At 62.7% G+C, this 57,083-nt stretch carries 49 protein-coding genes and 4 pseudogenes (1 of these 53 running past the window's edge); 34 read left to right on the top strand and 19 right to left on the bottom strand.

Annotated elements, in window-relative coordinates; translation table 11 throughout:
• Together QN224_RS08390 and ggt are read left to right on the top strand one after the other, a co-directional pair.
• Positions 1 to 579: the 3' portion of a sulfite oxidase-like oxidoreductase gene (locus QN224_RS08390; RefSeq protein WP_269286565.1), read on the top strand. 84 nt of this gene lie to the left of the window's left edge; only the last 579 of its 663 coding nucleotides appear in the window; its start codon lies beyond the left edge, outside the window; its stop codon occupies positions 577 to 579.
• A gap of 203 nt (positions 580 to 782) precedes the next feature.
• On the top strand, positions 783 to 2,528 hold the full coding sequence (gene ggt / locus QN224_RS08385) for a gamma-glutamyltransferase (protein ID WP_283976270.1): 1,746 nt from the start codon (positions 783 to 785) through the stop codon (positions 2,526 to 2,528).
• A gap of 112 nt (positions 2,529 to 2,640) precedes the next feature.
• On the opposite strand, the gene QN224_RS08380 is transcribed toward ggt, so the two are convergent.
• Entirely contained in the window at positions 2,641 to 3,171 is a 531-nt protein-coding gene (locus QN224_RS08380) for a GNAT family protein (RefSeq protein WP_283976269.1), read from the bottom strand.
• Between the two features lie 85 nt (positions 3,172 to 3,256).
• Entirely contained in the window at positions 3,257 to 4,183 is a 927-nt protein-coding gene (pcaQ, locus tag QN224_RS08375) for a pca operon transcription factor PcaQ (RefSeq protein ID WP_283976904.1), read from the bottom strand.
• 363 nt (positions 4,184 to 4,546) lie between these two features.
• Between pcaQ and lhgO the strand changes: the two genes are divergently transcribed.
• Entirely contained in the window at positions 4,547 to 5,782 is a 1,236-nt protein-coding gene (gene lhgO, locus QN224_RS08370; protein ID WP_283976268.1) for an L-2-hydroxyglutarate oxidase, read from the top strand.
• The gene (locus tag QN224_RS08365; RefSeq protein WP_283976267.1) at positions 5,766 to 7,202 is read left to right on the top strand and encodes an aldehyde dehydrogenase family protein; all 1,437 of its coding nucleotides are present in this window, start codon (positions 5,766 to 5,768) and stop codon (positions 7,200 to 7,202) included. Before lhgO ends, QN224_RS08365 begins: the two co-directional genes overlap by 17 nt.
• Positions 7,203 to 7,266: 64 nt before the next feature.
• Here the strand turns inward: QN224_RS08365 and QN224_RS08360 are convergent, their stop codons facing one another.
• Positions 7,267 to 7,923: a GntR family transcriptional regulator gene (locus QN224_RS08360; RefSeq protein ID WP_283976266.1), complete on the bottom strand. Its 657-nt coding sequence runs from the start codon at positions 7,921 to 7,923 to the stop codon at positions 7,267 to 7,269.
• Between the two features lie 302 nt (positions 7,924 to 8,225).
• The gene (locus QN224_RS08355) at positions 8,226 to 8,942 is read right to left on the bottom strand and encodes a GntR family transcriptional regulator (protein ID WP_283976265.1); all 717 of its coding nucleotides are present in this window, start codon (positions 8,940 to 8,942) and stop codon (positions 8,226 to 8,228) included.
• A 128-nt stretch (positions 8,943 to 9,070) separates the two neighbouring features.
• Between QN224_RS08355 and QN224_RS08350 the strand changes: the two genes are divergently transcribed.
• The 11 genes from QN224_RS08350 to QN224_RS08300 all read left to right on the top strand — a co-directional run bounded on the left by QN224_RS08350 (position 9,071) and on the right by QN224_RS08300 (position 22,464).
• Positions 9,071 to 10,135: an alcohol dehydrogenase catalytic domain-containing protein gene (locus tag QN224_RS08350; RefSeq protein WP_283976264.1), complete on the top strand. Its 1,065-nt coding sequence runs from the start codon at positions 9,071 to 9,073 to the stop codon at positions 10,133 to 10,135.
• Positions 10,132 to 11,133, top strand: coding sequence for an NAD(P)H-quinone oxidoreductase (locus QN224_RS08345; RefSeq protein WP_283976263.1), 1,002 nt, complete (start codon positions 10,132 to 10,134; stop codon positions 11,131 to 11,133). The genes QN224_RS08350 and QN224_RS08345 overlap by 4 nt, the downstream gene beginning before the upstream one ends.
• Positions 11,134 to 11,168: 35 nt before the next feature.
• Positions 11,169 to 12,914, top strand: a complete 1,746-nt coding sequence (locus tag QN224_RS08340; protein ID WP_283976262.1) for an acetolactate synthase catalytic subunit — start codon at positions 11,169 to 11,171, stop codon at positions 12,912 to 12,914.
• Between the two features lie 44 nt (positions 12,915 to 12,958).
• Complete coding sequence (locus tag QN224_RS08335) at positions 12,959 to 14,161, top strand: ABC transporter substrate-binding protein (RefSeq protein WP_283976261.1); 1,203 nt, start codon at positions 12,959 to 12,961, stop codon at positions 14,159 to 14,161.
• A gap of 125 nt (positions 14,162 to 14,286) precedes the next feature.
• On the top strand, positions 14,287 to 15,174 hold the full coding sequence (locus QN224_RS08330) for a branched-chain amino acid ABC transporter permease (RefSeq protein WP_283976260.1): 888 nt from the start codon (positions 14,287 to 14,289) through the stop codon (positions 15,172 to 15,174).
• Between the two features lie 50 nt (positions 15,175 to 15,224).
• The gene (locus QN224_RS08325; RefSeq protein WP_283976903.1) at positions 15,225 to 16,991 is read left to right on the top strand and encodes a branched-chain amino acid ABC transporter ATP-binding protein/permease; all 1,767 of its coding nucleotides are present in this window, start codon (positions 15,225 to 15,227) and stop codon (positions 16,989 to 16,991) included.
• A complete protein-coding gene (locus QN224_RS08320; protein WP_283976259.1) occupies positions 16,978 to 17,682 on the top strand; it encodes an ABC transporter ATP-binding protein in 705 nt (234 codons plus the stop codon). Before QN224_RS08325 ends, QN224_RS08320 begins: the two co-directional genes overlap by 14 nt.
• Before the next feature lie 2 nt (positions 17,683 to 17,684).
• On the top strand, positions 17,685 to 18,494 hold the full coding sequence (gene fabG, locus QN224_RS08315; protein WP_283976258.1) for a 3-oxoacyl-ACP reductase FabG: 810 nt from the start codon (positions 17,685 to 17,687) through the stop codon (positions 18,492 to 18,494).
• A gap of 138 nt (positions 18,495 to 18,632) precedes the next feature.
• Positions 18,633 to 19,448, top strand: coding sequence for a shikimate dehydrogenase (locus QN224_RS08310; RefSeq protein WP_283976257.1), 816 nt, complete (start codon positions 18,633 to 18,635; stop codon positions 19,446 to 19,448).
• Positions 19,448 to 20,857 carry an FAD-binding oxidoreductase gene (locus QN224_RS08305; protein WP_283976902.1) on the top strand — a complete coding sequence of 470 codons (1,410 nt, stop codon included), beginning with the start codon at positions 19,448 to 19,450 and terminating at the stop codon, positions 20,855 to 20,857. Before QN224_RS08310 ends, QN224_RS08305 begins: the two co-directional genes overlap by 1 nt.
• The gene (locus QN224_RS08300; RefSeq protein WP_283976256.1) at positions 20,854 to 22,464 is read left to right on the top strand and encodes a GMC family oxidoreductase N-terminal domain-containing protein; all 1,611 of its coding nucleotides are present in this window, start codon (positions 20,854 to 20,856) and stop codon (positions 22,462 to 22,464) included. Before QN224_RS08305 ends, QN224_RS08300 begins: the two co-directional genes overlap by 4 nt.
• A 478-nt stretch (positions 22,465 to 22,942) precedes the next feature.
• Here QN224_RS08300 and katG read toward each other — a convergent pair whose 3' ends face one another.
• Positions 22,943 to 25,117 carry a catalase/peroxidase HPI gene (gene katG / locus QN224_RS08295; protein WP_283976255.1) on the bottom strand — a complete coding sequence of 725 codons (2,175 nt, stop codon included), beginning with the start codon at positions 25,115 to 25,117 and terminating at the stop codon, positions 22,943 to 22,945.
• Between the two features lie 175 nt (positions 25,118 to 25,292).
• On the opposite strand from katG, the gene QN224_RS08290 reads away from it, so the two are divergent.
• Positions 25,293 to 26,216 (top strand): LysR substrate-binding domain-containing protein, encoded by a 924-nt coding sequence (locus QN224_RS08290; protein WP_283976254.1) that lies wholly within the window; start codon positions 25,293 to 25,295, stop codon positions 26,214 to 26,216.
• 173 nt (positions 26,217 to 26,389) lie between these two features.
• Here QN224_RS08290 and QN224_RS08285 read toward each other — a convergent pair whose 3' ends face one another.
• Positions 26,390 to 27,061: a protein-L-isoaspartate(D-aspartate) O-methyltransferase gene (locus QN224_RS08285; protein ID WP_283976253.1), complete on the bottom strand. Its 672-nt coding sequence runs from the start codon at positions 27,059 to 27,061 to the stop codon at positions 26,390 to 26,392.
• A gap of 233 nt (positions 27,062 to 27,294) precedes the next feature.
• Here QN224_RS08285 and QN224_RS08280 point away from each other — a divergent pair.
• The 4 genes and pseudogenes from QN224_RS08280 to QN224_RS08265 all read left to right on the top strand — a co-directional run.
• Positions 27,295 to 27,393, top strand: a pseudogene (locus QN224_RS08280) (S-adenosylmethionine--2-demethylmenaquinone methyltransferase); the annotation flags it as partial.
• 55 nt (positions 27,394 to 27,448) lie between these two features.
• Positions 27,449 to 28,216 (top strand): SDR family oxidoreductase, encoded by a 768-nt coding sequence (locus QN224_RS08275; protein ID WP_283976252.1) that lies wholly within the window; start codon positions 27,449 to 27,451, stop codon positions 28,214 to 28,216.
• Between the two features lie 30 nt (positions 28,217 to 28,246).
• Positions 28,247 to 28,341, top strand: a pseudogene (locus QN224_RS08270) (shikimate kinase); the annotation flags it as partial.
• Between the two features lie 97 nt (positions 28,342 to 28,438).
• Positions 28,439 to 28,561, top strand: a complete 123-nt coding sequence (locus tag QN224_RS08265) for a hypothetical protein (protein ID WP_283976251.1) — start codon at positions 28,439 to 28,441, stop codon at positions 28,559 to 28,561.
• 60 nt (positions 28,562 to 28,621) lie between these two features.
• Here the strand turns inward: QN224_RS08265 and QN224_RS08260 are convergent, their stop codons facing one another.
• The 3 genes from QN224_RS08260 to QN224_RS08250 all read right to left on the bottom strand — a co-directional run bounded on the left by QN224_RS08260 (position 28,622) and on the right by QN224_RS08250 (position 31,478).
• Positions 28,622 to 29,437 (bottom strand): oxidoreductase, encoded by an 816-nt coding sequence (locus tag QN224_RS08260; RefSeq protein ID WP_173511715.1) that lies wholly within the window; start codon positions 29,435 to 29,437, stop codon positions 28,622 to 28,624.
• Between the two features lie 69 nt (positions 29,438 to 29,506).
• The gene (gene fabF / locus QN224_RS08255; RefSeq protein WP_283976250.1) at positions 29,507 to 30,811 is read right to left on the bottom strand and encodes a beta-ketoacyl-ACP synthase II; all 1,305 of its coding nucleotides are present in this window, start codon (positions 30,809 to 30,811) and stop codon (positions 29,507 to 29,509) included.
• A 79-nt stretch (positions 30,812 to 30,890) separates the two neighbouring features.
• Entirely contained in the window at positions 30,891 to 31,478 is a 588-nt protein-coding gene (locus QN224_RS08250; RefSeq protein WP_269286611.1) for a TetR/AcrR family transcriptional regulator, read from the bottom strand.
• Between the two features lie 98 nt (positions 31,479 to 31,576).
• Between QN224_RS08250 and QN224_RS08245 the strand changes: the two genes are divergently transcribed.
• The 3 genes from QN224_RS08245 to QN224_RS08235 all read left to right on the top strand — a co-directional run bounded on the left by QN224_RS08245 (position 31,577) and on the right by QN224_RS08235 (position 36,582).
• On the top strand, positions 31,577 to 32,686 hold the full coding sequence (locus QN224_RS08245) for an efflux RND transporter periplasmic adaptor subunit (RefSeq protein WP_283976249.1): 1,110 nt from the start codon (positions 31,577 to 31,579) through the stop codon (positions 32,684 to 32,686).
• On the top strand, positions 32,686 to 35,796 hold the full coding sequence (locus QN224_RS08240) for an efflux RND transporter permease subunit (RefSeq protein WP_283976901.1): 3,111 nt from the start codon (positions 32,686 to 32,688) through the stop codon (positions 35,794 to 35,796). The genes QN224_RS08245 and QN224_RS08240 overlap by 1 nt, the downstream gene beginning before the upstream one ends.
• Positions 35,797 to 35,940: 144 nt before the next feature.
• Complete coding sequence (locus tag QN224_RS08235; protein ID WP_283976248.1) at positions 35,941 to 36,582, top strand: TetR family transcriptional regulator; 642 nt, start codon at positions 35,941 to 35,943, stop codon at positions 36,580 to 36,582.
• 102 nt (positions 36,583 to 36,684) lie between these two features.
• Here QN224_RS08235 and QN224_RS08230 read toward each other — a convergent pair.
• Positions 36,685 to 37,084, bottom strand: a pseudogene (locus tag QN224_RS08230) (Lrp/AsnC family transcriptional regulator).
• Between the two features lie 2 nt (positions 37,085 to 37,086).
• On the opposite strand from QN224_RS08230, the pseudogene QN224_RS08225 reads away from it, so the two are divergent.
• Together QN224_RS08225 and QN224_RS08220 are read left to right on the top strand one after the other, a co-directional pair.
• Positions 37,087 to 37,734 (top strand): annotated as a pseudogene (locus tag QN224_RS08225) (AzlC family ABC transporter permease).
• A gap of 35 nt (positions 37,735 to 37,769) precedes the next feature.
• Positions 37,770 to 38,069, top strand: coding sequence for an AzlD family protein (locus tag QN224_RS08220; protein WP_283976247.1), 300 nt, complete (start codon positions 37,770 to 37,772; stop codon positions 38,067 to 38,069).
• A 132-nt stretch (positions 38,070 to 38,201) separates the two neighbouring features.
• On the opposite strand, the gene QN224_RS08215 is transcribed toward QN224_RS08220, so the two are convergent.
• Positions 38,202 to 38,393 carry a hypothetical protein gene (locus QN224_RS08215; RefSeq protein ID WP_246299673.1) on the bottom strand — a complete coding sequence of 64 codons (192 nt, stop codon included), beginning with the start codon at positions 38,391 to 38,393 and terminating at the stop codon, positions 38,202 to 38,204.
• 587 nt (positions 38,394 to 38,980) lie between these two features.
• Here QN224_RS08215 and pcaD point away from each other — a divergent pair.
• The 6 genes from pcaD (at position 38,981) to QN224_RS08185 (ending at position 44,742) form a co-directional block, all read left to right on the top strand.
• The gene (pcaD, locus tag QN224_RS08210) at positions 38,981 to 39,793 is read left to right on the top strand and encodes a 3-oxoadipate enol-lactonase (RefSeq protein ID WP_283976246.1); all 813 of its coding nucleotides are present in this window, start codon (positions 38,981 to 38,983) and stop codon (positions 39,791 to 39,793) included.
• Positions 39,786 to 40,190 (top strand): 4-carboxymuconolactone decarboxylase, encoded by a 405-nt coding sequence (gene pcaC / locus QN224_RS08205; RefSeq protein WP_173511708.1) that lies wholly within the window; start codon positions 39,786 to 39,788, stop codon positions 40,188 to 40,190. The genes pcaD and pcaC overlap by 8 nt, the downstream gene beginning before the upstream one ends.
• A gap of 14 nt (positions 40,191 to 40,204) precedes the next feature.
• Complete coding sequence (pcaH, locus tag QN224_RS08200) at positions 40,205 to 40,954, top strand: protocatechuate 3,4-dioxygenase subunit beta (RefSeq protein WP_283976245.1); 750 nt, start codon at positions 40,205 to 40,207, stop codon at positions 40,952 to 40,954.
• Positions 40,955 to 40,964: 10 nt separating this feature from the next.
• Positions 40,965 to 41,579 (top strand): protocatechuate 3,4-dioxygenase subunit alpha, encoded by a 615-nt coding sequence (gene pcaG, locus QN224_RS08195; RefSeq protein ID WP_283976244.1) that lies wholly within the window; start codon positions 40,965 to 40,967, stop codon positions 41,577 to 41,579.
• Between the two features lie 90 nt (positions 41,580 to 41,669).
• Positions 41,670 to 42,725: a 3-carboxy-cis,cis-muconate cycloisomerase gene (locus QN224_RS08190; RefSeq protein WP_269286621.1), complete on the top strand. Its 1,056-nt coding sequence runs from the start codon at positions 41,670 to 41,672 to the stop codon at positions 42,723 to 42,725.
• A gap of 652 nt (positions 42,726 to 43,377) precedes the next feature.
• Positions 43,378 to 44,742, top strand: a complete 1,365-nt coding sequence (locus tag QN224_RS08185; protein ID WP_283976243.1) for an FAD/NAD(P)-binding protein — start codon at positions 43,378 to 43,380, stop codon at positions 44,740 to 44,742.
• 371 nt (positions 44,743 to 45,113) lie between these two features.
• Here the strand turns inward: QN224_RS08185 and QN224_RS08180 are convergent, their stop codons facing one another.
• From QN224_RS08180 to QN224_RS08170, 3 genes are all read right to left on the bottom strand, one after another.
• Positions 45,114 to 45,563, bottom strand: coding sequence for a hypothetical protein (locus tag QN224_RS08180; protein ID WP_283976242.1), 450 nt, complete (start codon positions 45,561 to 45,563; stop codon positions 45,114 to 45,116).
• A 351-nt stretch (positions 45,564 to 45,914) separates the two neighbouring features.
• A complete protein-coding gene (locus QN224_RS08175) occupies positions 45,915 to 47,936 on the bottom strand; it encodes an adenylate/guanylate cyclase domain-containing protein (protein ID WP_283976241.1) in 2,022 nt (673 codons plus the stop codon).
• Positions 47,936 to 51,580 carry a FecR domain-containing protein gene (locus QN224_RS08170; protein WP_283976240.1) on the bottom strand — a complete coding sequence of 1,215 codons (3,645 nt, stop codon included), beginning with the start codon at positions 51,578 to 51,580 and terminating at the stop codon, positions 47,936 to 47,938. Before QN224_RS08170 ends, QN224_RS08175 begins: the two co-directional genes overlap by 1 nt.
• A gap of 133 nt (positions 51,581 to 51,713) precedes the next feature.
• Here QN224_RS08170 and QN224_RS08165 point away from each other — a divergent pair, with 133 nt between their 5' ends.
• The 3 genes from QN224_RS08165 to QN224_RS08155 all read left to right on the top strand — a co-directional run bounded on the left by QN224_RS08165 (position 51,714) and on the right by QN224_RS08155 (position 53,803).
• Positions 51,714 to 52,259 carry a Pycsar system effector family protein gene (locus QN224_RS08165; protein ID WP_173511701.1) on the top strand — a complete coding sequence of 182 codons (546 nt, stop codon included), beginning with the start codon at positions 51,714 to 51,716 and terminating at the stop codon, positions 52,257 to 52,259.
• A 278-nt stretch (positions 52,260 to 52,537) separates the two neighbouring features.
• Positions 52,538 to 53,077, top strand: a complete 540-nt coding sequence (locus tag QN224_RS08160; protein ID WP_283976239.1) for a DUF992 domain-containing protein — start codon at positions 52,538 to 52,540, stop codon at positions 53,075 to 53,077.
• 129 nt (positions 53,078 to 53,206) lie between these two features.
• A complete protein-coding gene (locus QN224_RS08155; RefSeq protein WP_283976238.1) occupies positions 53,207 to 53,803 on the top strand; it encodes a DUF922 domain-containing Zn-dependent protease in 597 nt (198 codons plus the stop codon).
• A 68-nt stretch (positions 53,804 to 53,871) separates the two neighbouring features.
• Here the strand turns inward: QN224_RS08155 and QN224_RS08150 are convergent, their stop codons facing one another.
• The 5 genes from QN224_RS08150 to QN224_RS08130 form a co-directional block, all read right to left on the bottom strand.
• Positions 53,872 to 54,486 (bottom strand): DapH/DapD/GlmU-related protein, encoded by a 615-nt coding sequence (locus QN224_RS08150; RefSeq protein WP_283976237.1) that lies wholly within the window; start codon positions 54,484 to 54,486, stop codon positions 53,872 to 53,874.
• Positions 54,483 to 55,190 (bottom strand): phosphonate C-P lyase system protein PhnL, encoded by a 708-nt coding sequence (gene phnL / locus QN224_RS08145; protein ID WP_283976236.1) that lies wholly within the window; start codon positions 55,188 to 55,190, stop codon positions 54,483 to 54,485. The genes QN224_RS08150 and phnL overlap by 4 nt, the downstream gene beginning before the upstream one ends.
• A gap of 66 nt (positions 55,191 to 55,256) precedes the next feature.
• The gene (phnK, locus tag QN224_RS08140) at positions 55,257 to 56,033 is read right to left on the bottom strand and encodes a phosphonate C-P lyase system protein PhnK (protein WP_283976235.1); all 777 of its coding nucleotides are present in this window, start codon (positions 56,031 to 56,033) and stop codon (positions 55,257 to 55,259) included.
• On the bottom strand, positions 56,030 to 56,923 hold the full coding sequence (locus QN224_RS08135) for an alpha-D-ribose 1-methylphosphonate 5-phosphate C-P-lyase PhnJ (protein ID WP_283976234.1): 894 nt from the start codon (positions 56,921 to 56,923) through the stop codon (positions 56,030 to 56,032). The genes phnK and QN224_RS08135 overlap by 4 nt, the downstream gene beginning before the upstream one ends.
• Positions 56,920 to 57,083, bottom strand: a 164-nt coding sequence (locus tag QN224_RS08130; RefSeq protein WP_283976900.1) for a carbon-phosphorus lyase complex subunit PhnI, incomplete at its 5' end; no start/stop codon positions are given. The genes QN224_RS08135 and QN224_RS08130, both read right to left, overlap by 4 nt.

Here is a 57,083-nt window from a genome sequence, read left to right as displayed (position 1 = left end):
CGCGTCGCCCGTCCGGAGACCGACCGTCTTCCCCCTGGCCAGCACCTCGTCAAGGACTGGCCGGTTCTGGATCTCGGGCAGCAGCCGCACATCGTGCTGGAGACGTGGCGGCTTGACCTGACGGGCCTCATCGAGAACCCGCTGTCGCTCGACTGGGCGGCGTTTCAGTCGTTGCCGCGGAGCGACAGTCTCTCCGACATACATTGCGTCACGACCTGGTCGCGTTACGACAATCGCTGGCAGGGCGTGCTGACCCGCGACCTGCTCGACCGCGTGATGCCAAAGCCCGAGGCAGAATACGTCATACTGACGAGCTATGACGGCTATACCACCAATCTTCCGCTCGTCGATTTTGCCGCAGAAGACGCGATCCTCGCGACAAGTTGGGAAGGCGCTCCGATCAGCCGCGCCCATGGCGGTCCGATGCGCCTCATCGTACCGCACCTCTACCTCTGGAAAAGTGCCAAGTGGCTGAGGCGGATCGATTTTCGCGCTGCCGACATGGCCGGCTTCTGGGAGCGGAACGGTTATCACATGCGCGGGGATCCTTGGCGCGAGGAGCGCTATTCCGGCGATTGATGCGGGCCCCTTCCTGAGTGCAGCCGGTGAATTTTGCTGCTACAGTCATCGGTTGAGGGCATCATCTACAGCGCCGCGCGTCCAATCGGACGCGCAAAGGTCGCTGTAGCGCTTTGAATTGCTGTATGATTTTGTCCTTAAATCGATTCCGATTTATGCAATCATGCAGAAGCGGGCAATCATTCCAGTCGCCGGAGGAAAGCATGCGCAGTCTGAGCGTGAAGAGCCTGTCCCTTGCTTTGATATTCGCGCTTGTCGCGGTTTCACCGTGGAGGGCCCAGGCGGCGTCGCCGGAGCCGATCAAAGCCGAGCACGGCATGGTCGTTACCGCCCAGCATCTCGCGTCCGATATCGGCGTGGAAGTCCTGAAAAGGGGCGGCAACGCGGTCGACGCGGCTGTCGCCGTCGGTTATGCGCTCGCCGTCGTCTATCCGACCGCCGGCAATATCGGCGGCGGCGGCTTCATGACCATCCGTTTCAAAGACGGCAAGACCACGTTTCTCGACTTTCGCGAACGTGCGCCACTCGCCGCCACCAAATCCATGTATCTCGACGACAAGGGCGATCTCGTCAAAGGCTTGAGCACCAATGGCTATCTCGCCGTCGGGGTGCCCGGCCCGGTGATGGGTTTCGAGCACGCGCGCAGCCGCTATGGCACGCGCCCGCTCGAGGAACTGATCGCGCCGGCGATCAAGCTCGCCAAGGAAGGCTTCGTGCTGGAGCAGGGCGACGTCGACTCTTTCGACGGTAAAACGGAGCGGTTGGCGAAGGACCCGGCGGCAGCGGCGATCTTTCTGAAACCGGACGGCAAGCCCTTCGCGGTCGGCGAGAAGCTTGTCCAGGCCGATCTTGCGGCCTCGCTGTCAAGCATCGCGGAGAAGGGTCCGGACGCCTTCTACAAGGGCGCGATTGCCGATGCGATCGTCAAGGCGAGTGCGGAAAAGGGCGGCATCCTCGCCAAGAAGGATTTCGAGCAATATGCCGTTCGCGAGCTGGAACCGGTGAAATGCAACTACCGCGGCTATGACATCGTTTCCTCGCCGCCGCCGTCGTCGGGCGGCGTCATCATCTGCGAGATCCTCAACATCCTCGAGGGCTATCCGCTCTCCTATCTCGGCTACGGTTCGGCGGAGACGGTCCATGCCATGATCGAGGCCATGCGGCACGCCTATGTGGACCGCAACACCGCGCTCGGCGATCCGGATTTCGTCGAAAATCCTGTCAGCAAACTCGTCGACAAGGCCTATGCCAAGGAGATCCGCGAGAAGATCGAACCCTTCAGGGCCGGCGTCTCACAGGCGCTGATGCCGGCAGGTTTCACCGAAAGCAAGGAAACGACCCACTATTCGATCATCGACGACGAGGGCAATGCGGTCGCCGTCACCTATACGCTGAACGGCTCCTTCGGCGCGGGTGTGGTGGCACCCGGAACCGGGATCCTGCTCAACAACGAAATGGACGATTTTACCGCCAAGCCCGGCGCGCCCAATCTCTATGGTCTCGTCCAGGGCGAGGCGAACGCGATCGCGCCGGGCAAGACGCCGCTCTCGTCGATGAGCCCGACGATCATCTCCAAGGACGGCAAGCCCTTCATGGTGATCGGCAGTCCCGGCGGCGCGCGTATCATCACCATCACGCTCGAGGCGATCATCAACGTCATCGACCACGGCATGAACATTCAGGAAGCGGTCGACGCGCCGCGCCTCCACCATCAATGGCTGCCGGACAAGGTGTTCATGGAGCCCTATGCGCTCTCGCCGGATACCCGCAAGCTTCTCGCCGCCATGGGCCATGACGTCGAGATCGACGAAAACTGGATGATCTGGGGACAGGCGACCGGCATCCTCGTCGGCGGCGAAAACCTGACGGAGATCGAGGCCGGCGGCGGCGCCCGCTACAACGGGGCCGTCGACAGCCGCATTGGGGCAGGTGCGGCGAGGGGATATTAGCAAAGACACGGTGCCGGCATTGCCGGGGTGCCACGCCCTAGTTACCCTCTGGTGGAAATACTCCAGGAGCGCGATAGGCTGCAGCCGGGCATTACTGCTCCGTCAAGTCGTCCTACTGAATTTCGGCCAGATCGCCGCGCAGCAGGCCATACATTGCGGTGTCCCAGCGTTCGTCGCCGACCTTCACCGACGAGCGGCGTACGCCTTCCTCGATGAAACCGAGGCTGAGATAGGTGCGGATCGCCGCGCTGTTGAAGGTATACACGTTGAGCTTCAGCCGCTCGAATGCGGGAACCGCAAAGACACGCTGAACGACGAGCCGTAGGAAGGGACAGGCGAGCCCCTGGCCGCGAAAGAGCGGATTGACCGCGATCCGGGCGAGGCGCGCGACGCCGTTCCGCCAGTCGAGGGCGACCTGCGCATGGCCCGCAACGGCGCCTCGCACGACGCCGGAAAAGATCCAGCGCTTCGGCTCCGAGCCGGCCGTTTCGGCGACCATCGCCTCGATCTGTCGCTTGTCGAGCGGAAAGCGGACATCCGGTCCGCCCCACTGGATGAGCGATTGCAGTGTCGGGAACCAGCTCGGCAGGTCCCGGGCATGGTCTTCCGCGAAATCTTCGAGCTGCAGTTCTGTTTCGGACATGACGGACGACAGGGATGAAAACGCCGGTGCCGGGCATTCTCGCGATCGGTCGGTGAAAGTAAAGCGCCGCTTCCTGGCACAGCGTTCAGCCAGTCGGCATCGCCACTTCGGCCGCCTCGCGGATGGTCTGTATCAGGATGGCGAGCGGCAAGGACGGAATCGCATCAGTGCGCATGGTGAGGCCGACTGGCCCCTTGGTCTCGCTGGTGTCGATCGGCAAAGTCGCCAGGAGGCCGTCTTCGACATCGGTCGCGACGACGCCGGCCGAGATGATCCAGATCGCGTCGCTCGAGCGCACGAAGGCGCGACCGAAGGAATCGGAGACGGTCTCGATCTGGTTCGGCAGGCTGGCAATGCCGTTCGCAATCAGGAGCCGCTCGACGAAGGGACGAATGATCGAGGCACGGGTGGGCATCAGAACGGGGTAGTCCCCGAGATGGGCGAAGATCGATTGCTTGCCAGCGATGAGCGGGTGGCCTGGGCGTACAGCGAAGACCACCTGTTCGGAATAGAGGTGCTCGAAGGAAAATCCGGTCATCTTGTCGGGCGCGGCGAGCCTGCCGACGACAAGGTCCAGGTCGCCGACGCGCAACTGCTCCAGCAGCACCGCGTTTTCTCCGGTGACGATCTTGGTGCGGGTGCCGGTTTCCTCCTTGAGAAAGAGCGCCATGGCGCGGGGCATGATGCGGGTGGAAACGGTCGGCAGCGCCCCGACCCGGATCGGCGGACCTTCGCCGGACCGTTCCTGCGAGACCGAGTCGAGCCCCTGCCTGAGCGCTGTCAGCGCGGCACCGGCATGGCGGAGAAAGACCTCGCCATAGCGGGTGATCCTGATGCCGCGCCCCTCCCGCTCGAACACGGCGACGCCCAGCACCTCCTCCAGTTCGCGGATCGTCTTGGTAACCGCCGGCTGACTGACATGCAAGATTCCGGCCGCTTTCATCACGCTCTTCTGGCGCGCGACCTCGACAAATGTCTGCAGATGGCGAAACTTGATGGCATGGTTTTTCAACAATGACGCGATCTCGTGAAATGATCAATAAATTCAACGAGGTGTATAGGCTCTTCGTACATTGGCGGAGTCGCTTGCTCTCTCATTTTTGGCACTATTTCAGACAATCTAGTTCCCGATAGCTCACTTGGCAAAGACTAGATGCGCGAAGTGGGTTGGGTCGCCTCTGTATCGGCAACAAAGACCGCCGATCGGGCCGCTTGCGCCGCGAAAAATCGAGACGGACTGATCCAAACCGCTTGACACATCCGGCAGGCTTTCATCTTGACGTATGATGCATCATGCGTGTTCAATGCCGGAAAGATGATGAGCAGAGGCAGGGCTGGCCGCCTTCAGTTCAGCAGGGTCGGGTGGGTTTGCGGAATGTACGATTATTGCATCATCGGGGGCGGCATCGTTGGCCTGGCGGTCGCCATGGCGCTGCAGGAGAGGATGCCCGGCGTCAGCATCGTGCTCCTCGAAAAGGAACGCGAACTCGCGCGCCATCAGACGGGTCACAACAGCGGTGTGATCCACGCCGGAATTTACTATGCGCCGGGCTCCCTGAAAGCGAAGCTCTGCCGCGAGGGAGCGGAGGCGACCAAGCAGTTCTGCACCGAGAACGGCATCCCGTTTGAAACCTGCGGCAAATTGCTGGTCGCGACGAACGACGCCGAGATGCAGCGAATGGACGCCTTGGAAGAAAGGGCGCGCCAGAACCGCATCGAATACACTCGTCTATCAACACCGCAATTGCGATCGGACGAGCCGAATATCGCCGGCCTGGGCGCCCTGCTCGTCCACGCGACCGGGATCGTCGACTATTCGGCCGTGTGCCGGGCGATGTCAGGGCGCATCGAGGCCCGTAGCGGCGAAATTCGGTGCGGGGTCGAGGTCACCGCCATCCGCGAGCGGGACCAGAGCGTGCGGATCGAGAGCGCATCCCATCGCATCGAAGCCCGCAAGCTGATCGTCTGCGCCGGCCTGCAGTCGGACCGTATCGCCCTCATGGCCGGGCTCAGGATCGATCACCGGATCGTTCCGTTCCGCGGGGAGTATTACCTGCTCCCGGCGTCGAAGGCCGGCGTAACGCAGCGCCTCATTTACCCTATTCCCGATCCTGACCTGCCGTTCCTGGGAATTCATCTGACGCGGACAATCGATGGAGGCATGACCGTCGGTCCCAATGCCGTGCTGGGCTTTGCGCGCGAGGGCTATCCCAAAGGGAGCTTCGCCCTGGCCGATGTCTGGACTATGGCGGCATTTCCCGGCTTCTGGAAAATGGCGGCGCGGAATTGGCGTTCGGCCATCAGCGAATTTGCCAATTCGGCGTCGCGGTCTCGCTATCTCAAGGAGTGCCGGAAATACTGCCCGTCGTTGACGCTCGACGACCTCACTGCCCTGCAAGTCGGCATTCGTGCGCAGGCGGTCATGGCCGATGGCAGCCTTGTCCATGACTTTCTCTTCAAACAGACCGAACGGATGCTCCACGTCTGCAACGCGCCATCGCCGGCCGCGACGTCCGCAATTCCGATCGGTCGAATGATCGTGGACCGCCTGCTGCAAGGTGGCCCTTCCCCAACGAAACCATCGGAGACGTTTCATGGAACTCATGCGTAACTTCATCGGCAACGAATGGACCGAAGGATCGTCGAGGATCCGCAACATCAACCCGAGCGACACGAGCGACGTTATCGGGCTCTATGCGTCCGCCGACGCGGCTGCGACCAACACCGCAATCGAAGCGGCCGCAGCGGCCTCTTTCTCCTGGTCACGTTCCACGCCCGAAGTGCGCTCCGACATCCTCGACAAGATCGGCACCGAGATTCTGGCGCGCCGCGAAGAGCTCGGCACGCTGCTCTCGCGCGAGGAAGGCAAGATCCTGTCGGAAGGTATCGGCGAAGTCGTCCGCGCGGGCCGTGTCTTCAAGTTTTTCGCAGGGGAGGCGTTGCGGCTCAACGGCGAGCGTGTCCGTTCCGTGCGCCCCGGCGTCGACATCGATGTGGTTCGCGAGCCCGAAGGCGTGATCGGCCTCATCACGCCCTGGAACTTCCCGATCGCCATCCCGGCCTGGAAGATCGCGCCGGCGCTGGCCTATGGCAACTGCGTGGTCTTCAAGCCGGCGGAAATCGTTCCCGGCTCGGCCTGGGCGCTCTCCGAAATCATCTCGCGCTCCGGGCTTCCCGAGGGTGTCTTCAATCTCGTGATGGGTCCCGGTTCCAAGGTCGGCCAGGCCCTCGTCGATCATCCGAAGGTGCGCGCCATCAGCTTCACCGGGTCGGTGCCGACGGGCAGCCGCATCGGTATTGCCTGCTTCCAGAGTGGGAAAAAGGTCCAGATGGAGATGGGTGGCAAGAACCCGCTTGTCGTCCTGAACGACGCCGACCTGGACCTCGCGATCAATACGGCAGTCAACGGCGCGTTCTTCTCGACCGGCCAGCGCTGCACCGCGTCGAGCCGGCTGATTGTCGAGGACGGCATTCACGACAGGTTCGTCGAAGGCGTCGTCGCCAAGCTCTCCAAACTGCGCGTTGGGCACGCGCTCGACAAGGCAAGCGAGATCGGCCCCGTCGTCAGCGAGAGCCAGTTCGAGCAGGATCTGGACTATGTTCGCCTGGGCAAGGAAGAAGGCGCGCGGCTGGCATTCGGTGGTGAGCGGCTGAACCGCGAGCATCCGGGCTACTACATGTCGCCGGCGCTCTTTGTCGAGACGAGCAACGACATGCGCATCAATCGCGAGGAGATCTTCGGGCCCGTCGCAACCGTCATTCGCGCCAGGAACTACGACGACGCCCTCGAGATCGCAAACGACACGCAATTCGGCCTGTCGTCCGGCATCTGCACGACCTCGCTGAAATATGCAGAGGACTTCAAGCACAAGTCCGCCGCCGGCATGGTGATGGTGAACCTTCCGACGGCCGGCGTCGACTATCATGTGCCGTTCGGCGGCCGCAAGGGCTCGTCCTATGGGCCGCGCGAACAGGGTGCTTATGCCCGCGAGTTCTATACGTCGGTCAAGACGGCGTACACCCTCGCATGAGACAGAAGAGGGGCCGGTGCGGCAAGCGGCGGCCCTTCCCGCAACAGCCCCGGAGTCGCTCTATTCAGGGCCCCTGGACCTTGTCCAGCAGCACTTTGCCCCCGTTCAGAATGTCGCTCATGATGGCCTCGGCGGCATCCTTCGGACGATGGCGCTCCAATGACTTGAGGACGGCATAATGGTAATCGATCATATCGCGACCGCCAGCAAGATAGACATCGGCGATCAGCGGGCCCATCTGCAGCCAAAGCCGGCGCAGGATGCTGTGCAGGGTGGGCAGCTTCGCGATTGTCGCCAGTTGGAAGTGGAACGCCTGGTTTAGCTCGGCCCCGGCCAGGCGGTCGCCCTCCGCCAGTGCCTTTTCGTTTGCATCCAGGATCCTCCTCAGATCCTGGATATCTTTCTGGCTCGCCACCGAAGCGGCTGTTTCCGCCGCCAACGCCTCAAGCCGGAGGCGAATAGCCCTGATTTCCAGGTATCGTGCCTTGGTCATGTGCGGGATCTGGATGTTGCGGGCGGTCTGGAAAACAAGTGCGTCGTCGTGGCTCAAGCGAAGAATAGCGTCTCGCACGGGCGTCACGCTCGTGCCCAGCTGCTCGGCAAGATCGCGAATCTTCAGACGGTCGCCGGGGTTGAATCGGCCCTTCATCAAGGCGTCGCACAGCGTTGCATAGACGGTATCACTCAGGTTCGCGTGGTTCAGGACTTGCAGCTCGTCCATTCCAGAGGATCCTCGCACTTCAGGCAAAAACTTGATGTATCATACATGGATTCAGTCGGTGTTCGAGCGGGTCCAAGGGAGCCCACCCAGTTTTCCTCCTCAATACTTATGAGCACGACTTGCTTATGAGTCGCGAGGCTCGCGTCAGTTCCGGCAGTCGCCATTGTGACAACGATGTCACCAACCTGGAGACGTTGCGTCAAGGCCCACTAGCTCGCAAGTTGCAAAAGCGAGCAGTGGGTGTCGGGGCACATGACATTGATCGTCCCGCGTTCGCATGGCGATGACGGAGCGCCAGCCCATTACGTGCCAGGGTCGACATCCTTCACCTGTGTCAGGAGGCCCTGGCCTCCGCGCTCGATATCCTCACGGATGGCATCGCGCGCTCCTTCTCCGTCGCCGGCCCGTAGCGCCGCGATTACGCGCAAGTGTGGATGCGGCTCCCAGTCCGGCAGCCCGGCGTCGTAGAGATGCGACAGGATCGGCCCGCAGCGTACCCAGAGGCTTTCGACGATATCGTAGACGATCGGCATGCGCCCAATGCGGCACAGGCTCAGGTGGAACTCGGTATTAAGGTCGACGGCCTTTTCGAACTGCTGCGAAAGATGGCACTGCGAGATTTGCCGATGGATAGCCTCCAACCCGTCGATTTCCTGCTTGGACGCACATCTGGCCGCTGCCGCTGCCGCGCGCCCCTCCAGATCGGTCCGAACCGCGCGGATCTCGAGCAATTGGCCGAGCGTGAGGGTGGGGACAACCACGGTTCCGCGTGCGTCGAGGGCCAACGCTTTCTCGCTCACGAGCCGCAGCAGGGCCTCGCGCATCGGCGTGGCGCTGATCCCGAATCGTGCCGACATCGGCCGCAGGCGCAGGAGTGCGCCCGGTCGCAACTGCCCGCGCATCAGCGCCTGGCGCAGGTCGGAATAGGCGCGATCGCTCAGGTTCTCCTTGACGATCGGCTGCACCCAATCGGCCTCTTCCAGGGTCTTCGCACTATTTTCTTGCAGGCTTCTTGACACGCGTCACCTTCTTCGCAGATAGTGTTATAACAAATTACATATATCACAAACTTCGGCTTGTGCGAGCAGAAATCGTACACAGGGACGGGCGAGGAGGCCAGTCGCCGAAGCAAAAGCGGAGGACAAGCATGATCGCGCTGCGCAAGACCGTGGCCGCGTTTGGCGCCGAGCTCGTATCGCTCGGTGCTGCGCAGGCGCCCGGCAATGGGGAGCTGGCCATCGAGGTGGCGGCCGCCGGCATCTGCGGCAGCGATATCCATGCCTATGAGTGGACAGCTGGGTACGAGTTCATGACTGCAGTCATGCCGGTCACGATCGGCCACGAGTTCTCCGGCGTGGTGCAATCCGTCGGGGAGGGGGTAAGCGGCTTTCGAGCCGGCGATCGCGTCACCTGCTGGCCGACAAAGACCTGCGGTAAGTGTCATGCCTGCAGCGCCGGGCGGCCGCAGGACTGCGGCAACCGCAGCATCATCGGTCTTCACTGCGACGGCGGCTTCGCCGAGAGGGTCACGGTGCCGGCTGCCAACTGTCGCCGTATTCCCGACGGCCTCGATCTCCAGATTGCCGCACTGACCGAGCCGCTCTCGGTCGCCGTCAACGCCGTCGACGTCGCCGATCTAACGCCCGGCGACCGCACTGTCGTCCTCGGGCCGGGACCGATTGGCCTCGGCATTGCCTGGGTTGCTGCAAACCGCGGCGCCAATGTTTTGCTGGCCGGCTTCAACGACACGGTGCGCCTCTCCCTCGCCCGCGAGATGGGCATTGCTCACATCGCCGATCTTGCGGAAACCAGTCTTGCCGAGGCCGTTGCCGAGACCTTCGGCCAGCCGGCGGATCGCGTGATCGAAGCCACGGGCGTTGCCCAATCGGTCGCCGACGGCCTCGCGGTGCTGCGCTCCAGCGGCATTCTGGTGGCCGCCGGCATCCACTCGAGGCCGCTCCAGCTCGACCTCACCCGCTTCGTTCGCGAGAAGAAGCAGATACGCGCGGCTCACGACACGACATCGACGGCGCTCGAGGAGGCAATCCGATTGCTTGCCGAGAATGCCAGGACGCTCTCGCGCCTCATCACCCATCGGCGACCGCTATCGCAGGCCGTCGAAGCCTTCGAACTCGCCCGCAGCCGGCAGGCGGTGAAAGTGCTGCTGCTTCCCGGTGCTTTGAACCAGCAAATCAATGGAGAAGAGGCATGAGCGCCACCACCCGTGCCGTCATCGCATCCAGGCCCGGCGGGCCTGAGGTTCTTCAGATCGTCGAGCGGCCGCGCCCCGTTCCCGGCGAAGGCGAGATGCTCGTGCGCGTCTGCGCCGCCGGCATCAACCGACCCGACGTGATGCAGCGTCAGGGTAACTATCCGCCCCCGCCGGGTGCTTCCGACATACTCGGGCTGGAGCTCGCGGGCTTCGTCGAAAGCCTCGGGTCCGACGTGCGCCGCTTCAAACCCGGTGACCGGGTGATGGCGCTGGTCCACAGCGGCGCTTATGCCGAATGGGCGGTCGTGCAGGAGGCTTCCGCGCTTCCGGTGCCGGAGGGCATGTCCTTCGTGGAGGCCGGCGCCTTTCCCGAAACCTATTTCACGGTCTGGAGCAATGTCTTCGAGCGGGCGGGCCTGAAGCCGGGCGAGACGCTGCTCATCCATGGTGGCACGTCCGGCATCGGCACGACGGCACTGTTGCTCGCGAAGGCCTTCGGCGCCAAGGTGATTGTCACCGCCGGATCGCCCGAGAAATGCGAGGCGTGCCTGAAACTCGGCGCCGATGGCGCGATCGATTACCGCCGCCAGGATTTCGTGGCCGTTTCGAAGGAGCTTACAGGCGGTCGCGGCCCCGATGTCATCCTCGACATGGTCGGCGGCGACTATATCGCCCGCAACCTCGAGGCCGTCGCCGTCGATGGCCGCATCGCCCAGATCGCCTTCCAGAAAGGCTCGAAGGCGGAAGTCGACTTCCTGCCGCTCCTGATGAAGCGGATCACACTCACCGGTTCGACGTTGCGCGCCCGCCCGCTCGCCATGAAGGCGAAGCTTGCTGTCTCGCTCGAGGAGCACGTGCTGCCGGTTCTTGCGCGCGGCCAGGCGCGGCCGCTGATCGACTCCACCTATCCCTTTGAAAAGGTCGCCGATGCCCATGCCCGCATGGATAGCGGCAGCCACACCGGCAAGATCGTTCTCGTTATGGACACGCAGGCATAGGCCTGCCCTCCGAAAGGCCAGGAAAGGAAATGAGCATGAACGTTATGAGCAGGTCACAGGCGACATCGAGCGCCGACAACATGACCGGCGCCCATCTGCTCGCCGCAGCCCTTCAGCGCCACGGCGTGAGGGAGATCTTCGGCCAGAGCATTCCCTCGGCCCTGTTCCTGGCCGCGCCCGACTACGGCATCCGCCAGATCGGCTACCGAACCGAGAACGCTGGCGCCGCCATGGCCGACGCCTTCGCGCGGGTCTCCGGCAAGGTCTCCGTCGTCACCGCTCAGAACGGGCCGGCGGCGACCCTCCTGGTGCCCGGCCTCGCCGAGGCGCTGAAGGCCTCGATCCCGGTCGTCGCGATCGTACAGGACGTTTCGCGCCGCTTTACCGACAAGAACGCCTTCCAGGAACTCGATCATCTTGCGCTGTTTTCGGGTGTCGCGAAATGGGTCCGCCGCGTGGCCGATCCGGCCCGCATCGACGACTATGTCGACATGGCCTTTACCGCCGCCGCGACCGGCCGCGCCGGCCCCGCGGTCCTGCTCGTCCCGCTCGACGTCCTGGACGAGCGTCCGGAGATCGACCCCGCACAACCGCGCCGCAGCGCGAGCCTTGGAACGTTCCCGCTCGACCGCACCGCTGCAGATCCGACCCGGATCGCCGAGGCCGCGAGTCTTATCGCAAAGGCCAAAGCCCCGATCGTGATCGCCGGCGGCGGCGTGCATGCCTCGCAGGCATCCGCGGAGCTCTCTGCTTTGCAGGCGCTCGGCCTGCCGGTCGCAACCACCGTCATGGGCAAGGGCTCGGTCGACGAGACCCATCCGCTCTCGCTCGGTGTCGTCGGCTATTTCATGGCCCCGCGCGGTCGCACATCGCATCTGCGCAGCCTCGTGACCGAGGCCGACGTCGTGCTTCTTATTGGCAACCGCACCAACCAGAACGGAACCGACAGCTGGTCGCTCTACCCGAAGGGCGCGACCTATATCCATCTCGACGTGGACGGTGGCGAGATCGGCCGCAACTACGAGGCACTGCGCCTTGCTGGCGACGCCAAGCTGACGCTCGCGGCGCTGAAGCAGGCGCTGGAGAAAGAGGACCTGTCGGCACTTTCGACTCGCCGGAAGGCGCTCGAGGAGAAGATCGCCACCGGCCTTGCCGCCCATCGCGAGGACATGAAGAAACTCGTCGACATGGACGCAGCGCCGCTGCGGCCGGAGCGCCTGATGGCCGATCTCGACAGCGTGCTGACGCCGGAAAGCATCGTCGTCGCCGATGCCAGCTATTCGTCGATCTGGATCGCCAACTTCCTGACCGCCCGCAAGGCCGGCCAGCGCTTCATCACGCCGCGCGGCATCGCCGGCCTCGGCTGGGGCCTTCCCTATGCGCTCGGCGCCAAGGCGGCGCGTCCGGACGCGCCGGTCGTCTGCCTCACCGGCGACGGCGGCTTCGGCCATGTCTGGTCGGAGATGGAGACGGCGCGCCGCATGAAGCTGCCGGTCGTCATTATAGTGCTGAACAACCAGATCCTCGGCTACCAGAAACATGCCGAGCTCAGCCTGTTCGGCAATTTCACCGATGTCTGCGACTTCGAGGCGGTCGACCATGCGGCCATCGCACGGGCCATTGGCTGCAACGGCGTTCGCGTCGACCGGCCGGAAGACTTCCTGCCGGCGCTGAAGGAAGCACTCTCGCGCGACGAACTCACCGTCATCGACGTCATCACCGACGAGCGCGCGCATCCGCCGATCACCAGCTTTCAGGGGAAGGACGCCCTGAACTACTGAGACCTTGAGACCATCGTAACCAACGGCACTTCCGGGAGGAGAACATGAAACTGTCGTATCTTCTGAAGACTACCGTCGCAGCCATTGTGCTGTCGGCAACCGCTGCGCATGCCGATGTGAAATTCGGTGCGCTTTATCCCTTCAGTGGCCAACTCGCGCTTCTCGGGGAGGAGAGCGCACGCGGTCTGGAGATCGCGGTCGACGAGATCAATGCAGCCGGCGGCATCCAGGGCGAAAAGGTCGTCCTGGTTCGCGGTGACGCGGTCGACAACAACCAGGCGATCGGCGAGGCCCGCCGCCTCATCTCGCTCGAGCAGGTTGCGGCGATCTTCGGCACCTATTCGTCGGCGCGCTCGATCGCGGCAAGCCAGGTTGCCGAGCTTTCCGGCATTCCCTATTTCGAACTCGGTGCCGTCGCCGACGAGGTGACCGGACGCGGCCTCAAGTACCTGTTCCGCACCAACCCTTATGCCGCCGACATGGGCAAGATGATCGTCGACATGGTCGCGGACAAGATCGCACCTGGCATCGGCAAGAAGCCGGAAGAGCTGAAGATCGGCATCATCTACGAAGACTCGAGCTACGGCACCTCCGTGTCGACGCACCAGGCCAACTACGCCAAGGAGAGGGGCCTGAACGTGGTCGTTTCCTCCGGCTATCCGGCGGCGACCGTCGACATGTCCTCGTTGGTGCTGGAGCTGAAGCAGGCCGGCGTCGACGTGGTGCTGCAGACTTCCTACCAGAACGACTCCGTCCTGTTCCTGCAGCAGGCCAACGAGGCCGGCTACAAGCCTGCGGCCGTCATCGGCGGTGGCGGCGGCTACTCCATGCAGCCGACGGCCGATGCAGTGGGCCATGACGTGATCGACGGCGTCCTCGACGTGGACTTCACCCAATACCTCGTCAACACCAAGGCGACGCCTGGCCTCGAGGCCTTCATCGAGGCCTACAAGGCGAAGTACGGCAGCGTGCCGCGCTCCGGCCATTCGCTGAACAACTATGTCGGCGCCAAGGCCATTCTCGAAGCGATCGGCAAGGCGGAGGGCTTCGAGCCTGACACCCTCGTCGAGGCGGTCAAGGCCATGGACATTCCCGACGGTGCGACCGCCGCCGGATACGGCATCAAGTTCGGCGAGAACAACCAGAACGAACGCGCCGCTATGATGGGTATGCAGTGGCAGGGCGGCAAACTCGTCACGGTCTATCCCGACGCCGCGGCGACTGCGCCGATGCAATTCGCCGACTGAGGCGACCTCCCGAGCGGAAGGCGCAGCAGGTTGGTTGCGCCTTCCGCAGCTGTTCTCCTTGTTTCGCACGCTGCGGCCGGGTCGGTCTCGTCCCGTTCGCCGTGCCCAACAGACAGTGAGGCGTGATGGACACGTTTTTGCAAGTGCTTGCCAGCGGCCTGATGCTCGGCGCCCTCTTTGCCATCGTCAGTATCGGCCTGACCCTGATCTTCGGGATCGTCAAGGTCGTGAACTTCGCACATGGCGAGTTCCTGATGATCGGGATGTACCTTGTCTACCTGATCACGGCCAAGCTGGGTCTCCATCCGCTCCTAACCGTCGTGGCGGTCGCGCCGCTCTTGTTCCTGGTGGGCGTCGCCACGCAGCGCTTCATCATCCAGCCGCTGATGAGTGCGCGCGACGACCATATCCAGATCTTCGCCACAGTGGGTCTCTCCACGGCACTGATCAACCTGGCGCTCCTGATCTTCGGCGCCGATATCGCCAACACGCCTCCGGGCGGCCTGCGCATGCCCATTCAGATCGGGCCTGTCCGCGTCCTGCTCGGGCAGGTGATCATCCTGCTCGCTTCCGCAGCACTCGTGGTCGGATTGCAGATGTTCCTGCAGCGGACGCAGATGGGCCGCGCCATTCGCGCCGTGGCACAGAACCGCGCCGCCGCCCAGCTCATGGGTATCAATGTCAACCGCATCTACATGCTGACCTTCGGCATCGGCGCTGCCTGCGTAGGCTTTGCTGCCGCCATGGTCGCACCCCTCTATCCGACATCCCCGACCATCGGCACCTACTTCGTGCTGACCGCCTTCGTGGTGGTGGTGCTCGGCGGCCTTGGCTCGATCGGCGGCGCCTTTGCCGGTGCGATGATCATCGGCCTGATCGACAGCTTCGCCGGCTTCTACATCGGATCCGATCTGCGTGAGGTCGCCGTCTTCGGCGTGTTCCTGCTGATCCTGATCCTCAAGCCATCGGGTCTCTTCAGCGAGCGACTCAACCTCTCGCACGTATCGCCATGAGGAAAGCCATGACAGATACCACGCTCGACAACACCGTACCCGCCGCGCGCATGAACCCGTTTCCGCTGAAGAAGGCTGCGGCACTCGGCGCGCTCTTGCTGGCGCTGCTGGCGGCTCCGATTGCGATCGGCGACCAGTTCATCTCGCACATCTTCATCACCATCTTCATCTTCGCCGGCCTTTCGACTGCCTGGAACATCGTCGGCGGCTTTGCCGGGCAGCTCTCGCTCGGTCACGCGATCTTCTATGGCATCGGGGCCTATGCCGGCGTGATGCTGATGAACATGGGTATCTCCCCCTGGCTCGGGATGTTCGCCGGTGCGGCGGTGTCCGTCGTCGTCGCCGTTGCGATCAGTTATCCCTGCTTCCGCCTGCGCGGTCCGTTCTTCTCGCTGGCGACGATCGCGTTCCTCGAGGTATTCCGCGTGCTCGCGCTGCACTTCCGGGAGTTCACCGGCGGCGCCACGGGTCTGATGATCCCGCTGAAATTCGGCTGGGAGTGGATGGTCTTCCGCGACCGCACGCCGGCGCTTCTCATCGCCTTCGGCATGCTGGTCGTGGCGCTCGCCGTCGCCTGGTGGATCCGTTCGCACCGCCTGGGTTTCTACCTGGTCGCCACCCGCGAGCGCCAGAGCGCTGCCCAGGCCGCCGGCGTGAACACCGTCAAGGTGCGCCTGATCGCGGTCTCGGCCTCGGCCGCGCTCACCGCTTTCATCGGCACGTTCCACGCCATGTACCTCACGTTCATCGAACCGGCGGCGATGTTCTCGCTCACCATGTCGATCCAGATCGCGATGTTCGCGCTCATCGGCGGTCTCGGTACCGTCGTCGGACCACTTGTCGGCGCCTTGTTCCTCGTGCCACTCTCCGAACTCGCCCGCGGCTGGCTCGGCGCCCAGGCGCTCGGCCTGCACGGCTTCGTCTACGGCGTCGTGCTGGTTCTTGTCGTGCTCTTCATGCCGAACGGCCTGATGGGCATCCTCGCGCGTTACTTCGGCAGCGCCGCACCGGAGCGTGGAAGCCAGTCGGCTCCGGTTGCCGCAGCCCCTCGCGTCGCCGAGCGTCCGCCGATCGGCAACGACATCCTGGTCGCGGAGCATCTGGACAAGCACTTCGCCGGCCTGCACGTCACCAATGACGTGAGTTTCTCGCTGAAGGAAGGCGAGATCCTCGGCCTGATCGGCCCGAACGGCGCCGGCAAGACCACCGTCTTCAACATGCTTTCTGGCTTCCTCAAGCCGGACAGCGGCTCGGTCAGGGTTCGGGCCGAGGACGGCTCCTGGCAGGCGCCGCTGACGCCGGGGGATTTCGCTGCGATCGGCGTCGGCCGAACCTTCCAGATCGTCCAGCCATTCGCGGCGATGACGGTCGAAGAAAACATCATGGTCGGCGCCTTCCACCGCCACCGCGACGTCAACGACGCCCGCGAGGCGGCGCGCGAGACAGCATTCCGCATGGGTCTCGCTCCCTGGCTCCACTCCGAGGCGAGGGGGCTCACCATCGGCGGACTGAAGCGGCTGGAAGTCGCCCGCGTCATGGCCATGAAGCCACGAATCCTGCTCCTCGACGAGGTCATGGCTGGCATCAACCAGACCGACGTCCGCCGCGCCATCGACCTCATGCTCTCCATTCGTGACAGCGGCGTCTCGATCATCGCCATCGAACACGTGATGCAAGCGGTGATGTCGCTGTCGGATCGTGTGGTGGTGCTGAACTCCGGCCAGATCATCGCCGAGGGCAAGCCCCAGAATGTCGTGCGCGATCCGCAGGTGATCGAGGCCTATCTCGGAAAGGAATTCACCCATGCTCAGGCTTGAAGGCATTCACGCCGGATACGGCGCGACAACCATCTTGCACGACGTCTCGCTCGACGTTCAGGCGGGCGAGGTCGTAACCATCGTCGGAGCCAACGGCGCCGGCAAGACGACGACACTGCGCACCATCGCCGGCCTGATCAAGCCCACCGCGGGACGTATCACCTTCGAGGGGCAGGATATCACCAGGCTTCCCGCGCATGAGGTCGTCGATCTCGGTATCACGCTCATCCCGGAAGGCAGGCAACTCTTTGCGGACATGACCGTGCATGAAAACCTGCTGATGGGCGCCTATCGCGCGGAAGCGCGCGCGAAACAGAAGGATACGCTCGACCACGTGCTGTCGCTCTTTCCCCGCGTGCGGGAGAGGCTGAACCAGAGCGCCGGTTCTCTTTCCGGGGGCGAACAGCAGATGGTGGCGATCGCAAGGGGCATGATGGCGCGGCCGAGACTGCTGATGTTCGATGAGCCGTCATTGGGTCTTGCGCCGATCGTCGTGCAGCAGGTCTTCGACGTCATCGATACGATCGTCAAGACGGGTGCCACGGTGCTGATCGTCGAGCAGAACGTCTTCCATACGCTCAAGGCCGCCGACCGCGGCTATGTCCTAGAAAACGGCGAGATCGTCCTTTCGGACAGCTCCGATGCGCTGCTTACGAACGATCACGTCCGTCAAGCCTATTTGGGAATTTGATGATGCCTGTAAGAGAAGAAAACCCTCGCTCCATCTCGTACCGTCCGAGCCATGCCGGCCGCCGCGTGCTCGTCACCGGTGGCGGTCGCGGCATCGGACGGGCGATCGCGCTCGGCTTTGCCGCCCGCGGCGCGACCGTCGGCGTCGCTGACATGAACGCGGACGACATCGCCGAGACCGTGGCGCTCATCAAGGCCGATGGTCACGGTGAGGGCCTGCCACTTCTTCTCGATGTTGCAGACTACGACGCGGTCGAAGCAGGGCTTGCCGATGCGGCGAGAACCATGGGCGATGCCTTCGACACCGTCGTCAACAATGCCGGCATTTCGCCGAAGCACGACGGGGTGGCGCATAGGGTCTGGGAGATGGATCCCACGGAATGGAACCGCGTGGTTGCCGTCAACCTCTCCGGCCCGTTCAATACGATCCGCGCTCTCACGCCATCGATGCGCAAGGCCGAACGCGGCTGGATCGTCAACATGTCGTCGGTGGCGGGCAAGACCTATTCGCCGATCGTCGCCTGCCACTACGCGGCGACGAAATCCGCGCTGATCGGTTTCACCAAGCACCTTGCAGCCGAACTCGGCCCCTATGGCATCCGCGTCAATGCGCTGGCGCCCGGCCGCATCGAGACGCCGATGGTGCGCGGCGTCGCGCGCGAGATCAACGACGAGCAGGTGAAGCTGACGCCAATGGGCAGGCTGGGTCAGCCGGAGGAGGTGGCGGATGCCGCCGTTTATCTGACCTCGGCGGAATCAAGCTTCGTCACCGGGCAGACGATCGACGTCGCCGGCGGCCTTTATATGACGTAAGGCAAGGCTCCGAGCCCACCCCAGCAGACGAGACCACAGAATGTCGTTCCCGAACGTAATCGCCGCACAACGGCGTTCGGCGTCCAATGCCTGGCGCCCGACGAATCCTTCCAACGCCCGAGCGACACGGAGCAGGCCATGACGGATGCACCCGACCACCGGATTACGGGCAAGACCCGCATCTACGGTATTCTTGCTGATCCGATCCATCACGTGAAGACGCCGGAAGTCATGGCCGAGGTCTTTGCCCGTCATGGCGTCGACGCGGTGCTGATCCCCTTCCATGTCAAGCCTGAAGGGCTGGAGACGCTGGTGTCCGGCCTGAAGGCGATCGAGAATTTCGGCGGTTTCATTGCGACCGTGCCGCACAAGCCAGCCATGCTCGGGCTCTGCGACGGGGTGACCGGAGAGGCCCGCAACATCGGCGCGGTCAATTGCGTCCGGCGCGAGGCGGACGGCCGCATGGTGGGGACGATGCTCGACGGCATCGGCTTCGTCGTGGCGCTTCGGACGGTAACCGGCTTCGAGCCGGAGGGCAAACGCGCCTACGTGGCCGGTGCCGGGGGTGCGGCCTGCGCGATCGCGTTTGCGCTGGCCGATGCCGGTGTCAGCCACCTCACGATCGCCAATCGCACCATCGACAAGGCCGAGGCTCTTGTGGGGCGGCTGCGGCAGGCGCATCCCGGCCTCTCGCTCTCGACCGATGCCGCTTCGGTGGCCGACCACGATCTCGTCGTCAATGGCACATCGCTCGGCATGAAGGAGGCCGACGCGCCGCCTCTCGATTTTTCCAGGCTCTCTGCCAGTCAGGTCGTCGCCGACGCGATCATGGACCCGGTGATGACGCCGCTTCTGAAGGCCGCAGAGGCGATCGGGTGCCGCATCCAGCGCGGCCTGCCGATGCTGCAATGCCAGATCGAACTCATGGCGAAGCACATGGGGGCGATCGCGTGATGGCCGGCAAGGACGCGCTTCTCGATCAACTGCGGACGATCTGCGGGCCCGCAGCCGTGCTGACGGCGCCGGGCAACATTGAACCCTATGCCGTCGACTGGAAGCGGAGCTTCGTCGGGAGCCCTCTCTGCGTCGTGCGTCCGGGCAACACCGGCGAAGTGGCGAAGGTCGTCACCGCCTGCCGCAAGCACGGCGCATCGATCGTGCCGCAGGGCGGCAACACGGGGCTCGCCGGTGGAGCGACGCCCGACGCCAGTTCGTCGCAGGTGCTGCTGTCGCTCAATCGCCTGAGCAAGATCCGCAGCCTGGACCCGGTCGGCATGACCGTGGAGGTCGAGGCAGGTGCGATCCTGCAGTCCGTCAAGGAGGAGGCCACGAAAAAGGGGCGGATGCTGCCCGTCAGCCTCGCGGCCGAAGGATCGGCGACGATCGGCGGCATCGTCTCCACCAATGCCGGCGGCGTCAACGTGCTGCGCTACGGGATGACGCGCGCGCTGGTGCTCGGGCTCGAGGTCGTGCTTGCCGACGGTTCGATCGTCGACGGCCTCCGGCACCTGCGGAAGGATAATGCGGGCTACGACTGGAAGCAGCTCTTCATCGGCGCCGAAGGAACGCTCGGCATCGTCACGGCCGCCGTCCTGCGGCTCGTGCCGGCGCCGCGCCACAGCGTCACCGCGCTGCTCTCCGTAGCCGACGTGGAAACGGCGATCGCGCTCTACGCCAAGGCCCAGAGCGAGATCGGCGATGCGCTTTCCGCCTTCGAGCTCATCTCGGGGGAATCGATCGCGCTGGTCGAGAGGCACGCCGGCCTGAAAAGTCCGATCGCCGCCGGCGAGTGGTTCCTGCTGATCGAAGCAACGTCTAGCCTGACCGGGCTCGAGGCGGCGATGGAAGCGCTGTTTGCCGCCGCTTTCGAGGCGGAGTTCGCCCTTGACGGCGTCGTGGCCGCGAGCAATCAGCAGGCGCAATCGCTGTGGGCGCTGCGTGAACACGTGACGGAGGCAGAGGCGCGGGAGGGCCGCGGCCTGAAGCACGACATCTCGGTGCCGCTCACCGCCATGCCTGCTTATCTCGCGGACGCACGTGCCGCGGTGGCCGCCGTCTCGCGCGCGGCGCGGCTCAACGTTTTCGGGCATCTCGGCGATGGCAACCTCCACTACAACGTGCTGCTGGGACCCGAGGACGATCCGGCCGCGGTCAATCGCGCGGTTCATGATGCAGTCGTTCGCCACCGCGGTTCGATCTCGGCCGAACATGGGCTCGGCAAATATCGCGTGGGCGAGTGGCAGCGCACGAAGGCGGTCGCTGAACAGGCGCTTGCCCGCGCCATAAAACAGGCAATCGACCCCGCTGGTCTCTTCAATCCCGGAAAGGTGCTGTCCGCGCCGGCCAAAGGAGGTGCGGCGTGAAGGCTGCGGCGGAAACCTTCGACTACATCATCGTCGGCGGCGGCAACGCCGGCTGCGTACTCGCCAACCGCCTGACGGAATCCGGCCGCCACAGCGTGCTTCTCCTCGAAGCCGGCGGCGTCGGTCGTAGCCCGTGGATCGGTATCCCCGCCGGCTTCTCCAAGCTGCTGGTCGATCCGACCTACAATTGGCGCTTCAAGTCCGAACCGGAAGAGGCGACGAAGAACCGCGTCATCGCCGTGCCGCGCGGCAAGGGCCTCGGCGGCTCGACGCTGATCAACGGCATGATCTACGTGCGCGGCCAGCCCCGGGATTATGACGGCTGGGCCCAGGCAGGCTGCCGCGGCTGGAGTTTCGACGATGTCCTGCCCTTCTTCCGGCGCATCGAAGATTATGACGGCCCCGCAAACGATCTGCGGGCGCATGGAGGTCTCTTGCCGCTCAGCACAGTCGCACTCCACCCGGAAATCGGCGAGGCCTTCATCAGGGCTGCCGAAGAGGCCGGTTACGTGCGCAATTCCGACTACAACGGCAAGAGCCAGGATGGCTTCGGCTACTATCAGGTGAACCAGCGCGGCGGCCGCCGCGTCAGTGCCGCCGAAGCCTATCTGAAGCCGGCAATGAAGCGCCTGAACCTCAGCGTCCGGACCGGGGCGCATGTCCTTTCCGTCGATCTCGATGGAAAGCGGGCAACCGGGGTCACCGCGCGTATCGGCGATGCGAAGCTCCGTTTCAAGGCGAGGGCGGAGGTCATTCTTGCGGCGGGTGCGGCGCAGACGCCGCAATTGCTGGAACTTTCCGGCATCGGCAACCCGGCCATTCTGCAGAACCTTGGCCTCGCGGTGGCTCATGCTCTCCCGGGGGTCGGGGAAAACTACATCGATCACTTCTGCACCCGCATGAACTGGCGGGTGAAGCAGCCGGTCACGCTTAACGAGCAGACGCGCGGGGTGAAGCTGGCAATGGCCGTTGCGCAATATGCTGCCACCCGTCGCGGCATACTCACGCTTGGTACCGGCCTCGTTCATGGTTTCGTGCGGACCCGCGAAGGGCTGGAAGGCCCGGATGTTCAGTACTTCTTCATGCATGCAAGCTATGCGAACGCCGCCGAGCGCGTGCTGGACCGCAAGCCCGGCATGACCATCGGGGTGACGCAGTTGCGGCCGCAGTCGCGCGGAACCATCCATGCGGTTTCCCCGGACCCGCTTGCGGCCCCCTCGATCCGGCCCAATTTCCTCGCGGAGGAAGAGGACCGCCGCGTCATGGTGGAAGGCATGAAGATTGCCCGCCATATCGTCGAACAGGCGCCGATGGATGCCTTCCGCGATATGGAAACAAGCCCCGGGCCTGATTGCCGCACGGATGCGGATTGGCTGGATTTCGCCCGTTCCAATGGCCAGACGATTTACCACATCTGCGGCACATGCCGGATGGGAATGGACGAGAAAGCCGTGGCGGACCCGACGCTGAAGCTGCGCGGCATTGAAGGCCTACGCATCGCTGACGCCTCGATCATGCCAAAGATGGTATCCGGAAACACCCAGGCGGCCGTCTTCATGATCGCGGAAAAGGCGGCGGACATGATCCTGGCTGACGCTGCAAGATAGGTCGGCGTCGACGGCGTCACGGCCAACTGCGTGCGCCCGTCGTTGCGGGGTCACCGTACGGGTGAGTCACGCCGTCTCGAGCGATCTCGCAGGGCAGGGCGTGGCAGAGTTCCCGACAGAGCGGAACGGCACCAAGGACTTTTTCATCCTCAACACCGATGACATTTACGGAACAAGGCACGGCGAGCGCCGTTGAGGTTATAGTTCAAAAAGGAGGGTGTACATCATGGCCAAAGAGGGTCGACGTCCTGATCGCAAGGAAGGTGAACGCCGGGACAGCAAGAAACCCGGCACCATAGTGGCCGGTCCGGATGCCCATGCGCGGGAACGTGCGGGGAAGGCACCATCGAAGCGCGGCGACAGGCAGATGGCGGGTGATCAGGCAAATCGTTCCGAACGGCCTCGGGGGGAAAACAAGTGACCCACCCCCGGGAAAACCCGGAGATGGGCCATTGGATGATGAGATTCCGAGGGAACCTTATTCAGACAGATCGAAACGATCCGCGTTCATGACCGTCGTCCAGGCGGCGACGAAGTCCTTGACGAACTTCTCCTTGTTGTCGTCCTGGGCATAGACTTCGGCATAGGCCCGCAGGATGGAGTTCGAGCCGAAGACGAGGTCCACGCGCGTGGCGGTAAATCTGGTCGTTCCGGTCTTGCGGTCGCGAATCTCGTAGAGATTATTGCCGGCCGGCACCCAGGAATAGGCCATGTCGGTCAGCGTGATGAAGAAGTCTGTCGTCAGCGCGCCGGCGCGATCCGTGAAGACGCCGTGCGCCGTTCCACCATGGTTCGTGCCGATCACCCGCATGCCACCGACCAGCGCCGTCATTTCCGGCGCAGTGAGGCCCATGAGCTGGGCGCGGTCGAGCAGCAATTCCTCGGGGCTGACCACATAGTCCTTCTTCAGCCAGTTGCGGAAACCGTCGGCGAGCGGTTCCAGCGGCGCAAAGCTTGCCGCATCGGTCTCATCGGCAGTCGCATCGCCACGACCCGGGGCGAAGGGCACCTCGATTTCAAAGCCAGCAGCCTTCGCTGCCTGCTCCACACCGTAATTGCCTGCCAGCACGATCACGTCGGCGAGGCTGGCGCCGGACTCTGCGGCGATCGGCTCGAGCACCGAGATAACACGGGCCAGACGCGCCGGTTCATTGCCTTCCCAGTTCTTCTGGGGAGCCAAGCGGATGCGCGCACCGTTTGCACCGCCACGGAAATCCGAACCACGGTAGGTGCGGGCGCTGTCCCACGCGGTCGTGACCAGATCCGAAACCGAAAGACCGGAGGCCGCGATCTTTGCCTTGACGGCGTTGACGTCGTAGTCCTTGCGTCCGGCGGGAACCGGATCCTGCCAGATGAGATCTTCGGTGGGCGCGTCGGGACCGAGATAGCGGGTCTTCGGACCCATGTCGCGGTGTGTGAGCTTGAACCAGGCGCGGGCGAAAGCGTCCGAGAATGCTTCGAAATCGTTCATGAAGCGCAGGGAGATCTCGCGGTAGATCGGGTCCACCTTCAGCGCCATGTCCGCGTCAGTCATCATCGGGTTGTGGCGGATCGAAGGATCTTCCACGTCAACCGGCCTGTCCTGTTCGGCAATCGAGACCGGCTCCCATTGGGTCGCGCCGGCCGGGCTCTTCACCAGATGCCAATCGTGTTCGAACAGCATCTTGAAGAAGCCATTGTCCCACTTGGTCGGTTCGGTGGTCCAAGCGCCTTCGAGGCCCGAAACAACCGTGTCGCGGCCGATGCCGCGGCCCTTCGTATTCATCCAGCCCAGGCCCTGGAGTTCCGGGCCCGCAGCCTCCGGATCGGGGCTGAGATCGAGCGGGTTGCCGTTACCGTGGGTCTTGCCGATCGTATGGCCGCCAGCAGTGAGCGCCACGGTTTCTTCGTCGTTCATACCCATACGAGCAAAAGTCTCGCGCATTTGCGCGGCGGTTGCCAGCGGATCCGACTTCCCGTTGACGCCTTCGGGATTGACGTAGATGAGACCCATCTGTACGGCGGCAAGTGGGTTGTCGAGCGTCTCAGGCTTGGAGACGTCGCCATAGCGGCCGTCGCTCGGCGCGAGCCACTCCTTCTCGTCACCCCAGTAGGTATCCTTTTCCGGATGCCAGATGTCCTCGCGGCCAAAGGCGAAGCCGAACGTCTTGAGACCAGCAACCTCATAGGCGATCGTGCCGGCGAGCGCGATCAGGTCGGCCCAGGAAATCTTGTTGCCGTACTTCTTCTTGATCGGCCAAAGCAGTCGGCGGCCCTTGTCGGTGTTGACGTTGTCGGGCCACGAATTGAGCGGCGCGAAACGCTGGTTGCCGGTGTTGGCGCCGCCGCGGCCGTCAGAGGTGCGGTAGGACCCCGCCGCATGCCAAGTGACACGAGCCATCATGCCGACATAGCTGCCCCAATCCGCCGGCCACCAATCCTGACTATCCGTCATGAGCGCACGCAGGTCGGCCTTCAGCGCTTCCACGTCCAGCTTCTTGAGCTCTTCCCGATAGTCGAACTCCTTGCCCAGCGGATTGGTCTTGGTGTCGTGTTGGTGCAGAATGTCGAGATTCAGTGCGGTGGGCCACCACTCCATGACAGATTTGCCAAGGGCAGTATTACCGCCGTGCATCACCGGACACTTGCCGGCCGGTTTCGTCTTTGCGTCCATATTTGCTCTCCGATGGGGTTGCCTAGACAGAAAGGAGCGACTGAAGGTGGCCCATGGAGTGCCCGCTTTCGAAGGCGGCGATAACCATCAAGACCCACTAGCAGTACCGATGCAGTAGCCAAGCCTGACGATAAATTCCAATTGTATATTCTAAAGGCTCCCATATGCTGAGGTTATGATTGGGTTGTCCATGAAACACCTGCGCTATTTCGACGCCCTCGCGAGATTGGGCCACTTCGGACGGGCGGCTGAGGCATGCGCAATTTCCCAGCCGGCGTTGTCCGTGCAGATAAGGGAACTGGAAGACTTGATCGGTGCTCCCTTGGTGGAAAGAGGGGGCCGGAAAATTCGTCTCACAGGCCTTGGCGAGGAGTTCGCAGGAAGGGTTCGCTCGATACTGCGCTCAGTTGACGAACTACAGGACCTGGCACGCGCGGCGCATGGTCCGCTCGCCGGCCGCCTTCGCATCGGCGTTATTCCTACGGTCGCGCCCTATCTTCTTCCCGACATCATAAAGACGCTAACCCAGCGCTACCCCGGTCTGGAACCCAGGCCGCGCGAGGCAATCACTCAGAAGCTGATCGAAGACCTCTTGGAGGCCCGGCTCGACGCGGCGATCGTCGCACTGCCGGTTTCCGAACCTGCGCTGGAAGAGGTCCCGCTCTTCGATGAGGAATTCGTGTTGGTGCGTCCACTGGAAGATGCGGGCAAACCGGTGCCCAGTTCCGACAAACTTCACGAGATGAAGCTGCTGCTTCTTGAGGAGGGCCACTGCTTCAGGGATCAGGCCCTTTCCTTCTGCAATGTCGCGGCCTTGCCGACACGCGAGTTGATGGAGGGGAGCTCTCTTTCCACTCTTGTCCAGATGGTGGGTGCCGGCATCGGCGTCACTCTCGTTCCGCAGATGGCGGTTTACACGGAGACGCTATCCTCCAGAGTGTGCATGTCTCGCTTGGCCAATCCGCGTCCTTCTCGGACCATAGGAATGGTGTGGCGGAAGACGAATCCCCTGTCTTCACAGTTCACCCGGTTCGCCGAGATCGTTCGCGAAGTCGGGTTGCAAAAACAAGGTCAAATGCAGGATCTACTGCGCAGTTGAGTTGCCTGAGCAGGGACCGGAGAGAGCGATGTCTCAGGTGGCGTCAGCTTAGATCGCCAAGGGCACTTTGTTGCTTGGTACGTTATTGGGGTCACCCTGCTTGCTGTTTATGCAAGCGTAAACTCAACAGCTTCGTGAATTTGATGGAGCTAAGCGCGCCGAACGCACGCGCACTAGACCGCCTCAAGCTGGCTGAATCGAACCGGGATGAGTTGGCGGGCCTCGAGTTGTCCTGCCGAATCCTTGTCTATGACAGTCAGCAACTGTTCTTCCGAGCCCACAGGAAGAACCAGACGGCCCATCGGCTTGAGCTGCTCAAGCAAAGCCGGCGGCGGCTCCTCAGCCGCTGCCGTGACCAGGATCTTGTCGAATGGGGCGCGCTCAGGCCAGCCGCGAGACCCGTCGCCGATACGAATGCCCACATTTGACATGCCGAGGCGCTGCAGGAGGGCCTCGGCATGGCTTGCGAACTCCTCGATGATTTCGACGCTCCAAATTTGGCCGGCGAGTTCGGCGAGGATTGCGGCTTGGTAGCCAAGCCCGGTGCCGACCTCGAGCACGGACTCATGCGGTTGGGGTGCAAGGAGATCAGTCATCAGAGCGACGATGAAGGGCTGCGACAGGGTCTTATCGAAGCCGATCGGCAGCGGCATGTCCTCGTAGGCAAAAGGTGCAACCGCGGCAGGTACGAAGAGATGCCGCGGCACCTGCCGCATCGCTGCCAACACCCGCTCGTCGAGCGCCGCCTTGCCGAGTTCTTCGCTTGCAAGGTCGGTTTGGATTTCGATGACATCGACCATATGCCTGCGCAGAACCGCGAGGTGCTTTTCGGTCATTGGCTTCATGAGCGCGGGCTCTCCTCCGCCAGTTTGCCGCCAGCGGCCTTTCAACATTAAACGGCCACGGATAGACGATAGCAAGATCAAAAGCTGAACGATGGCCTCAATGAGCCGGCGCCTCAACATCTCAGAGGGCGGGAGCCGACCGTCCACGCGAATCATCTGGCGACCGCTCTGCGCCACTTGCTGAACTTACCGCTGCATCATCATGCCGATGGAGCCCATCCCGGGCCCGAGGAGAGGCCGGCTATATCGAAGCCCATAAACCGGGTAAGTCGGTGATCGACGTCAGCAAGCTGGAATCGGTTTTGAAGGCCAAAGGGCTGATCATAGACATCCGAGCCGGGCTTGCTGCCGTGTGGTGTTTCCATTCTATCCTCGCAAGGAGGTTTCATGACCTTCCCTCTATTTGATCTTTCCGGTTCCCGCGCGTTGGTGACGGGATCGTCCCAGGGCATTGGCTATGCGCTCGCACGCGGTCTGGCCGAGCACGGTGCGGCCATCATTCTCAACGGCCGCGACCGCGACAAGCTTGAGAATGCAGCCCAATCGCTGCGAGGCGCCGGACACGAGGTGTCCGTTTCCGACTTCGACGTGACCGACCATGCTGCCGTTGGGCGGGGGGTGAATGCAATCGAGAAGGATATCGGACCGATCGATATCCTGATCAACAATGCCGGCATGCAGTTCCGCACCCCGCTCGAAGACTTTCCCGCCGATCGCTGGGAACAGTTGCTGAAGACCAATATCTCCAGCGTCTTTTATGTCGGCCAGGCGGTTGCCCGCCACATGATCGGGCGAGGGCGGGGCAAGATCATCAACATCGCTTCGGTGCAGAGTGAACTCGCCCGTCCCGGCATCGCGCCCTATACGGCGACCAAGGGGGCGGTGAAGAACCTGACGCGCGGCATGTGTACGGATTGGGCGCGATACGGCCTTCAGATCAATGCGATCGCGCCCGGCTATTTCAAGACACCGCTCAATCAGGCGCTGGTCGACAGCACCGAGTTCTCGTCCTGGCTGGAGAACCGCACGCCGGCCGGCCGCTGGGGCAATGTCGAGGAACTGGTCGGCGCGGCGGTCTTCCTGGCGGCCAAGGCTTCCTCCTTCGTCAACGGACGCACGCTCTATGTCGACGGCGGCATCACGACCAGCCTCTAGGCGGAGGGCGCCTTCGACCCGATCGTGGTGATGGGCGTATCCGGCTGCGGCAAAAGCTCGGTCGGGGAGCGGCTCGCCGGTTATCTCGATTGCCGTTCGTGGAACGCGATAGCCTGCATCCTGCGACCAAGTCGACAAGATGCGAAGGGCATTCCTGCATCGAGTCCGTCTTACAGAAGGCAGCCGTCGCGTTGAAATAAGGGGGCGAGCATGGAGGCGGTCATGAAGATGAGCGAGGCGACAAAGCCTCTGAACAACGTCCCGGAGCTTAAGGTCATGTTCGCCTCCAGGGCTCTTAGACTTCCAGAACCGCTTGAGCAGGTCGCTCGGCTGGCCCACGTCTGATAAGACGCGCGGCGCTGTAGTTCGACTGTCTTGCCTCGCGCAAATCGCATATTGTCGACATCAGACCGGCAGACCGGTCTGTTTCCGCAAGCTCTTGTCGAAAGCGGATTCGGGGACGAAACGGCGCAGCAAGCGAACTTGGCCGGCCAGTTTGCCCGCGGTGTAACGTCTTCTCGGCGCCTTGGCCGTAGCCGCTTTGACAACCGTCTCTGCCACAATCTCAGGGTCGTCGCCTTTTTCGACGCTCTCGCGCATCTGGACTTCCATGTCAGCGCGCACCGCATCGTAGACAGCAAGCGAACGATCGGGCCTGGTTATGTTTTCCTCGAAGGCGGTGCGGGTATAGCCGGGCTCGACGAGCGCCACCCGAATTCCGAATGTGCGCAGTTCGTGATCGAGCGATTCGGAATAGCCTTCGACGGCATGTTTGGTCGATGCATAGAGAGCATTGTAGGGCGACGGGATCAGCCCCAGAATGGAACTCATGTTGATGATCCTGCCCTTGCCTTGACTCCGCATTGTTGGCAACACCGCGTTGGTGACGCGAAGAACGCCGAAGACGTTCACGTCGAACAGTGCCTGAGCCTGGGCAGTTGAGGACTCCTCTGCGCCGCCGAGCAGTCCAATGCCGGCATTGTTGACGAGCAGGTCAATACGCCCTGTCTCGGCTAGCACCTCCTCGATCAGTTTCGCCACGGATGCGTCATCGGTCACGTCACAGCTCAACATGGTGACGCCGTCGGATCCTTCTGCGGCCGCACGGCGGCTGGTTCCGAAGACCCGAAAGCCCGCGCGCTGAAGGGCTCTCGCCGTTGCGCGCCCGATGCCGGTCGATGCCCCAGTTACCAGGGCGACGCCAAGATTGGCTTTGTTCATGGAAACCACTTCCTTCTTTGTGCTGATTTCGGTTGCAAATGACGCAAGCGCTCTCGTTCATGCTGCCCGCTAAGCTTCAGCCACGGGCATTCCGGCGCCGACCAATTTGTCCGTCCAACGTCGGAACACGGCGCTGGCGTTGACACCTCCGAAGCCGAAACCGTTGGAGATCGCGTAGTCCATCTCCGCGGGCCGGGCCTGATTTGCGACGAAGTCAATCCCGTCGCCGGCCGGATCGGGAGCGTCCAAGTTGAGAGTGGGCGGAGCCACCTGATCCCTAAGCGCAAGAATCGTAAAGATGGCTTCAAGCCCGCCGGCAGCTCCGAGCAGGTGTCCGGTCGCCGACTTCGTTGCGCTGACGGCTACGCCGAACTCTGCACCGAACACCCTTTTGATTGCCGCGATTTCCCCCAGGTCGCCGACTGCCGTGGAGGTTGCGTGCGCATTGAGGTGGCGGATCTCTCGCGGCGAAATTCTGGCCTGGGCAATCGCGATCTCCATGGCCCGGCGCGCACCGCCGCCGTCCTCGGGACCGGAAGTGACGTGGTGGGCGTCGGCTGTCGTGCCGTAGCCGACGAGCTCGGCGAGGGGTTTTGCACCGCGCGCAAGCGCGTGGCTCAATGCCTCGATGACCAGGATGCCGGCGCCTTCACCCATGACGAAGCCGTCACGCAACATGTCGAAGGGACGCGAGGCCTGATCAGGTATGTCATTGAACCCCGTCGAAAGAGAGCGTGCCGCGGCAAAACCGCCGAGGCTGACAATATTCATGCATGCTTCCGTTCCGCCGCACACCGCGATGTCGGCTTCATTGGCGCGGATAAGACGAGCCGCATCGCCAATCGCCTGAATGCCGGCCGCGCACGCCGTCACCGGCGCGCCGAGCGGACCTTTGAAGCCGTAGCGGATGGAGATTTGTCCAGCTGCCAGGTTCACCAGAAAGGACGGCACCGTGAAGGGTGAAAGCCGTCGGGCACCGCGCTGATCGACCGTTCGCACCGCTTCAGTTATGGCGGGGAACCCGCCGATGCCCGACGCGATGATCGTGGCGGTGCGGGCACGGTCGTCTTCGGAGGTCGGCTTCCATTCCGCCTGAGCTAGCGCCTCTTCCGCCGCCGCCAACGCGAAGAGAATAAAACGGTCGACCTTGCGCTGGTCCTTTGGAGCAAAGACGGTATTCGGATCGAAGCCAGCTTCGGGGTCTTCTTCCAGGGAGGGAACCGTCCCGCCGATCTTCGCCGGCAGGTCGCCGACGACGCCGTCCGAAAGCCGCCGGATTCCCGAACAACCAGACAAGAGCCGAGACCAGGACGTCGCCACATTGGCTCCGAGCGGACTGACTGCTCCCATGCCTGTGATAACGATACGGCGCATGTGCTCTCCAGTTGTCATTTTGTTGGATCCGTCTGCGCGGCTACAGGGATAACGGCGCTACGGGGTGGCGGGGATGGCGTCATGCTTCCCCGGCGGAGACCGCAATCCGCCGAACTTCGTCGGCAGCTACGTTGAGAAACCGCTCCGACATCTCTTGATCATTCAGGATGCGAGAGATCGTCACGGCGCCCACCATGAGCGACAGCATCGCCATGGCTTTGCCAGAGGTTTCTGGACCTCCCGTCGCCGGCATCAATTTCGCGAGGATTTGAAGATGCGCTTGAATTCCGTCCTGGAATGAGGCTCGCACCTCCTCGCTTTGGCGAGCCGCGTCAGCGCCGAGCGCCACCAATGGACAACCGTCGCTCTTCTCTTCGCGATGTCCCGTCGACAGGTAGAGCTCGATAACGGCCTCAAGGGGATCAGGGCTGGCGGCAGCAACGTCCGACCATCGGCGCGTTGCGTGCTCCATCGCCCGCTTCGATGCCTGCGCCGCAAGATCGTCCTTGGATTCGAACTGCTTGTAGAATCCGCCCTGGGTCAGGCCGGCTCCCTTCATCAGATCCTTGAGCCCGATGCCATCAAAGCCGCGTTCTCGAAAAAGCCGGCTCGCTGCATTGATGACCGCTTCGCGATTTGCCTCCGCCTGTGCGCGGCTAACTCTCATGATCGACCTCCGATTAGATTTCACTTGACATCTATACCACGGATAGATTTAGATCGCAATCTAATAGAGGCAGCGCCCGTCAACAAGGGTCATCTGAAATGAAGCGCAAATTTCTTCTCACATCGATCGGCCTTGCGGCTGCAGTCGGGGGCGCGGCGTTTGCGTTCGTCTTCGAAACGCCAGCACGGGACACGGAGGCCGCAGATCCCCGCGTCGCGTCGCCACTTGTAAGGGTGGTGCAGGCGGCGAGATCAGAAAGCGCCGAGCGGGCCTTTACAGGTATCATCGCCGCGCGGGTCGAGAGCAATCTCGGTTTTCGCGTGCCAGGCAAGATCACTCAGCGCCTTGTGGACGTCGGTGAACAGGTGAAAGCGGGCCAGGAGCTGCTGCGGATCGATGAAACCGATCTGCAACTTGCGCTCACGGCCAGGCGCAACGCCGTCGCTGCAGCGCGCGCTGTTCTGGTTCAGGCGCGTGCCGACGAGAAGCGCTACGCTGTTCTGGTGAAGAATGGACTGGCGGCAACGCCGCAGCGATACGAGCAGGCGAAGGCAGCGCTCGATACCGCCACGGCACAGCTTGCCGCCGCGGAAGCGGAAGCGAAGGTCGCAGAGAACGAGGCGACCTACTCTGTCCTGCTGGCGGGCGCGGATGGAACGGTAACCGAAACGCTTGCCGAGCCGGGGCAGGTTGTCGCCGCCGGTCAGCCGGTGGTTAGACTTGCCCATGCCGGCCCCCGTGAGGCGGTGGTCGCCCTTCCCGAGACGCTTCGGCCGGCAATCGGCTCGGCAGCCGAGGCCGCCCTGTACGGCCGCGATGGCCGACCCTCCACGGCACGTCTGCGGCAGTTATCGGACTCCGCCGATGTCCAGACCCGTACATACGAAGCTCGCTATGTGCTTGACGGCGAGGCTGCGGCGGCACCTCTTGGCGCTACGGTCACTATCCGGATTGCTAGCCAGGCGACGCAACCGGAAATCACGGTGCCGCTCGGAGCCGTGCTCGACGACGGCGAGAGGACTGGCGTTTGGGTGGTCGATAGCGCCACCTCGACCGTACACTTCCGGCCGGTCAAGCTTGTTCGCGTGACCAGCGAAACCGCCATGATCTCCGGATTGAACTCTGGCGATCCGATCGTTTCGCTCGGCGCTCATCTCCTGCAGGAAGGCGCTCGCGTCAGAACTGCGCCCGAAGGGAACAACAGATGATGAACCTCAATCTTTCCGCGATCGCCGTTCGCGAGCGCGCCGTCACCCTGTTCTTCATCCTCCTGCTGGTCGCCGCCGGCGCCTACGCCTTCCTCATGCTCGGACGGGCGGAGGATCCGAACTTCACTATCAAGACCATGACGGTGACCACGGCATGGCCCGGTGCGACGGCGCGGGAGATGCAGGATCTCGTCGCCGAACCGCTGGAGAAGCGGCTTCAGGAGCTTACCTGGTACGACCGGGTGGAGACGACCACACGGCCAGGCTATGCCTATATGACGGTCACGTTGAAGGACAGCACGCCGCCATCAGCCGTGCAGGAGGAGTTCTACCAAGCGCGCAAGAAGCTCGGGGATGAAGCCCGCAACCTGCCGTCCGGCGTCTTCGGCCCCTTCGTCAACGACGAATATTCGGACGTGAGCTTTGCCCTTTATGCGCTAAAGGCCAAGGGCATGCCGATGCGTGAGCTGGCCAGGCAGGCCGAGGTGATCCGGCAGGACCTCCTGCACGTGCCCGGCGTCAAGAAGATCAATATCCTCGGTGAACGTCCCGAACAGATCTTCATCGAGTTTTCCTATGCCAAACTGGCAACCCTCGGCGTCTCGGCACAGGATGTCGTTGCCGCCCTGCAGCGGCAGAACACCGTTACGCCGGCAGGCTCGATCGACACAAAGGGGCCGCAGGTCTTCATCCGGGTCGACGGCGCTTATGACAGTGTCGAGGCGATCGCCGACACGCCGATCGCCGCTGCGGGGCGGACGCTCAAGCTCTCCGACATCGCCGAGGTCCGCCGCGGCTACCAGGATCCTCCCACCTACCTGATCCGGCGCCAAGGTGAGCCGACCATCATGCTCGCGGCTGTCATGCAGGAGGGCGGGGACGGTCTCGCGCTCGGCAAGGCGCTCGAGGACAGGACTGCAGCGATCGCATCGGCACTGCCGCTCGGCATGACGCTCGACAAGGTGACCGACCAGGCCGTCAACATCACCTCGGCGGTCGACGAGTTCATGATGAAGTTCGCGATGGCGCTCGGCGTGGTGCTGGTGGTGAGCCTGCTCAGTCTTGGCTGGCGCGTCGGCATCGTCGTAGCGGCCGCCGTTCCGCTGACGCTTGCGGTCGTCTTCCTCATCATGCTGGAAACGGGCCGGTTCTTCGACCGCATCACGCTCGGCGCCCTCATCCTGGCGCTCGGCCTTCTCGTAGACGACGCCATCATCGCCATCGAGGTGATGGTGGTGAAGATGGAAGAGGGCATGGACCGCATCAAGGCGGCGGCCTATGCGTGGAGCCACACTGCGGCGCCGATGCTGTCGGGAACACTCGTGACGGTCGCCGGCTTCCTGCCGGTGGGCTTTGCGCGCTCGACGGCGGGCGAGTACGCCGGCAACATCTTTTGGGTGGTGGGGTTCGCCCTCATCGTCTCCTGGATCGTTGCGGTGGTCTTTACGCCCTATCTCGGCGTCAAGATGCTGCCCGCGATCAAACCGATCGAGGGCGGTCACCACGCGATTTACAACACGCCGAACTATCGGCGTCTGCGACGGCTCATCACCTTTGCCGTGCGCCACAGATTTCTGACCTGCGCCATCGTCGGCATCGCCTTCGCGCTTTCCGTGGGCGGCATGGGAGCGGTCAAGCAGCAGTTCTTCCCGACATCCGACCGTCCGGAGGTGCTGGTGGAGGTTCGCCTGCCGCAAGGCACCAGCATCGAGACGACGACCGCGACGGTCGAGAAGCTCGAGCACTGGCTCGACGAGCAGCCCGAGGCCAAGATCGTCACGAGCTATGTCGGTCAGGGCGCTCCCCGCTTCTTCTTCGCGATGGCGCCGGAATTGCCTGATCCTGCCTTCGCTAAGATCGTCGTGCTGACCCCGGACGCAGAGGCGCGCGAGGCCTTGAAGCAACGCCTCCGTGACGCGATATCCCAGGGGCTTGCACCTGCCGCCTATGTGCGCGTCACGCAGCTTGTGTTCGGGCCGTACACGCCGTTCCCGGTCGAGTTTCGGGTCATGGGACCTGATCCGACCCAATTGTACAGCATTTCCGAGAAGGCCCTCGACATCATGCGCGGCGTCCCGGACGTGCGACAGGCCAATCGCGATTGGGGCAATCGCACACCTGTTCTCCGCTTCATTCCCGATCAGGAGCGACTGAACCTCATCGGCCTCTCGCCGGCAGAGGCGGCTCAGCAACTGCAGTTCCTCCTCACTGGCATCCCCGTTACGCAGGTCCGCGAGGACATCCGCAATGTCCCCGTCGTGGCACGCAGCGCCGGCGGCGAGCGACTGGATCCGACACGTCTGGCGGATTTCTCCTTGATGAGCCGCGACGGCCGCCCGATTCCGCTCGACCAGATCGGTCGTTCGGAAATCCGTCTGGAAGAACCGATCCTGAAGCGCCGCGATCGCACGCCCGTCATCACGATCCGCTCGGACATCAACGAGGCCACACAGCCGCCGGAGGTCTCCAAGCAGATCATGACCGCCCTTCAGCCGCTAATCGCATCTCTTCCAGCCGGCTATCGCATCGAATTGGGTGGATCGATCGAGGAGGCTGCCAAGGCCAATACCGCGCTGGGCAAGGTTTTCCCGGCGATGATTGCCGCGATGCTGATCGTCATCATGCTGCAGGTGCGATCCTTCTCGACGATGGCCATGGTCATGCTGACGGCACCGCTTGGTCTTGTCGGGGTCGTGCCGATGTTGCTCACCTTCAACCAGCCCTTCGGGTTCAACGCCATTCTGGGTCTGATAGGACTGGCCGGCATCCTGATGCGCAATACGCTGATCCTGACCGAACAGATCAAGGAGAACCGTGCTGCCGGTCTCGACGACTATCACGCCGTTATCGAGGCCACGGTGCAACGCACAAGGCCCGTGATCCTGACCGCACTTGCGGCCGTGCTGGCCTTCATCCCACTCACGCACTCCGTCTTCTGGGGTTCGATGGCCTATACGCTGATCGGCGGCACGGCGGTCGGCACGGTGCTGATCCTGCTCTTCCTCCCGGCGCTCTACGCGGCGTGGTTCCGCATCAAGCCGACTGCAGATGAGCTCCATGAGGAGCCGATAGAGGAACCGGAGTTGCGAATAGCAATGGCTGCCGAGTAGGGCCCTTGTCGGGCGGAGACGGTTCAGGTTCTCGCGCGCTGGCCTTGGCAACGCGTGGCCGGGTGAGCCACACCATCTTACCGCTTGCAGATGATCGTCCGGGACGGGCCCGGCCGATCCGTTCATTCAATCTGGAGGCGTTTCATGGATTATCCGGTCCGGCCGGGGACTGATACCGACAGGATGCGCGCGCGCATCCTGGACGTGGCGGAGGAACACTTCCGCCGCATCGGCCATCACAAGACATCGGTGGCCGACATCGCCTCCGAACTCGGCATGAGCCGAGCGAACATCTACCGCTTCTTCTCTTCCAAGGATGCGATCCGTGAATCCGTCTGCGGTCGGATTGTGAACGATGCCGCCGACGTGGCCCTTACGATCGCACGCACGAGCGCGTCGCCGTTGGAGAAACTCAACCAGATCCTGACTGCCGTTCACCGCCACACTAAGATGCAGTCGACTGAGGCAAAGCGCATCCATGACCTGATTACCGCCGCCGTGCGGGAAAACTGGGCCGCCATCAAGGCGCATGACGAGAGGATGATAGCGATCTTTGAGGCGATCATCCGCGAGGGCATGGAGGCGGGCGCGTTCGAGGTCGAAGATGCCGCGGAAGCGGCGCGGGCCGTCAACACGGCCTTTATGCCGTTCGTCCATCCGGGTCTGATAGAGCACTGCGTTTTACACAGCGAAGACACCGAAGTCGCCCTGCGCGAGCAGATTCGCTTTGTCCTGAAAGCCCTCGGCAAGTCTGGCAATGCGGGCTGCCCTTGTTCAGGCCTGTGATTCCGGATGAAGCCGACCGCCCGCAATAGGTGGGGAGCGGAAGAGAGCCAGCGGACATTCGGAGCCTTGACATGCTAACGCCTACGATCCGTCTGAACACAATCAGACCGGGACTTCCCACGAGTGCTTGATCTTCTGCATAGGGATTTCTGTCTTGATATTCCTGACGCCCCTGATGCGGCCAAGGTGCTCAATCTGGAAGCGCCGATATCCTTCGAGGTCGGGAGCGATAACGCGCAGCAGGAAGTCGCTGTCTCCCGCCATAAGATGGCACTCCACAATCTGGGGCAGCTTTCTGACCGCCTCTACAAACACATTTACAGTCTCCTCATCCTGACCGGTGAGCCAGACACGCACGAAGAGGGTCAAACCCATCCCCACCTTTGCAGGGTCGAGGAGCGCCACATAACGGGATGACGCCGGCTTCCTCGAGCAGCCGGACGCGCCGCAGGCATGGCGATGGCGACAGGCCGACGCGCTCCGCCAGGTCGACGTTGTTCATCAATGGCGTGGCGGACCGGCGAAGTCTGGCGCGGCTTACGGGATGTGCTGCCCGTCGCGCTCGGCTTCGTTCCTTTCGCGCCGGTGCTAGGCTCGCAAGCCTCGCAGAAGGGCTTCAGCGCCGTCGAGGTGCCTCTGCTGACTGGACTGAATTTCGGCGGCGGCTCGGAATTCGCCGGTCGAGCTGTGGAGTTCACCGCCGCACGTGCTGCTGATCGTGGCGATTACCTTCCTGGTCAACAGCCGTCATCTGTTGATGGGAGCGGCCTTTGCGCCGTTTATCCGGCACTTGCCGAAGAGGAAGGCTTTGGCGGCCCTCTTCCTCATGTGCGACGAGAGCTGGGCGATGGGACTTGCCGACGCCTGGAAATCCGGTGCGCGCCTGTCGCTCGGCTACTATCTGGCGGTCGCGCTTGGCCTCTATACATGCTGGATCGTCTTCACCGCGGTCGGCGCGCTCGTCGGCCCGGTTCTCGGCGACGTGACGCGCTATGGCTTCGATATGGCGTTCCCGGCCGTTTTTTTGGTGATGCTTTCGGGAATGTGGAAGGGACCGTCCGCAGCCTTCCATGGCTCGTCAGCCTTGTCGCCGCGGCGACCACCTATCTGGTCCTGCCGGGGGCCTGGCATGTGCCGGCAGGCGCGGTGTAGGGCGGCCTTGCCGCCTATGTTCTTGCGAGACCGTCATGATCGATCCCATGAACCTAACGACCATTCTGCTGATGGCTTTGGTCACTTACCTGACGCGCATCGGCGGCTACGTGTTTCTGCGCAACCGTACGCTCAGCCCGAAGCTCTCGACGGTGCTGGAGAGCGCGCCTGGCTGCGTCCTGATCACGATCATCGCCCCTGACTTCGTGACTGGTCATCCGGCCGACCTGATGGCGCTCGGGGTCACCATGGCGGCGGCGACACGGCTGTCCATCCTGCCGACTGTCGTCATTGCGATTGCATCGGCCGGCCTTCTGCGGAGCATGATCGCGTGACGATCCGGCGAGAGCAGCAATTGGCAGGTTCTCCGCTGACCCTGCCATGGCCGTCCTGGCCTTTCGGGGCGCAGCTTCATTTGCGACCGAGCCCGCGTCAGCGATGAACGCGGGATCCCGTCGCCCCGGCCCTCAATATCTCCACCTGGGAGCGCGCTTCGCATTGTGCAGCAGCTCGCTAGATGTGGCGAACCCGCCGAATAGCCGCGTCAAGCGCCGTTCTTCCTCCTGGCACAAGTGCTGCCGTCGGCAGAACTCGCGGACTGACCACACTTTCGTGGCGGTTTGCTTGGAAAGTTTTTCGGCTTCTACGCGTTCAACCATCGTGCTCCTCCCAAAGCGATGGGCGTCAGACTATGCTACTAAAGTCTAATGGAGCAAGCTTTTAATTAAGGTGCTTCTAATTGGTTGGCGCTGCCTCCCAGCGACGGGCGATCACTCGCGGATTCCCACCCAAGACTGTCGAAGAAAAGGCGCTTGGAGGGCGGTGGCGTCTGAGCGGCCCAGGGCCAACGCCGGGGTTCCCTCCCATCGGAAACTGGAGGTGAAATTCGCTGTTTCCATAGGCGGGAGTGGTCTTGTCGGATAAGCGGTGTCCGGAGACTCGGCAATGAACAGCCTTGACACCCGGGGTCATCCAACGAGCAGTTCATTCGAGGATCTCATTGCGGCTGTCGGTAAAGTGGCAAAGGGGGTCGCACTATCTCAGTGCGTTCATTGGGTTTTCCGTAGTGTGCTTTTAGTGGTGCTTTCGTACCCGGACTCTGGGTCCGGTGCTATTGTTAAGCGCGCCCTTCATTGACGCGAGCATCGACCAATGAAATTCATAACCCATTAGTTAATGGAAGTCGCTGAAATATCATTTTACTTAACCAGATCAAAGATCCAATTTGCGACGGAGGAGATCTGCCGTGCAATTCGCCCGTATCAACGACATCACGATTCATTATCAGGTGATTGGCGCGACGGGAGAAAAGCCCGTCCTCGTCTTCATCAATTCGCTCGGCACGGATTTCCGGATCTGGCGCGATGTCGTCGTCCGGCTTGCCGGTGAATTCGCGATCGTTCTCTACGACAAGCGGGGCCATGGCCTTTCCGATGTCGGCCAGGTTCCCTATTCGATCGAGGATCATGCGACCGACCTTGCCGCCTTGCTCGATCTGCTCGCGGTCCGCCAGGCAATCGTCTGCGGGCTCTCCGTCGGCGGGCTGATCGCGCAGTCGCTCTATCAGCGCCGTCCCGATCTGGTGCGTGCGCTCGTGCTTTCGGACACCGCGCACAAGATCGGCACGGCCGACATGTGGGACGCGCGCATCGCCGCGATCGAGGCCCACGGGATCGAGGCGATTGCCGACTCTGTACTGGAGCGCTGGTTCACGCCGGCTTTCCGGCGGCCGGAGAATGTAGCGCTCATCGGCTATCGCAACATGCTGGTCCGGCAGCCGGTGGCGGGCTACGTCGGAACCTGTGCCGCAATCCGCGACGCAGATTACACGGAGGCGGCCAAGAAGATTGCCATTCCCGTGCTTTGCGTGGTCGGCGAAGAGGACGGTTCGACGCCGCCGGATCTGGTGCTCTCGACGGCGCAGCTTATCCCCGGTGCGCGCTACGAGGTGATCCGCGACGCCGGCCATATCCCCTGCGTCGAACAGCCTGAGATATTGACCGGGCTACTGCGGCCATTCTTCGAACTCGTCATGCATGGAGACAGGAAAGATGAGTGACGCCTCCGCGCCCTCCGAGCGCTATCGTCAAGGCATGGCGACACGGCGCGCCGTTCTCGGCGACAAGCATGTCGATCGCGCGCAATCGGCCGCAACCGATTTCGATCGACCCTTCCAGGATCTGATCACCGAAGCCGCATGGGGCCATGTCTGGTCGCGCCCGACCTTCACGAAACGGGAGCGGTCGATCGTCACCATTGCGCTTCTAGCCGCGCTCGGCCAGGACGAGGAAGTGGCGATGCATGTCCGCGCGACGGCCAATACCGGCGCGAGCCGCGAGGATATCTGCGAGGCGCTGCTGCATGTGGCGATCTATGCGGGCGTGCCGGCGGCGAACCACGCGATCAAGATCGCCAAGCAGGTCTTGGCTGAAATGGATGCCGGCAAGGCGGTCTGAGAGGAGCAATGACGATGTCGGACAGGCAGAACCGCAAGCCCGAAACAGGCGCCTTTTTCCAGCGCGACCGCGACTGGCATGCGCCGGCCTTTACGCCCGGTTACAAGACCTCCGTGCTGCGCTCGCCGCAAAAGGCGCTGCTTTCGCTTGACGGCACGATCTCGGAGATCACCGGTCCGGTCTTCGGCCATTCGATGCTGGGCGAACTCGACAACGACCTGATCCACAACTTCGCCAAACCCGGCGAAAGCGCGATCGGCGAACGCATCATCGTGCACGGCCGGGTGCTCGACGAGCGCGGCCTGCCCGTGCGGGGTGCTTTGCTCGAGTTCTGGCAGGCTAATGCCGGCGGGCGCTATCGCCACAAGAAGGAAAGCTATCTCGCTGCGCTGGACCCGAACTTCGGCGGCTGCGGCCGGACGATCACCGATGACGAGGGTTGTTATTTCTTCCGGACGATCCGGCCGGGCGCCTATCCCTGGCCTAACGGCGTCAACGACTGGCGGCCGGCGCATATCCATTTCTCGATCTTCGGGCACGGATTCGCCCAGCGACTGATCACGCAAATGTATTTCGAGGGCGACCCGATGATCTGGAAATGTCCGATCGTCAACACGATCCCGGACCGCCGGGCAATCGAGCAACTGATCGCGCCCCTCGATTGGGCGAACACGATTCCGATGGACGCGCGAGCCTACAGGTTCGACATCGTGCTGCGTGGGCGCCGGTCGACGTTTTTCGAAAACCGACCGGAAGGCAACTGAGGGGCAACCGATGGTTCAGGAACTTGGCTATCTCAAGGAAACCGCCTCGCAGACCGCCGGGCCCTACGTTCATATCGGCCTGACGCCGAACTTCTGCGGCATTGCGGGCGTCTACGAAGCCGACCTCGGCGCTTCGATGATCAATGAGAAGACGCTCGGACAGCGCATCACCGTCAACGGCCGGGTGATCGACGGCGCGGGAATGCCGCTCAGGGACGCGCTGATCGAGATCTGGCAGGCGGATGCCGGCGGCCTCTACAATTCTCCCTCGGAGATGCGCGGCGCCGCCGATCCTAATTTTACCGGGTGGGGCCGGTGCCCCACGGGCGCCGAGGATGGCGTTTTCACTTTCGAGACCGTCAAGCCGGGCCGTGTGCCATTCAAGGACGGCCGCCTGATGGCGCCGCACATCACCTTCTGGATCGTCGCGCGCGGCATCAATATCGGCCTTCATACGCGGATGTACTTCCCGGACGAGGCGGCGGCCAACGCCGAGGATCCGCTGCTTGCCCGCATCGAACATCGCCATCGCGCCGCAACGCTTGTCGCGGCGGGCGCGGCGCCTAGTTATACATTCGACATTCATCTCCAGGGCGAGAAGGAAACCGTCTTCCTGGATATATGATCATCGTGCGGCGGCCTTGACCGCGTTTGCTTCGTGCCTTTGACGTCGCTGCTCCCGCGCCGCGGAAGCACGAGATCCTGGAGATGTGGAATGACCTACTCGGCCTTTGATCATCCCTATCTTTCCGGTCTTCTCGGTGACGAGGTCGTCGCGGCGGAATTTTCCGCCGCGGCCGATATCCGCGCCATGCTCGCCTTCGAGGCGGCGCTGGCCCGGGCCGAAGCGGAGCACGGCATCATTCCGCGTTCTGCGGCCGATCGCATCACCGAAGCCTGTCGCGCCTTTTCCCCGGACGTCGTGGCGTTGCGCCGCGCGACGGCGGCAGACGGCGTCGTCGTTCCGGAACTCGTCCGGCAACTGCGCCTAGCGGTTGGCGGCGACGCCGCGAGCCATGTGCATTTCGGGGCCACCAGCCAGGATGTCATCGACACCAGCCTGATGCTGCGATTGAAAGCGATCACCGAACTCTTCAGCGGCCGGCTCCGCGATGTCGTCGCGGCGCTCGACGAATGCGACCGGCAGTGGGGCTTTCGTCCCTTGATGGGGCGCACGCGCATGCAGGCGGCGATCCCGGTTACGGTTTCGGACCGCCTGCGCTCCTGGATCGAGCCGCTCCTCGACCACCAGGACCGCCTCGAGGCCATGGACCGCGACCTGTTCGCCGTGCAGTTCGGCGGCGCCGCGGGCACGCTCGAAAAGCTCGAGGACAAGGCGGAAGCCGTTCGCGAGACGCTCGCCGAGGAGCTTGCGCTGGTCGATTGTCCGCAATGGCACAGCCAGCGTTCGGCGGTCGCGGATTTCGCCAATCTGCTATCATTGATCACCGGCACCCTCGGCAAGTTCGGCCAGGACGTCGCGCTGATGGCGCAAACCGGCGAGGAGATCGTGCTCTCCGGCGGCGGCGGCTCCTCCGCCATGCCGCATAAGCAGAACCCGATTGCTGCCGAAGTGCTTGTCACCTTGGCACGGTTCAATGCAACTCAGCTCGCGGGCGTGCATCAGGCTCTCATCCACGAGCAGGAACGCTCCGGTTCCGCCTGGACGCTCGAATGGTTGATCCTTCCGCAAATGGCGGGCGCGACGGCGGCTGCCACACGGCTTGCGGCGGAACTTGCGGGCAACATCAGGCGATTAGGGGGCGCGTGACCCACCCGCCGGTGCTCCAGGCTTCTGGCGATTGCCGCCGCTGGGGCCGCGTCGCAATACTTCAACTGAGATTTGCTCAGCTCCATTCCAGCGGTTCTTAGGCTCCTTGCTTGCGTCAGCGCAAAGAGGATCGGGACGCGCCGGCCTAACACGGTCGACGGAGAAATTGGGAGCCGCCAATGGTTACGAGCGCTCGCGACCGCCGCCTGGAGTGGGAATACGCAACGCGTATTGCCGAACTCCTCTGCAACCCCCGAGGTCCGGGCTCGGACGACGTCTACCTGCTTGAACTCATGGAATTTCGGCGCAATCACCCGAGTGGTCAGGAGCCAAACACGTTCCGGTGCCGACGAGGTTAGCCCGAGTGTCGACCGGACTGCTTGCCGCATCGCTCTGGTGTAGGCAGGCCGATGATATCAACGGTGATCGCCCCCGGCAGTCTCTTAATCGACATATTCGCTAGATTATCTGTTAACCTGCGCTACCATGTCCTCGGCGCGTTTCGCGAGTCTCGCCGGCGCCGACATGCCTGAGGAGCGTCGGCCGGTCGCCGGTAGCTCACGAGCGCGCGAGTGCCGGAGCTTCGGATCTTGGCGCACGCCTTGCGCGTTCCGAGGCTGGTAACCAGGGGACAACGGATCAGGAGGCGCCTTTGCTTTACGATGTCGCAGTTGTCGGTTCGGGGTTTTCGGCGATCGCGGTGACGATCAATCTGCTCCATCTGTTGCCAGCCTCCACTTCCATTGCGGTCGTAGGCGACGACCCCGGGTTTGGAAGGGGCACCGCCTATCGGACGGAGTTCTATGTTCATCGATTGAATGTCCCCGCCGGGCGTATGAGCGTCGTTCCGGAGAAGCCCGACGATTTTGTCGAATGGCTTGAAGAGCATATGAAACAGGTTTCTGCGGACGGCTTTGCTTCGCGGGGAGACTATGGTCTTTATCTGCGCGACCGGCTGGCGTCGCTGTTGCGCGGCCACGAGCGCCGCGCGAGAGTGGATTTTGTCAAGGCCAAGGCGACAAATTGCACTCATTGCAGCAAGGCGGGACGTGTCTTTCATCTCGACAATGGCGGCGAACTGAGCGCGCGAAACGTCGTGCTCTGTCTCGGCGTCGGCAATGCCGATCTGCCGCTCGCGGCGGGAAAAATCGACGCTGGCGTCGAAAGGCGCATCGTGCGCAATCCCTGGCGGCTGAGCTGGCTCTCGAAGGTTGGCGCCAGCGACACGATCTGCATTCTCGGATCCGGTTTGACGATGATCGATCAGGTGCTTGCATTGCGGGTTCATGGTCACCGGGGGCTTGTCCGCGTCCTGTCTCGTCGCGGCCTCCTTCCGCATGCGCATCCGCCGGCAGATCGCCGGGCGCCGGCCGTCGAGCCAAAGCTTGGGCGTTCGCGAGAAATCAGCGCCTTGCTCGCGGGCTTCCGCAAGCAGGTTCGCGACGGAGCCGATTGGCGCGGCCTGATGGATGGCTTGAGACCAGTGACGCAAGGGCTATGGCAGCAACTGACGAAAGAGCAACGCGCCCGCTTCCTGCGCCACGGCCTCGCGTGGTGGAACATCCATCGCCATCGGATTGCCCCGCAGATATCCTCGCGCGTCGACACCTTGAAAAGGGATGGCATCGTCACGATCCATGCCGGCTTTCTGGAGACGATCCGGGAAGGACCGCGCGGTGCACTGGTCTCCTATAGAGAAAGGCAAAGCCGCCAGCCTCGTTCGTTCAATGCAGATTGGATCGTCAACTGCACCGGCATGGAGCGGGCCGGCGTCAAGCACTCGCCGCTGCTTCGGCAAATGCAGCAACAGGGGCTGATTGCCGCCGACGAGCTTGGCCTCGGTCTTTGTGTCGACACGGAATCACGCGTGCTTGGTCTGCCGGAAGAGCCGCAGCCGGGACTTTATGCGGTAGGCGCTTTGACTGCCGGTCAGTTCTGGGAAATCACGGCGGTTCCGGATATCCGGGTCCAGGCGAAGAGCGTGGCAAGCGCGATCGCCGAGACGTTGCGCGTCTGATATTCGGTTAGCCTGTGGCTAGAGCATTTTGCAGTCAGGGGGTCACCTGACGTCGCACAAATGCGGCAAAAACAAACAGGTAGAGCGGTGGCGCGAACGCACGTGAGCCCATTCCGCTCTAGATCACGATGATTTTGGGTCGAATCGACCCAAAATCATAAACGTCATCGATTCTAAAAAGTTAGAGCGGGATGCGGGCGGAAAACTGAACACACTTTTCCTCATCCCGCTCCAGGGCCCGAGGCTTGCCACGGAACTTGCCGGCAATATCGGCGTTGGAGCGCCGCTTGAGGACTGTCGAAAAAGATGCCGGACCGCTTCCTGAGAAGCGGTCCGGCGTTTCAAGGCAATCACGCAGCAGTGTCAGGCAGTCAGGCCGACCGGGCAATATTCCAGTCGAGCCGGCGTACGTCCCTCTGCATTTGCGCATAGGACCAGGTCGGTATCCTGCCGTGATGCATCGCCGCTACTTGGGTTGCGTCGGCCTGAATGTTTCGCTCCTCGCGACGCAGCCTGTTGAATGCGACGGAACTGAGCTTGCCCGACGAGCGCTCCGCATCCATGCGATGATTGGCGGTACGGAGCTCGTGGAGGATGTTGGTAAGCCGCGGCTGTTGCACGACGGCGGCGGAGGTCATGGGCCGGGCGACCGGGGCGGGAGGGGTCATTGCATCGTCGTTGCCGAATATTCCCTGGTAATAGTCGCCGTTCTCGGGACCGGGCGACGGGGTACCCTCGTGGCGTGAGGCTGCCAGGGCGCCGCCTGCGGCGAGCGACAAGGCGAGGGCTGCGATTGCGGATGTCTTGATGAGCGAGCGCATTTTGCGTCTCCTTGAACACGGGAAGCGATGAGCTTCCAGTCGGGGCTGTCTCATACCGTCGCGTCGCGATCTGTTTGGTCGCCGGAAGTATTCAGCCTCGAGAAAAGGAATAGATCCGGAGGCGACATAAGTCACATTAACAATAAATAAAGTTTCCCCGCCCTCATTTGACAAAATTCTGTCAAATTCCGGGGTGACCGCGGCGTAATATCTTCGAGAACTATTAGAAAATTCAGGGCTTTTGGGTTAAGCTTCTGGGGTTGTCCAAAGTATGTAGCGTCCGTTCATGAACAAACTGTAATATTTTGGAAGATAGTGTCGTTTCCAAGCGCCCGAGGCTTTACCTGCGGTTTAGACGGGGTCGTTTGTCGTGCGTTTTCGTTTTATTGCCGCCAGCCGCTCGCTCTCACGCCCATAGTAGTGCTCAAGCGAGGGTAGTGTCGACTTGAGCTCGTTTAACAGGGCCTCGTCGATGCTGACGGCGTCGCGGTACTTCGCTTCGATGTAGGCGAGGTGCCGGGCAAGCGCGGCTTCGGAGGCCCCTTCTGCGACCGTGAAGACCGGTGAGACCTCACTTCGCCCCTTGACGGTGATCCGGTCGATTTCGGCGATCGGAAATTTCACCGCCGCGAGCTTCGCCGTGCGCTCCCCGAGCAGCAGCGAGATGCCATAGTCCTTCGACGCCCCTTCCAGACGCGACGCGAGATTGACCGCGTCACCGAGCGCCGAATAGTCGAAGCGGCGGGCAGAACCCATGTTGCCGACGATGCATTCGCCGGTGTTGATGCCGATTCCGATGCGCAACGTCTTGGGCGGGCGTCCTGCCGCCCGTGCTTCGGCTTCCAGTTCCGCGTTCAAGCGGTCAAGCGCGGCGAGCATGTCGCGCGCCGCCTCAACGGCGTGGACGGCATGATGGGGGTCGTCGAGCGGGGCGTTCCAGAAGGCCATCAGGCAGTCGCCGATATATTTGTCGATTGTGCCGCTCCGGTTGAGCACGGCCTCCGACAGCGGCGTCAGCAGCCGGTTGATAAGCGTCGTCAGCCCCTCCGGATCGTTCTTCATGTCTTCCGAAATCGTCGTAAAGCCGCGAACGTCGCAGAAGAGGATCGATAGCGTGCGCCTCTCACCACCGAGTTTCAGTTGCGAAGGATCCTGCGCCAGCCGCTCGACGAGCGCGGGCGAGAGATATTGCGAGAAGGCGCGTGTGATCTCCCGCCGCCGTTTGCGTTCCTCCGCATAGTCGAGGCCTGCCTGTCCGACCGCCACTCCGAAGAAAGCCAGTCCGGGGCCGAGCGGCGAGACGAAGATATGGCCGAGGCGCATCAGGCCATAGCTTGCAAGGAAGATCAGGGTGATCGCAATGGCGCCGTAGCCGAGTGTCCTCCAACTCGTTGATCTGGAGACCGCCAGAGCCGCCGCCAAGGTGGCAAGGATGATCGCCGGTATGGCAATCGTCGTACCTGACCGCTTGATGAACAGCCGGTGCACGAGATTGTCGTAGATCGTCGCCTGGACTTCCGCGCCGGCGACGAGGCCGCGCGAAAAGACCGTGTCGGAGATGGCAAAGGCATCGACCCCGCCTTCCGCGAGTGTCGGTGCATTCTGCAGGCTCAGCCCCACGATGACGACGCGATCGCGAAAAGTGCCCGGCGGCAGGAAATTTTCCGGATCGAGTGCCTGGTAATAGGAAACGGTCGGATAGGTGCGCCCAGGGCCGAAGGTCTGGATCAGTGCCCTCCTCGGCGGCGGTGCCGGCTCTGCTCCGGCGACGGTCGCGAGCGTCACAGCGAAGCCGTCCGTGTAGGGTGGAATCTGCCTGAGCGTACCGTCGCCGCTGAGATTGACCGAGGCGATGCCGATTTTGGCCCCCTTGTCCGTGAAAAGCGGCAGGGGTTCTGTACGGACGAACTGGTCGGCCTGCGGCGTCTCGATCACCGACTGATCGCCGGCAAGCACGACGTCGGGCCCGAGGGCCTCGGCCAGCGCCGTGTCGTTTTCCGGGGCGGCGGCCGGCTCGGCAAAGATGACGTCGAGCGCAATCGCCCGCGCGCCGTCGCGCCTCAAAGATTCGATCAGGCGGGCATGCAGGGCGCGCGGCCATGGCCACTGGCTGCCGATTTCCGCCATGGATGGCTCGTCGATCGCGACGATAATGGGGCCATCTTCCGGTAGCGTGGGCCGGCCGATGATCGACAGATAGTCATAGGCGCGCAGATCGACGAGCGACCAACTGCCAGTCAGCGAGACAAGCGAGACGAGGGCGGCAACGAAGGAGGTCAAGACGGCAAGCTTCATCCGCCGCGTGGAGCGGCGAATTCGATCGATTGCCGCGGAAAAGCGTTGGGGGACGAGCGCTGGAGCAGGCGTGTTCATCAGAACCGCACTTTGACGGTGCCCTTGACGGTAGGCCCCCAGCCCGGAAGGCCGTCTCGCACCTCGAACTCTTCGTCAAGCAGGTTGAAGCCGGCGAGTTCCACTTCGAACCGTTTGTCGAAGGGCTCCCATAGGAGGGATGCGTCGAGGGTCCAGAAGTCGTCCAGGGTCGTGGTGCCGCCGAAACGCTCGCCAATGTAGTTTGCTGCGACCGTCGTCCTGACGTTGGCGGTGCTGACCCAGGTCAATGCCACCTGTCCCGAGTTTTCCGGCAGGAACGGGAGGTCGCCACTGCTCCCTGTCGAGAGGTCCTCGCTTTCGGTGCGGGCAACAGTCGCCGACAGGCCGAGGCCATGGCCGAGCGCCATGTTGGCCGTCAGCGCCAGGCGGTCGACTCTTGCCCGGTCGAAATCGAACTCGTTCGGCACGAACAGAATTGAAAACGGAATCGCGATCGAGCCGTTGCGGATTTCCTGATGCTGATAATCGACCGCGGTGAAAAGCCAGTCGCTCCATTCTGCATCCCATCGCAGGGCGAGGGTATCGGCATAACCCTCTGTACCGATGAGGAACTGGTTCGGTTGGAGGCCGACGATGCCGATGGGCGCCAGGGTGGCGGCGCCGAAATTATAGCCCTCGCGCTGAACGGCTACGCGCAGCCAATGGCCCTCGGCCGGCGCCCAGGCGACACCGAGCTTCGGTTCAAGTCGAATATTGTCGTCGTTGACGTCCTCGATGTAACGAGCAAAGAGCGCGGCCTCGACCTTCAGGTCCGGCGTGATCTCGTAAAGGCCATCGACATAGGCCCTCATGACCCCTGTGGTGCCGGATAAACTCGTGGAACTGAACGGCGTCGAAGGAGGGATAAGATCGTAATACTCCGCCTTCGCTTCCGACCTGACGGCGCCGGCCTCAATGCCATAGCGCCACGTCAGGTCACCGTCTCCGTAAAGGTGGTTCAACGCGCCAATGTAGCTCGTTTCCTTTTGCTCACTCCTCAGGTGCACAAGATCGGGAAACGGGATGTCCGAGAAAGCTAGCTTCGAGGCTTGATCGACCTCCCGGTCGCTGAAGAAGAACGCGGCATTGGCGATATTCTGATATCCAAATGTATGACTCCAGGCGACGCCGGAGATCAGGCTCGAGCCGCTGTCGTTGTTCAGCTGGTCGGCTGTAAGTGGGAATATGTCCGGATCCGGAGTGTCGAAAATATTCCGGCTGTCATCCACGTCCGCCATGCTCAAGAAGGCGACCACCCTATCGTCAGGAGACGGGGTTGCGGTCAGATAGGCGCTGCCGCTGATCAGGCGTGACTCACGATCGACCTCAAGGCTGCTTCCGAGGTCGACGGTATCGTGCGGCTCCGTCCATTGCAAATTGCCGAACACGCTGATCGGGAATGGCGAGAAGGTGAATCCTCTGACTTCGGCTTCACCGATCCAACCGGCGTGATCCTCGTCCGCCACGACACCGCCGCCGAGATCGACTTCGAAGAAGGGGGTTTGAAACAGGTCGGCCGCGCGTGCTCGGTCAGCCAGCATATGCGGTTCGATCAAAAGCCCCTGGAAGAAGGCCGAGAAGCTCGATGGGTTTTGCGAATTGGCGACCGGACTGCCGTCAAAATCATATGTATTGAACAGGGGATTGATGCTGCCGCGGATCGCCTGATCCACATAGGCCGCACCGACAAACGGATCGAACACGGCATCGCCATAGTATTGCCCCCAGGCGTCGAGACCCTGCAGACGAAAGGCGTTATTGAGCGTCGAGCCCGCGTCCTGGTTGGCGCCCAAAGCTGCCGTGTCGCCACCTTTGGCGCGGGTGCGCCGCATGGTTTCCTGGGCATAGCGGATGGCCGCATCCGCATCATACTCATCGATCGCAATTATCGTACGCACCTGCGAGACGACAGGATCGTTCGGATCGAGCCTGTCGGCGTTGTCGAGGGCCTGGGCCGCCGGGATGCGATCACCCTTCTCATAATGTGCGGCGGCGAGCAGGAGTTGGGCATTGGAGTAGGAAGGATTGGCCGTCGCGCCCGCGAGCAGGTCGTTGACCGCCTTGTCGAGATCGCCGTTTTGCAAATGGTAACGGCCGCGCGCGATGAGCGTCAGGTCGAAGGACGGATCTGCCGCCAGTGCCGCGTCGATCTCGCGCTTACCTTCCTCCATCCGGTTTTCGTCCAAGTACTGGATCGCGAGGTTCGCATGATAGAGCGGGTCACCAGGGTCGAGGGCGATAGCCTTTTTGAAGGCATTCTCTGCCGCACGATTGTCGCCGCGGCTCCCCTGGATAAGGCCCAGCGAATTCCAGATACGAGCATAACCAGGTGCTATCTCCAGGGCGCGTTCGAGGTCGGCCCGTGCACCTTCGCGATCATTTTCGACATAGAAACGGTAGTTGGAGCGCGCTTCAAGCGCGGTCGGATCTTCCGGATCGATCGACAGTGCCCTCTCGATGCCGCTTCGCATTTCCTCCCGATCGTAAAGCAACATTGCGAACAACGCGCGGGCAGCCGGCAGCATGGGATCGTCGGGATACCGATTTTCCGCCTTCTTGATCGTCTCGATCGCGGCGCGGATGTCGGTGCGGAACCCCGCGGTCCACGCCTCGGCCAACGTGCCGTAAGAACCAGTGGCCTGATTCGGCGGTTCTTCGACCCGGTCGGGATTTGCAAGAGCGCGGGCGAAATAGCCACCATAGGAGGCGATGGAGCGGCGTTTGGCATCAAGCCCGGGAGCCGCTCGTGCGAAGAGCTTTGCGGCTTCTTCGTAGCGGTTTTCTGAACCGGCTATCAGACCGTCAATAAGATCCCCCCGCGCCGATTGCGAGGGCGAGAGACCGTGGCGCCGCGCCTGCGAAAGGGCAGCGCGCGCCTTCCCCCGCCCGTCGAGCGGGAGGTAGATCTCCGCGAGCGTCAGCCAGTCTTCTGCCGATCGAGCTGCCTCCGGCAGCGACTCGATGCGCGCGCGTTCGCGCCGCATATCGGCAACCCTGAGCGGCGTCGACGGCATCCAGACGAAGGCATCGCGCAGCGACAGATGGAAGAGCATCTGCTCGCGGTCTTTTGGCGTGACGATCACGATCTTGGTTGGCGCACTGCCGATCGCCGCCACGGCGCCTTCGCCCTGGTTCACGGTCACGCTGCCGTAGGCATTGCTAAGCTCGACCACGCCCTCGAGAACAACCAGCGAGGTCTTGCCATCGGCGCCGACGGTCAGCGTCCAGTCCGTCCCGCGGATGGCGGCGGTTGCGGCGGGTGTGTCGATCACCAGGCCTTCGCCGCCCCGCTCGGCGCGGGCCCAGATCGTGCCTGATTGCAGTTCCAGATTAGAGCTGCCTGCGCCGATCTGTTTGACGCGCAAGGCGGTGTTTCGTCCGAGGCGGATCTGCGTGTGGTCTCGGAAGAGGACGGCGAGCGCGCCCACCGCGTTGGTGCGCAAGACGTCGCCGGGGATCAGGTCCTGGGCGAGGTCAACGACCCGCCAGTTGGAGACATCGACGAAGCGAACCTCTTCGCCGGATTTGCGGGCGATGACGGAGCCGGCTGCAGGCGCCGGTCGCGGAATCGGTTCGGCAAACGTCGGCCACGGCGCAAAGAGCGCCATGGCGGCAAGCATGACCCCCGATAACTTTCCCCTCACTGCCGAGTTCCCCACCTCGCCTTACGAATCCAGTGGATTTTTAGGAGAAAAAAGTCAAGTTCCCTGTGGTGCGACGGCCTTTTTTGTCGCTACGGTGTATTAAGAGGGAAACAGTGTGAGGGGGCTGGTGTAAATGGGGATTAGCGAAAATCTATACAACATTGACCTTTCGGATGAAGTATTGCCGCTGGAGCTTGGACCAAGCGCCTATTACGATCACATCCGGAAGATCAACGACGTCTTCTACGACCAAATAAAGATGTCCGACCAGAAGGCGGCCTATATCTTCACTTTTATGTTTGCGTTCCTGATCAGTTCGGCCGAGGGACGAAACGTGTTCACCTGGCAACGCTATCTCGGCGATGATCCGTTGGCGATGATTTTATCGGCATTGCTGGCGCTTGCTTCAATCTTTTCGATCATTTCGGCGATCCTCGTCGTTCTGCCGCGAAAGAGCGCGACCTCAACGACACTCTTTTGGGGCGGCTGGCTGTCGCACCGCGATACGTTTCGCAAAGCGGCGACAGGCGGCGAAACGGCCTATCTGTTTCAGCAATATATCGAGAATGCTGACGCCCTCGCGTCGATCGCGTGCAGCAAATACCGCTTCGTCAATTTCGCTTTTCGGGGATTGATTGTCACGGTGCTTGCCTACGTCGCGATCCTGGTGACGGGCTAGCGTCAACCTGCATCATAGCGCCCTCGCTGGATGACGAGCGTCTCGTCAGGTCATGCGGCGTTTGTGGAAAATGCCCTTGAACGGTTGTCGGTGGCGCTTCTTCGATTGTTCGCGAGGGGATTGTCTGCCGGAAGTTTGTCCTGCATTCGGAGTTGCCTTGGAAAAGCCCAATCGGCAACTAACGTTGCGACTCCTACCGTCTACCAGCCCTTCCTGTGCTTGATTGCTGAACGATCGAGCGCCAGCCACCGCTGCCGATCCCGAAAAGGAGACCATGAATGAAGAAGAGTTTTGCCGTGAAGGCGTCCGTCGCGGCGCTGGTTTTCGCGGGGACCGTTGCCGCCCACGCAGCCGACGTCCCAAGCTATCCGGCCCAGGCGCCGGCGCCGACGGCTGAGGCAGATCTGCATGGTGGCGTGAAGATCGGCTATCTCGACTGCAATATCGGCGGCGGCGCCGGCTATGTTCTTGGCTCGGCGAAGGAAGTTGACTGCGTCTTTCGTTCCACCCTCGCCGGCGAAGCTTCGGATCACTATGCGGGCGAGATCAGGAAGCTCGGCGTCGATATTGGTTTCACGACGCGCAGCCGGCTGATCTGGGCCGTGCTGGCGCCGACCGCCGGCTATCACCGCGGATCCCTGGGCGGCATCTACCAGGGTGCGTCCGCCGAAGCGACCGTAGGCGCCGGCGTAGGTGCAAACGTGCTCGTTGGCGGCACCGCTGGCTCGATCCATCTGCAGGCGATCAGCGTAACCGGTCAGCTCGGGCTCAATATCGCTGCCGCCGGAACGTCGATGACGCTCAACGCCGTCAACTGAAGCAATTCCAAGTGTATAACGGTTTTTCCGTCCGGAATTGCATCGTTTCAATGATCTAGCCGTGTCGTTGCCGTTCCGTCTCGGCCCTGACGGAAGTATACAGGGTCCGATTGATTTGCGGGGGAGCGCGTGGGAACAATCGTTCGTTCTTGTTTGCTGGCGGCCTGCGTGGCGGCATCGCCTGCTGTGGCGTACGCCGAATGGCAGGCCGTCGAGAAGGTGCGGACCTACACCATATCGGGAGATACCGGTGCCGAGCTCTATGCATCGATCGGCGAGCGGGGGCCGAAGGTTGGCCTCGTTCGCGCGATCGCGCATACGGATTTCAAACTGACCTGGACCCGGAAGTACGAGCCTCAGGGCAATGCCTGCGTCCTCTCTTCTGCCCGGCCGAAGCTGACGATCACCTATATGCTGCCCGAGCCGGCAAGTACCTTGCCGTCGGGGGAGCGGGAGAGTTGGGAGACGTTCATCGCCGGCGTGCACAAGCACGAACGGGTGCATGGTGATTTCATCAAGGACATGGTGCGGCAGATCGAAAGCGTGTCAATAGGCCTGACCGTACCCGATGATCCGGCGTGCCGCAAAATCAGGACCGAGCTGACCAAGCGCCTCGGTGAGCTTTCGCTTGCGCAGCGGCAGCGAAGCCGGGATTTCGACCGGGTCGAGATGAGCGATGGCGGCAATGTTCACCAGCTCATCCTCAAGCTGGTGAACGGGCACTAAGGCAATTTCAGAAGTGTATGGCGGTTTTCCGCTCTGAATTATGCAGATTCAAAGATTAAAGCCATCCGTTAGGCGTAACGGACGAGGAATTCCTCGGCGGTCAGATGGCGGAAATCGTCGAGTGCGCGCCTGAGCCGCGCGTGGTCCCAGTCCCACCAGGCGAGCCGATCCATGCCTCGGCCGATCTCGGCCGTAAACCGCTCGCGGATGAGCTTTGCGGGAACGCCGCCCACGATCGTATAGGGGGCGACGTCCTTGGAGACCACGGCGCCGGCGCCGATTACCGCGCCGTTGCCGACGGAAACCCCCGGCAGGATCGTCGCGCCGTGGCCGATCCAGACATCATGGCCGATCGTTACCCGGTTCTGGCGCCGCCAGGCAAAGAGATCGTGGTCGAGGTCGGCGTCGTCCCAATAGTTTGGCGCGCGATAGGTGAAATGGTGCAGCGTCGCGCGCCAGGTCGGATGGTTGGTGGCATTGATGCGCACCGAGGCGGCGATATTGACGAACTTGCCGACCGTTGCGCACCAGATCGAGCCATCCTGCATAACGTAGGAATAGTCGCCGAACTCGACTTCGTCGAGCCGCGAGCGTTCCTGCACTTCCGTGTAGCGGCCGAGCGTCGAATTCACGACGCTCGCGCTCGGGTGGACGAAAGGTTCGGGCCCAAGTTTCTGGCTCATGCCGCCTGCTTCCTTGGCGAGAACTCGGACACGTCGATGATGCGGTCGGCAACCGCGTCGCGCACTTCCTCGTCGTGGAAAATGCCGATCAGGGCCGTGCCTTGCGCCTTCTTCTCGGCAATCATCTCGACCACGACCGCGCGGTTCTTCGCATCGAGCGAGGCGGTCGGTTCGTCGAGCAGCAGGATCTTGTGGTCGGTGATGAAGCCGCGCGCGATGTTCACCCGCTGCTGCTCGCCGCCGGAGAAGGTGGCCGGCGGGAGCGACCAGAGTTCCTTCGGCAGGTTGAGCTTCGCAAGCAGATCGGCCGCCCTTTCGCGTGCCACCTCGGCGGCGGCGCCGCGCGCCTGCAACGGTTCCGCGACGATATCGAGCGCCGAGACCCGCGGCACGACGCGCAGGAACTGGCTGACATAGCCGAGCGTCGTGCGACGCACTTCGAGCACAGTGCGCGGCTCTGCCGTCGCAAGGTTTACCAATCGGCCGTCGTGCTCCATCAGGATCTGGCCTTCATCGACGCCGTAATTGCCGTAGAGCATCTTGAGGATCGAGCTCTTGCCGACGCCCGAGGGGCCGCCGAGCACGACGCATTCGCCGGCCTTCACCGAGAAGGAGACATTCGCGACCACCGGCAGGCGCACGCCATCGCGCAAGTGCATGGTGAAGCTCTTGGCGACTTCTGAAACAACGAGTGGAGTAGCCATTGGTTCTTACTTTCCTTTGCGCATGATCTTGTCCGCAAACCGGATTCCACTTTTCGGGGTCATGCGTCAGACCTGCAAAATCGAAGAAACGAGAAGCTGGGTGTAGGGCTCGCGCGGGTCGTCGAGCACGCGATCGGTGAGCCCCTGCTCAATGACCGCGCCGTCCTTCATCACCATCATCCGGTGTGACAGAAGACGGGCAACGGCGAGGTCGTGCGTGACGATGATCGCCGCGAGCCCCAGATCGTGGACGAGCCCACGCACGAGGTCGAGCAGGCGGGCCTGCACCGAAACGTCGAGACCACCGGTCGGCTCGTCCATGAAGACGAGGCGAGGGGAGGTGACGAGATTGCGGGCGATCTGCAGACGCTGGCGCATGCCGCCGGAAAAGGCGCGCGGCTGGTCGTCGATTCGATCCTCGTCGATCTCGACGCGGGTGAGCCAGTCGCAGGCGGCGGCTCGGATATTGCCGTAGTGCCGGTCGCCGACGGCCATAAGCCGCTCGCCGACATTGGCACCGGCCGAGACCGTCATCCTGAGGCCCTCGGCCGGGTTCTGGTGAACGAAGCCCCAGTCAGTGCGCATCAGAAAGCGCCGTTCGGCCTCGGCCATACGGGCGAGATCGCGGTACTGCCCGTCGCGCATGTGGTATTCGACGATGCCGGAGGTCGGCATGAGTCGGGTCGAGAGGCAGGAAAGCAGGGTCGTCTTGCCGGAACCGGATTCACCCACGATCGCCAGCACTTCGCCCGGGTAGAGCTCGAAGGAGACATTTCGGCACCCGATGCGGCTGCCGTAGAACTTCGAGACGTCGTTGACTTTTAGAAGCGGAACGGCGCTCATTCTGCGGCCTCCTGGCTTTCTGGCGTTGGGCGGGCGAGCATGTGTCCGGCATGGCCGTGTGCGCGCCGGTCTTCGCAATGGTCCGTATCGGAGCAGACGAACATGCGCCCACCCTTGTCGTCGAGCACGACCTCGTCGAGATAGACGTTCTCGGCGCCGCAGAGCGCGCAGGGTTTGTCGAACTTCTGGATCTCGAAGGGGTGATCCTCGAAATCGAGGCTGATGACCTCCGTATAAGGCGGCACGGCATAGATGCGCTTTTCACGGCCGGCGCCGAAGAGCTGGAGCGCTTCCGACATGTGCATCTTCGGATTGTCGAACTTCGGCGTCGGCGAGGGGTCCATGACATAACGGCCCTCTACCTTGACCGGATAGGCGTAGGTCGTGGCGATATGGCCGTTGCGGGCGATATCCTCATAGAGCTTCACATGCATGAGGCCATATTCCTCGAGCGCATGCATCTTGCGCGTCTCGGTTTCGCGCGGCTCTAGGAAGCGTAAGGGTTCCGGGATCGGCACCTGATAGACGAGCGTCTGGCCTTCCTTCAGCGTCTCCTCGGGAATGCGGTGGCGGGTCTGGATGATGGTCGCCTCCTTCGTCCGCGTCGTTACCGCGACATTGGCGACCTTCTGGAAGAAGGCGCGGATCGAGACGGCGTTGGTGGTGTCGTCTGCGCCCTGGTCGATGACCTTCAGAACGTCGTCGGGGCCGAGAATCGAGGCGGTCACCTGAACACCGCCCGTGCCCCAGCCATAGGGCATTGGCATTTCGCGCGAGGCGAAGGGCACCTGGTAGCCGGGAATGGCGATGGCTTTCAGGATCGCGCGGCGGATCATCCGCTTCGTCTGTTCGTCGAGATAGGCGAAATTATAGGTGGCAAGGTCGTTCATTCGGCGGCCTCCTTCATGCCGTCCTCACCGCCAGTGCGGGCGGCCTCGTAATCGCGGCGCATGCGGCGCACCAGGTCGAGTTCGGCCTGGAAGTCGACGTAGTGCGGCAGCTTCAGATGTTCGACGAAGCCGGTCGCCTGAACATTGTCGGCATGCGAGA

The organism is Sinorhizobium sp. 7-81 (genome assembly GCF_030124405.1).
GTDB lineage: Bacteria > Pseudomonadota > Alphaproteobacteria > Rhizobiales > Rhizobiaceae > Sinorhizobium > Sinorhizobium psoraleae.
This window is presented reverse-complemented; position numbering and strand designations above follow the sequence as displayed.

Excerpts from the sequence above, each read along its gene's own strand:
- ggt (WP_283976270.1), top strand. The coding sequence starts at position 783 with ATGCGCAGTCTGAGCGTGAAGAGCCTGTCCCTTGCTTTGATATTCGCG.
- QN224_RS08380 (WP_283976269.1), bottom strand. The coding sequence starts at position 3,171 with ATGTCCGAAACAGAACTGCAGCTCGAAGATTTCGCGGAAGACCATGCC.
- lhgO (WP_283976268.1), top strand. The coding sequence starts at position 4,547 with ATGTACGATTATTGCATCATCGGGGGCGGCATCGTTGGCCTGGCGGTC.
- QN224_RS08365 (WP_283976267.1), top strand. The coding sequence starts at position 5,766 with ATGGAACTCATGCGTAACTTCATCGGCAACGAATGGACCGAAGGATCG.
- QN224_RS08360 (WP_283976266.1), bottom strand. The coding sequence starts at position 7,923 with ATGGACGAGCTGCAAGTCCTGAACCACGCGAACCTGAGTGATACCGTC.
- QN224_RS08350 (WP_283976264.1), top strand. The coding sequence starts at position 9,071 with ATGATCGCGCTGCGCAAGACCGTGGCCGCGTTTGGCGCCGAGCTCGTA.
- QN224_RS08345 (WP_283976263.1), top strand. The coding sequence starts at position 10,132 with ATGAGCGCCACCACCCGTGCCGTCATCGCATCCAGGCCCGGCGGGCCT.
- QN224_RS08340 (WP_283976262.1), top strand. The coding sequence starts at position 11,169 with ATGAACGTTATGAGCAGGTCACAGGCGACATCGAGCGCCGACAACATG.
- QN224_RS08335 (WP_283976261.1), top strand. The coding sequence starts at position 12,959 with ATGAAACTGTCGTATCTTCTGAAGACTACCGTCGCAGCCATTGTGCTG.
- QN224_RS08330 (WP_283976260.1), top strand. The coding sequence starts at position 14,287 with ATGGACACGTTTTTGCAAGTGCTTGCCAGCGGCCTGATGCTCGGCGCC.
- QN224_RS08325 (WP_283976903.1), top strand. The coding sequence starts at position 15,225 with ATGAACCCGTTTCCGCTGAAGAAGGCTGCGGCACTCGGCGCGCTCTTG.
- QN224_RS08320 (WP_283976259.1), top strand. The coding sequence starts at position 16,978 with ATGCTCAGGCTTGAAGGCATTCACGCCGGATACGGCGCGACAACCATC.
- fabG (WP_283976258.1), top strand. The coding sequence starts at position 17,685 with ATGCCTGTAAGAGAAGAAAACCCTCGCTCCATCTCGTACCGTCCGAGC.
- QN224_RS08310 (WP_283976257.1), top strand. The coding sequence starts at position 18,633 with ATGACGGATGCACCCGACCACCGGATTACGGGCAAGACCCGCATCTAC.
- QN224_RS08305 (WP_283976902.1), top strand. The coding sequence starts at position 19,448 with ATGGCCGGCAAGGACGCGCTTCTCGATCAACTGCGGACGATCTGCGGG.
- katG (WP_283976255.1), bottom strand. The coding sequence starts at position 25,117 with ATGGACGCAAAGACGAAACCGGCCGGCAAGTGTCCGGTGATGCACGGC.
- QN224_RS08290 (WP_283976254.1), top strand. The coding sequence starts at position 25,293 with ATGATTGGGTTGTCCATGAAACACCTGCGCTATTTCGACGCCCTCGCG.
- QN224_RS08285 (WP_283976253.1), bottom strand. The coding sequence starts at position 27,061 with ATGAAGCCAATGACCGAAAAGCACCTCGCGGTTCTGCGCAGGCATATG.
- QN224_RS08275 (WP_283976252.1), top strand. The coding sequence starts at position 27,449 with ATGACCTTCCCTCTATTTGATCTTTCCGGTTCCCGCGCGTTGGTGACG.
- QN224_RS08265 (WP_283976251.1), top strand. The coding sequence starts at position 28,439 with ATGAAGATGAGCGAGGCGACAAAGCCTCTGAACAACGTCCCGGAGCTT.
- QN224_RS08260 (WP_173511715.1), bottom strand. The coding sequence starts at position 29,437 with ATGAACAAAGCCAATCTTGGCGTCGCCCTGGTAACTGGGGCATCGACC.
- fabF (WP_283976250.1), bottom strand. The coding sequence starts at position 30,811 with ATGCGCCGTATCGTTATCACAGGCATGGGAGCAGTCAGTCCGCTCGGA.
- QN224_RS08250 (WP_269286611.1), bottom strand. The coding sequence starts at position 31,478 with ATGAGAGTTAGCCGCGCACAGGCGGAGGCAAATCGCGAAGCGGTCATC.
- QN224_RS08245 (WP_283976249.1), top strand. The coding sequence starts at position 31,577 with ATGAAGCGCAAATTTCTTCTCACATCGATCGGCCTTGCGGCTGCAGTC.
- QN224_RS08240 (WP_283976901.1), top strand. The coding sequence starts at position 32,686 with ATGAACCTCAATCTTTCCGCGATCGCCGTTCGCGAGCGCGCCGTCACC.
- QN224_RS08235 (WP_283976248.1), top strand. The coding sequence starts at position 35,941 with ATGGATTATCCGGTCCGGCCGGGGACTGATACCGACAGGATGCGCGCG.
- QN224_RS08220 (WP_283976247.1), top strand. The coding sequence starts at position 37,770 with ATGATCGATCCCATGAACCTAACGACCATTCTGCTGATGGCTTTGGTC.
- QN224_RS08215 (WP_246299673.1), bottom strand. The coding sequence starts at position 38,393 with ATGGTTGAACGCGTAGAAGCCGAAAAACTTTCCAAGCAAACCGCCACG.
- pcaC (WP_173511708.1), top strand. The coding sequence starts at position 39,786 with ATGAGTGACGCCTCCGCGCCCTCCGAGCGCTATCGTCAAGGCATGGCG.
- pcaH (WP_283976245.1), top strand. The coding sequence starts at position 40,205 with ATGTCGGACAGGCAGAACCGCAAGCCCGAAACAGGCGCCTTTTTCCAG.
- pcaG (WP_283976244.1), top strand. The coding sequence starts at position 40,965 with ATGGTTCAGGAACTTGGCTATCTCAAGGAAACCGCCTCGCAGACCGCC.
- QN224_RS08190 (WP_269286621.1), top strand. The coding sequence starts at position 41,670 with ATGACCTACTCGGCCTTTGATCATCCCTATCTTTCCGGTCTTCTCGGT.
- QN224_RS08180 (WP_283976242.1), bottom strand. The coding sequence starts at position 45,563 with ATGCGCTCGCTCATCAAGACATCCGCAATCGCAGCCCTCGCCTTGTCG.
- QN224_RS08175 (WP_283976241.1), bottom strand. The coding sequence starts at position 47,936 with ATGAACACGCCTGCTCCAGCGCTCGTCCCCCAACGCTTTTCCGCGGCA.
- QN224_RS08165 (WP_173511701.1), top strand. The coding sequence starts at position 51,714 with ATGGGGATTAGCGAAAATCTATACAACATTGACCTTTCGGATGAAGTA.
- QN224_RS08160 (WP_283976239.1), top strand. The coding sequence starts at position 52,538 with ATGAAGAAGAGTTTTGCCGTGAAGGCGTCCGTCGCGGCGCTGGTTTTC.
- QN224_RS08150 (WP_283976237.1), bottom strand. The coding sequence starts at position 54,486 with ATGAGCCAGAAACTTGGGCCCGAACCTTTCGTCCACCCGAGCGCGAGC.
- phnL (WP_283976236.1), bottom strand. The coding sequence starts at position 55,190 with ATGGCTACTCCACTCGTTGTTTCAGAAGTCGCCAAGAGCTTCACCATG.
- phnK (WP_283976235.1), bottom strand. The coding sequence starts at position 56,033 with ATGAGCGCCGTTCCGCTTCTAAAAGTCAACGACGTCTCGAAGTTCTAC.
- QN224_RS08135 (WP_283976234.1), bottom strand. The coding sequence starts at position 56,923 with ATGAACGACCTTGCCACCTATAATTTCGCCTATCTCGACGAACAGACG.